The 57671-nt window shown below is 59.4% G+C and carries 45 protein-coding genes and 1 pseudogene (2 of these 46 running past the window's edge); 13 read left to right on the forward strand and 33 right to left on the reverse strand.

Going from position 1 to position 57671, the window contains the following annotated elements; genetic code table 11:
• From MasN3_RS20760 to MasN3_RS20845, 17 genes are all read right to left on the reverse strand, one after another.
• On the reverse strand, positions 1 to 320 hold the 5' end (the start) of the coding sequence (locus MasN3_RS20760) for a hypothetical protein (protein ID WP_281909883.1). It extends 436 nt beyond the left edge of the window; the window shows 320 of its 756 coding nt (coding positions 1-320); its start codon is at positions 318 to 320; the stop codon falls past the left edge of the window.
• Between the two features lie 138 nt (positions 321 to 458).
• Positions 459 to 1717, reverse strand: a protein-coding gene (locus MasN3_RS20765; RefSeq protein WP_370662292.1) for an IS3 family transposase whose coding sequence is annotated in 2 segments (ribosomal slippage) — positions 459 to 1378 and positions 1378 to 1717 — 1260 coding nt in all. Because the reading frame shifts where the segments join, the coding sequence is not laid out codon by codon here.
• A 207-nt stretch (positions 1718 to 1924) separates the two neighbouring features.
• Positions 1925 to 4135: a YjbH domain-containing protein gene (locus MasN3_RS20770; RefSeq protein ID WP_307730425.1), complete on the reverse strand. Its 2211-nt coding sequence runs from the start codon at positions 4133 to 4135 to the stop codon at positions 1925 to 1927.
• A gap of 998 nt (positions 4136 to 5133) precedes the next feature.
• On the reverse strand, positions 5134 to 6006 hold the full coding sequence (locus tag MasN3_RS20780; protein ID WP_281909886.1) for a glycosyltransferase: 873 nt from the start codon (positions 6004 to 6006) through the stop codon (positions 5134 to 5136).
• Positions 6007 to 6176: 170 nt separating this feature from the next.
• The gene (locus tag MasN3_RS20785) at positions 6177 to 6998 is read right to left on the reverse strand and encodes a 2OG-Fe(II) oxygenase (protein ID WP_281909887.1); all 822 of its coding nucleotides are present in this window, start codon (positions 6996 to 6998) and stop codon (positions 6177 to 6179) included.
• 1428 nt (positions 6999 to 8426) lie between these two features.
• Positions 8427 to 8927: a WbuC family cupin fold metalloprotein gene (locus MasN3_RS20790; protein WP_281909888.1), complete on the reverse strand. Its 501-nt coding sequence runs from the start codon at positions 8925 to 8927 to the stop codon at positions 8427 to 8429.
• A complete protein-coding gene (locus tag MasN3_RS20795; protein ID WP_281909890.1) occupies positions 8924 to 10201 on the reverse strand; it encodes a glycosyltransferase family 4 protein in 1278 nt (425 codons plus the stop codon). The genes MasN3_RS20790 and MasN3_RS20795 overlap by 4 nt, the downstream gene beginning before the upstream one ends.
• 15 nt (positions 10202 to 10216) lie before the next feature.
• On the reverse strand, positions 10217 to 11350 hold the full coding sequence (gene wecB, locus MasN3_RS20800) for a non-hydrolyzing UDP-N-acetylglucosamine 2-epimerase (protein WP_281909892.1): 1134 nt from the start codon (positions 11348 to 11350) through the stop codon (positions 10217 to 10219).
• Entirely contained in the window at positions 11340 to 12353 is a 1014-nt protein-coding gene (locus MasN3_RS20805) for a polysaccharide biosynthesis protein (RefSeq protein ID WP_281909894.1), read from the reverse strand. Before MasN3_RS20805 ends, wecB begins: the two co-directional genes overlap by 11 nt.
• Before the next feature lie 17 nt (positions 12354 to 12370).
• On the reverse strand, positions 12371 to 13240 hold the full coding sequence (locus MasN3_RS20810; protein WP_281909895.1) for a dTDP-4-dehydrorhamnose reductase family protein: 870 nt from the start codon (positions 13238 to 13240) through the stop codon (positions 12371 to 12373).
• 189 nt (positions 13241 to 13429) lie between these two features.
• Positions 13430 to 14614 (reverse strand): hypothetical protein, encoded by a 1185-nt coding sequence (locus tag MasN3_RS20815; RefSeq protein ID WP_281909897.1) that lies wholly within the window; start codon positions 14612 to 14614, stop codon positions 13430 to 13432.
• Positions 14615 to 14627: 13 nt separating this feature from the next.
• The gene (locus MasN3_RS20820) at positions 14628 to 15740 is read right to left on the reverse strand and encodes a polysaccharide pyruvyl transferase family protein (protein WP_281909898.1); all 1113 of its coding nucleotides are present in this window, start codon (positions 15738 to 15740) and stop codon (positions 14628 to 14630) included.
• A 21-nt stretch (positions 15741 to 15761) separates the two neighbouring features.
• Complete coding sequence (locus MasN3_RS20825; RefSeq protein ID WP_281909900.1) at positions 15762 to 16859, reverse strand: UDP-N-acetylmuramate dehydrogenase; 1098 nt, start codon at positions 16857 to 16859, stop codon at positions 15762 to 15764.
• A 19-nt stretch (positions 16860 to 16878) separates the two neighbouring features.
• Positions 16879 to 18222: an oligosaccharide flippase family protein gene (locus tag MasN3_RS20830; RefSeq protein ID WP_281909902.1), complete on the reverse strand. Its 1344-nt coding sequence runs from the start codon at positions 18220 to 18222 to the stop codon at positions 16879 to 16881.
• Positions 18223 to 18245: 23 nt separating this feature from the next.
• Positions 18246 to 20474 (reverse strand): polysaccharide biosynthesis tyrosine autokinase, encoded by a 2229-nt coding sequence (locus MasN3_RS20835; RefSeq protein ID WP_281909903.1) that lies wholly within the window; start codon positions 20472 to 20474, stop codon positions 18246 to 18248.
• Positions 20475 to 20526: 52 nt separating this feature from the next.
• Positions 20527 to 20961, reverse strand: a complete 435-nt coding sequence (locus MasN3_RS20840; protein WP_281909905.1) for a low molecular weight protein-tyrosine-phosphatase — start codon at positions 20959 to 20961, stop codon at positions 20527 to 20529.
• Positions 20958 to 22085, reverse strand: coding sequence for a polysaccharide biosynthesis/export family protein (locus tag MasN3_RS20845; RefSeq protein WP_281909906.1), 1128 nt, complete (start codon positions 22083 to 22085; stop codon positions 20958 to 20960). Before MasN3_RS20845 ends, MasN3_RS20840 begins: the two co-directional genes overlap by 4 nt.
• A gap of 532 nt (positions 22086 to 22617) precedes the next feature.
• Between MasN3_RS20845 and MasN3_RS20850 the strand changes: the two genes are divergently transcribed.
• Positions 22618 to 23859, forward strand: a complete 1242-nt coding sequence (locus MasN3_RS20850; RefSeq protein ID WP_281909907.1) for a hypothetical protein — start codon at positions 22618 to 22620, stop codon at positions 23857 to 23859.
• Between the two features lie 238 nt (positions 23860 to 24097).
• Here MasN3_RS20850 and MasN3_RS20855 read toward each other — a convergent pair.
• From MasN3_RS20855 to MasN3_RS20875, 5 genes and pseudogenes are all read right to left on the reverse strand, one after another.
• Positions 24098 to 24397, reverse strand: a pseudogene (locus MasN3_RS20855) (transposase); the annotation flags it as partial.
• A gap of 36 nt (positions 24398 to 24433) precedes the next feature.
• Positions 24434 to 25614 (reverse strand): IS3 family transposase gene (locus tag MasN3_RS20860; protein ID WP_281907664.1). Its coding sequence is split into 2 segments (ribosomal slippage): positions 24434 to 25347 and positions 25347 to 25614, totalling 1182 coding nucleotides; the frame shifts between segments, so codons are not numbered across the junction.
• 56 nt (positions 25615 to 25670) lie between these two features.
• Positions 25671 to 25952: a transposase gene (locus MasN3_RS20865; RefSeq protein WP_281909908.1), complete on the reverse strand. Its 282-nt coding sequence runs from the start codon at positions 25950 to 25952 to the stop codon at positions 25671 to 25673.
• The gene (locus tag MasN3_RS20870; protein ID WP_281909910.1) at positions 25928 to 26416 is read right to left on the reverse strand and encodes an IS110 family transposase; all 489 of its coding nucleotides are present in this window, start codon (positions 26414 to 26416) and stop codon (positions 25928 to 25930) included. The genes MasN3_RS20865 and MasN3_RS20870 overlap by 25 nt, the downstream gene beginning before the upstream one ends.
• 212 nt (positions 26417 to 26628) lie before the next feature.
• A complete protein-coding gene (locus tag MasN3_RS20875; RefSeq protein ID WP_281909911.1) occupies positions 26629 to 27615 on the reverse strand; it encodes a fumarylacetoacetate hydrolase family protein in 987 nt (328 codons plus the stop codon).
• Positions 27616 to 27735: 120 nt separating this feature from the next.
• Here MasN3_RS20875 and MasN3_RS20880 point away from each other — a divergent pair, with 120 nt between their 5' ends.
• On the forward strand, positions 27736 to 28269 hold the full coding sequence (locus tag MasN3_RS20880) for an REP-associated tyrosine transposase (protein WP_281909913.1): 534 nt from the start codon (positions 27736 to 27738) through the stop codon (positions 28267 to 28269).
• A 64-nt stretch (positions 28270 to 28333) separates the two neighbouring features.
• Here the strand turns inward: MasN3_RS20880 and MasN3_RS20885 are convergent, their stop codons facing one another.
• Positions 28334 to 29422, reverse strand: a complete 1089-nt coding sequence (locus MasN3_RS20885; RefSeq protein WP_281909915.1) for a phospholipase A — start codon at positions 29420 to 29422, stop codon at positions 28334 to 28336.
• 334 nt (positions 29423 to 29756) lie between these two features.
• Between MasN3_RS20885 and MasN3_RS20890 the strand changes: the two genes are divergently transcribed.
• Positions 29757 to 31028: an ROK family transcriptional regulator gene (locus MasN3_RS20890; RefSeq protein ID WP_281909917.1), complete on the forward strand. Its 1272-nt coding sequence runs from the start codon at positions 29757 to 29759 to the stop codon at positions 31026 to 31028.
• A gap of 96 nt (positions 31029 to 31124) precedes the next feature.
• Here MasN3_RS20890 and MasN3_RS20895 read toward each other — a convergent pair whose 3' ends face one another.
• Positions 31125 to 31838 (reverse strand): pseudouridine synthase, encoded by a 714-nt coding sequence (locus MasN3_RS20895; protein WP_281909918.1) that lies wholly within the window; start codon positions 31836 to 31838, stop codon positions 31125 to 31127.
• A gap of 240 nt (positions 31839 to 32078) precedes the next feature.
• Between MasN3_RS20895 and MasN3_RS20900 the strand changes: the two genes are divergently transcribed.
• On the forward strand, positions 32079 to 32414 hold the full coding sequence (locus tag MasN3_RS20900; RefSeq protein ID WP_281909920.1) for a hypothetical protein: 336 nt from the start codon (positions 32079 to 32081) through the stop codon (positions 32412 to 32414).
• A gap of 183 nt (positions 32415 to 32597) precedes the next feature.
• Here MasN3_RS20900 and MasN3_RS20905 read toward each other — a convergent pair whose 3' ends face one another.
• The 4 genes from MasN3_RS20905 to MasN3_RS20920 form a co-directional block, all read right to left on the reverse strand.
• Positions 32598 to 33611 (reverse strand): S49 family peptidase, encoded by a 1014-nt coding sequence (locus MasN3_RS20905; RefSeq protein ID WP_281909922.1) that lies wholly within the window; start codon positions 33609 to 33611, stop codon positions 32598 to 32600.
• Positions 33612 to 33637: 26 nt separating this feature from the next.
• Entirely contained in the window at positions 33638 to 34012 is a 375-nt protein-coding gene (locus tag MasN3_RS20910; RefSeq protein WP_281909924.1) for a Rieske (2Fe-2S) protein, read from the reverse strand.
• A gap of 2 nt (positions 34013 to 34014) precedes the next feature.
• Positions 34015 to 34674, reverse strand: a complete 660-nt coding sequence (locus tag MasN3_RS20915) for an HAD-IIIA family hydrolase (RefSeq protein WP_281909926.1) — start codon at positions 34672 to 34674, stop codon at positions 34015 to 34017.
• A 168-nt stretch (positions 34675 to 34842) separates the two neighbouring features.
• Entirely contained in the window at positions 34843 to 35832 is a 990-nt protein-coding gene (locus MasN3_RS20920) for an RluA family pseudouridine synthase (RefSeq protein WP_281909928.1), read from the reverse strand.
• Between the two features lie 688 nt (positions 35833 to 36520).
• On the opposite strand from MasN3_RS20920, the gene MasN3_RS20925 reads away from it, so the two are divergent.
• The 4 genes from MasN3_RS20925 to moeA all read left to right on the forward strand — a co-directional run bounded on the left by MasN3_RS20925 (position 36521) and on the right by moeA (position 44075).
• Positions 36521 to 39595, forward strand: coding sequence for an Rne/Rng family ribonuclease (locus MasN3_RS20925; protein ID WP_281909929.1), 3075 nt, complete (start codon positions 36521 to 36523; stop codon positions 39593 to 39595).
• Positions 39596 to 39770: 175 nt separating this feature from the next.
• Positions 39771 to 41090, forward strand: coding sequence for a chromate efflux transporter (gene chrA / locus MasN3_RS20930; protein ID WP_281909931.1), 1320 nt, complete (start codon positions 39771 to 39773; stop codon positions 41088 to 41090).
• Complete coding sequence (gene moaA, locus MasN3_RS20935; protein WP_281909934.1) at positions 41083 to 42192, forward strand: GTP 3',8-cyclase MoaA; 1110 nt, start codon at positions 41083 to 41085, stop codon at positions 42190 to 42192. The genes chrA and moaA overlap by 8 nt, the downstream gene beginning before the upstream one ends.
• Positions 42193 to 42203: 11 nt before the next feature.
• The gene (moeA, locus tag MasN3_RS20940) at positions 42204 to 44075 is read left to right on the forward strand and encodes a molybdopterin molybdotransferase MoeA (protein WP_281909936.1); all 1872 of its coding nucleotides are present in this window, start codon (positions 42204 to 42206) and stop codon (positions 44073 to 44075) included.
• A 54-nt stretch (positions 44076 to 44129) separates the two neighbouring features.
• Here the strand turns inward: moeA and MasN3_RS20945 are convergent, their stop codons facing one another.
• From MasN3_RS20945 to MasN3_RS20965, 5 genes are all read right to left on the reverse strand, one after another.
• Positions 44130 to 44690 carry an REP-associated tyrosine transposase gene (locus tag MasN3_RS20945; protein ID WP_307730426.1) on the reverse strand — a complete coding sequence of 187 codons (561 nt, stop codon included), beginning with the start codon at positions 44688 to 44690 and terminating at the stop codon, positions 44130 to 44132.
• 61 nt (positions 44691 to 44751) lie between these two features.
• Complete coding sequence (rmuC, locus tag MasN3_RS20950) at positions 44752 to 46065, reverse strand: DNA recombination protein RmuC (RefSeq protein ID WP_281909938.1); 1314 nt, start codon at positions 46063 to 46065, stop codon at positions 44752 to 44754.
• 9 nt (positions 46066 to 46074) lie between these two features.
• Positions 46075 to 46479: a group II truncated hemoglobin gene (locus MasN3_RS20955; RefSeq protein ID WP_281909940.1), complete on the reverse strand. Its 405-nt coding sequence runs from the start codon at positions 46477 to 46479 to the stop codon at positions 46075 to 46077.
• Positions 46480 to 46537: 58 nt separating this feature from the next.
• Positions 46538 to 49081, reverse strand: a complete 2544-nt coding sequence (locus tag MasN3_RS20960) for an ABC transporter permease (RefSeq protein ID WP_281909943.1) — start codon at positions 49079 to 49081, stop codon at positions 46538 to 46540.
• 9 nt (positions 49082 to 49090) lie between these two features.
• Entirely contained in the window at positions 49091 to 50113 is a 1023-nt protein-coding gene (locus MasN3_RS20965; RefSeq protein WP_281909945.1) for an adenosine deaminase, read from the reverse strand.
• A gap of 579 nt (positions 50114 to 50692) precedes the next feature.
• Here MasN3_RS20965 and MasN3_RS20970 point away from each other — a divergent pair.
• The 5 genes from MasN3_RS20970 to MasN3_RS20990 form a co-directional block, all read left to right on the forward strand.
• Entirely contained in the window at positions 50693 to 52615 is a 1923-nt protein-coding gene (locus tag MasN3_RS20970) for a PrkA family serine protein kinase (RefSeq protein WP_281909946.1), read from the forward strand.
• A 267-nt stretch (positions 52616 to 52882) separates the two neighbouring features.
• Positions 52883 to 54154 (forward strand): YeaH/YhbH family protein, encoded by a 1272-nt coding sequence (locus MasN3_RS20975; protein ID WP_281909947.1) that lies wholly within the window; start codon positions 52883 to 52885, stop codon positions 54152 to 54154.
• Positions 54155 to 54164: 10 nt separating this feature from the next.
• Positions 54165 to 55688 carry a SpoVR family protein gene (locus MasN3_RS20980; protein WP_281909948.1) on the forward strand — a complete coding sequence of 508 codons (1524 nt, stop codon included), beginning with the start codon at positions 54165 to 54167 and terminating at the stop codon, positions 55686 to 55688.
• 926 nt (positions 55689 to 56614) lie between these two features.
• Complete coding sequence (locus MasN3_RS20985) at positions 56615 to 57280, forward strand: energy transducer TonB (protein ID WP_281909950.1); 666 nt, start codon at positions 56615 to 56617, stop codon at positions 57278 to 57280.
• Positions 57281 to 57366: 86 nt separating this feature from the next.
• Positions 57367 to 57671: the beginning of a MotA/TolQ/ExbB proton channel family protein gene (locus MasN3_RS20990; protein WP_281909952.1), read on the forward strand. It continues 634 nt past the right edge of the window; only the first 305 of its 939 coding nucleotides appear in the window; the start codon lies at positions 57367 to 57369; the stop codon falls past the right edge of the window.

Consider the following 57671-nt stretch of genomic DNA (forward strand, 5'->3'; position numbering starts at 1 on the left):
ACGCCGTTCTGGGTAACCGACAGGATGCATGGGCCTTCGCCCGGGGCTGCGACGCGGACGGTAAACGCACCATCGGCGCCGGACGCCGCGGTGGCGGTGCCGGTCTTGCAGACGGCGGTCACGGTGGCATTCGCGATCGCAGCGCCGGTAGCGGCGGTGCCGGAGATCGAGATGGCGTAGCTCACCGGCGGCGGCGGCGGCGGCGTGGTCGGGGTCGGTGCGGGGCTGTCGTTGCCGCCGCCGCAGGCTGCCAGCGTTGCCGCCACACCTGCCATCAGCACCAGCTTGGCAGCCGCATTCAATTTAAAGCTCTTGTTCATTCGACATCCTTTTTCGATTGTTATTTCTGATTGCAGAGATCTCTCTTGCGCTGCTCCGGCACTAGCCGGGTCCCCAACAAATGCGTGATGCACAGCCATTTTGATCTTGCCCCGCTATTCCCGGACACAGCCTGATGCTTAGTTAGCGTCAGTTTCGAGAGCCTGACACGGTCGCTCTTTCCTAAACATGCGCGGCGATTTATAGCCCAGCGCCGAGTGCGGATGCACCTCGTTGAAATGCCTGAAGGCGTCGGGCAGTTGGGCCAGCACGGCGGTGCCGGTGCTGCGGTCCATGCTGCCCACGTAATCGCGTTTAAAGGTGTTCACGAAGCTCTCGGCCATGCCATTTGATTGCGGGCTGTTGACAGGCGTGTGCACCGGCTTGATGCCCAGTTCGTTGGCCAAGGCATGCGTTTCGATTGCCCGAAAAGCACCGCCGTTGTCGCTCAAGAATTCAAGCGTAATCGCCCGCTCGTCTGTGCTTCCAAAGCGTGCTTCCACCGCCTCGATCATCATATCGCGCACCGGTTCGCCAGGCAGGCCACGGCCGATCCAGGCACGCCAGGCAATGATCTCGCGGTCACAGCAGTCCTTCATGAAAACGCCCGTCACGACGTCGCCGTTGTCGCAGACGATCTCGAAGCCGTCCGAGCACCAGCGCCGGTTCGATTCCTCGACGGCTACCTTGCCATCATGCGCGCGGCCGCTGTCCCGGCGTTTGGGCGACTTCGGCAGCAGCAGACCCTCGGCCTTCATCACGCGATACATCCGCTTGTGATTGACCGGCCGCAGGCCCATCAGGCTGCGCGTGCGGTTCACCAGGGCGCCAGCACGTCGATAGCCGTAAGTCGGCAATGCCGTGATCTCGGCGCGTACGGCGTCGGCGATCATGGCGTCACCGACTGGGTCAAGCCTGGCCAATGCACGACCGTCGACCCAGTCTGCAGGACGCGCAAGGCGGTCAATCACGTTCGAGCGCGCTACACCAAGGACAGCGCAGACCGGCTTCACTGCCCGTCCTTGTCCAATAAGGGTGAGCGCGCAATCCACTTTTTTTCGCGGGCTACCTCGATCGCTTCGCGCAGGATTTCCGCTTCCATCGTCTTCTTGCCGAGCATGCGCTGCAGTTGTGCGATCTGGGCACGCGCGGCAGCCAGTTCGCTTGCCGGTACCACCGATTCGCCGGACTGGACGGCCACCAGCGCGCCTTCGCGCTCGAGCTTGCGCCAATTGAACAGCTGGCTGGCACTGATGCCATGTTTGCGCGCGACCAGCGACACGCTCATCCCCGGCTCGTACGTTTCCTTGACCAGCGCAGCTTTTTCCTGCACTGACCAGCGACGGCGCCGCTCCTCTGACACCGTCACTACTTCGATGGTTTGGTTGTTCCTAGTCATATTCACAGTCGTATTCCTATCCGTAAGGATACCGCATCGACTGTGTTTGGTGGATCAGGGGGCTATCTCATTTCTTGAACCTGTCACTATATACTAGTGATTTTCTAGTAGCAACTATTAGAAGTCGGCGCTGCTTGTTAAGTGGTTGAAAATCAACGGAATCTCACCCAATTGTCACACCCCGTACAACCTCATTGAATACGCAAATTAATTCATGAGTGTCGTGTACTGGCGGAACGCGTTTCGCATCCGCGGCATCTGACGCACGATGTATTCACGCCCGATCCTGCCCTGGTTCAGCAGGTTGACACGGGCGCTGTACGCCATTGGCACTTCTTCCAGCACGCCCATATTGATGCAGTTGCACTGGCCCGGACGCGCATGCTTGGTTTCCACCCGCGCCATATAGCTGCCCGAGCCTTCCAGATGCGTCCACCCCGGCCGCATGCCCTTGCGCGGCGTGAGCGGCAGCGCAATCCCGAAACCGATCCGGGTTTCTGCTTCGCTGCGCTTGACATAGGCTTGCGCCTGCACGTCGCCGAACCAGCGGCTCACCTGCAGGAAGGGCCCCTGGTCTTCGCCGCGGTAGCGCTGGTAGCCCCCTTCGATCGTCGCGTTCAGCGGCGCATAGTTCCACATATAGGAAACGGCGCCCGTCTCGATCGTGTCGGTGCGGTAGCGGAATTCTTCGCGCATACGGGTGTACTGCAGGCGCACCTGGTCGTCCGTGCCAGGCACGAACCAGGTGGTCTCGTTCTGTACGCCCTTCAGGTCGTACTGGTACTTGCCGGCAGACGTCACATTGAGAATGTCATCGGTGAGCCAAAAAGCCTGGCTCAGCACGGCGGTACGCAGGCCGTCGCGTTGCTGGGCCCAGCCGAGGAAGCCGTGCGCCACGTCATCCGACTCGGCCACCGTGCGCAGGTAGCTGGTGTACACTTCCGCGCCCTTCCAGACCGGCACCAGGGCCTGCACGTTGGCCGCCAGGCTATAGTCGAGCACGCCTTTTTCGGTCCCCACGAAATGCACCGTGCGCGGCTCGAGACGAATACGCGAGTAGCCGCGCGGGCCTTCGCTGGCATCGAGCCACTGGACACCGCGACCGCCATCGGGACGGAACTGGAAGGACAAGGCCGACTGCGCCTCGCGCCACTGCCCGTCCTCCAGGAAGCGCCGGTAGCTGGTCTTCTCGACCGTGGTCTTGTACAGCTGCAGTCCGGTCTTCTTGGTGACCACCGACACATAGCGGATGTCGGCCGGTGCCAGTGCCACCGCCGCACCCAGTGCAATCCCGATGGCGTCGACTTCGTTCTGGTTGTAGCGGTGGTTTTCATACTCCACCACCATCTCAGCGCCGCGCTTGCCGACGCGGACCCGTTCCAGGCCGGCGTCGATCAGTGCTTCGCGGATGCGTGCCATTGCGTCGCCGGCCAGCATGGGGGTGGTCGCCGCCGCATGGCGAGCCGGTTCCAGAATTGCGTAATTGGACGCGTAGGCGCTGGTAGCAGCCGTGGGCGCCGCAGCACTGCGAGGAAGCGGCTGGGCAGGGGTTGCCTGAGCGCTGACTTGCTGCTCTGCTGCCACTGGTCCTGCCGGGACAGGATAGGCTTGCGCAACCGCTGTCGCCGACGGCGTTGCGCGAGCCGGCACCTTCCATACGCGGCCGTTCTCGCCAATGGGAATGACCATGTTGATCCCGAACGCCGAGCGCTCGTACGGCTTGCCGGCCGGCGTGGTCGTGCTGAACGCACGCTGGGCGGTTAACACGAAACGTGCGTTTGCCAGTTGTGTGATCGTGGGGCTGGCATAGCGCAGGCCGAGGTTGTTCGACTCGCCGTTGCGTTCCAGGATGACGGAAGCTCCGGTGTTCCACAGCGGGACTTCGGCGCTGGCGAAGTAATTGCCGAGGTAATCTTCGCCTTTGGAGGCGCCGACGATCCAGCGGACCGGGCCGAAGCTGTCGCTGACGGAGACGTACTTGGACTTGAAGAAAGATGCGCCACCACTCAGATCATTGATGCCAACTGCTATGTCGGGCTGACCGGCAAAAAATCGCGGCAACATGAACTTAACGTTGGCCGCGAGATCTCGAATGCCAAGCTCGCCGTTGGGTTGAGGCATCTCGGCCAGCCGTGCGGATATTTCCAAATGCGGCATCAGGCCGAGCGCGAACTGGTAGTTTTCTGCTCCTCTGAACCGCGTAAAACTGGGACCAAGATGCTCGTTATAACCGAATACCATTTCGCCATCGGCTAACGTTCGGCCATCGGGAATATTAAGTGTGCCGGATGATCCTGATGTTGAAATAGCCGACACCCGATCCGGAGCGTTTGCCCAAAACGGCTTAATCCCATCTCGAGACGCGTTAGCAGTAAGAATTGGGGACAAAAATATCACACAATATAAATTATGTCGCACTGTTTTCAATTAGATCGATGCCGCCCTGCGAGAAGCGAGATTAAAAAATTTGATAAAATCCAAGCATGATCAGCATGCATGTTATGCCCCATACTCAGAATGCTTTCTAAAACTTCATACAATTTTTCTCTACAGCACCACTTGCGGCGAGCAATAAAATACTGGGAACACAAATGTCTGCCCATCACCCAGCGCAACTGTACTAACAGCGATTTTTAGATCAAATCATCGGTTGATCGATGTATAATCGATTGGCACACTACGCTCTTTCATCGTTTCTTGATTTACCGATAGCTCAGCGAATAAGTCATATAGCACTGTATGCAAACTGAGGTGACGTCGATTAAGATACGCCTCCCTTGAAACTGGGCATGTCGAACTAGAATGGCACCATTAGTCTCGGAGTTTGAGTTGTAGTCTTCATCATGACTGCAGTTGGCCGGCGTTACCCATGATTCTCCTTTCGTGCGACTGGACATTTTTTCCAGTCGCAGCATCCGTTAGACAAGTCGGCGTCTATATCGCTTCTAGTTCCGCTACTCGCCTCCACTGTACTTGTCCGCGATAAGCACACCGCCGCCAATGCGACTGCGATAAACACTGGCAGGCTTCTTGTAACAACCTTGCGCTACAAGGCGCTCAACGAGAATATTATCTAAAGACCATCCGCGCCCGTCTATATTGGTCGCCTGCCCTGGCGCTTGCGCCCGTTCATGAAGCCCCCGCTATCCGTGGTCGCTGTTAGACATCTTAGGTCGGCTACGCTCGCGCAGGGTGTCTTCAAGCAGAACTATGCATCCATGCTATTGCTGATCCGGCAGAACAGTACCTTAGTACATTCTTGCACAGAAAATAGAACGAGATTTAGTATTATCAACATTAATTGGCTTCCAAGTCCAACAATATTTGATATTGGCGAGTTGCTCTGTCGAACGCTCCTCTTTCGCCACCTGCTTGAACAGATTGTAGCTAACACCTAGCGCAACTTTACACGTTTCTCACGCCATGACTTTACGCAGAAAATTTTCCGCGGATGCTGGCAGTTGGGGGATGTCGGCCTTCCCCATGTGGCGCAACACTGCCCTTTCAATCGACACGGAAGAAAGAGGATCGAAGGTCTCGGCAGGCATGCACACGTCACGAACGAAATCCAGTTCGCCCGCTAAGATCGGCAGACCCAAAGTGCTTGCCTCAATCAGCGGCAGCCCAAACGATTCGCTCAGGGATGGAAAGATTAGTGCGCCCGCACGTTGGTACAGCAGCGGGACCTCGGCATGGGGTACAACTCCGACATCCTCGATTCTTAACCCATACTCGGCTACTTGGTCAGCTACCCATCGCTTCAATTCGATATCGCGTTGGGATAGTGTCAACGCTAGCCCAGGGGTCAGACCGCGCTTCTTTAGCAGAATCCAAGCCTGAACCAAGGTACGATGGTTTTTATGCGCTTCGCCATCCGCTACATATACGAAATCGAATGACTTTTCGCTCGCAGCAGCAGCCTGCTGGAAAGGTACCGCGAAGGGTAACACCTTAATGTCGACAGGACCATTCCCATACCATGTCGAGAGCGCACGCGCCATTGAAGGTGTTTGCACCCAGTACGTGTCCACGCGCTGCCTGAACGCCTTGCTGACGAACTGCTCTCCCCACAAGCGCAAGCGCGTTCGCAATGCGAAGCGTTTGAGATCTACTTGGCCTAAATAATTACGATTCTGCTGGAATAAGACGACTTTAGCAGTGCTGGGCATCAAGGGCGGCAATCCGTGAAAACAGAGCACTGTGTCGTCTTTCTTGGCGGTGGCCGCAAGCGACCACTCGGCGCGTAGGCGAGACGGGAAGGAAGCTTCGACCCAAACGACTTCGTTCAAATCTGGCAGGGTTAGCAGGTGTCGAGCACGCCGGTCCAACCAAGCGGTGAAGGGCTTCCCTATAGGCCAAGCGCAAAGTAAAGCGTTTAGTAAAACCAACCCTCCGCCCGTGTGAACGTTAGGCGCGTATATAAGCAGTCGTCCCTTACCGGCAAGGGTCATGGTCGTGTTCACTGTTTAGCGCCTTCGTACACGTCTTTTTTACCGAGGCCTCGGGGAGCGACTGCGCGCAGTCCTTGACGCAACGAATTGTCGATTCGAGCGAGTGCGCGCTTGATCGGCTGGTTTGGCCAGGCGCTGAAGGATGTAACGTTGAAATAATTTTCGCCCGTAGGGGAGCGCGGGGAGAAATAATAATTCGATACGCAGCAACGCGTCCTGTCAATCACAACTGGGCTGACTGAGTGCCAGGATGTCGGTGTCGTTTCCATGAGCGCCAGGCGATTGAAACGGCTAACGATAGTCGCATTCTGGCGAACCGCATTATCCCACAGTTCGAGGTTCCCTCCATTTTCAAATTCCCAATCTGGCGTGATGTAGTACAGCAGATTAAGCGTCCGATAGTATTGTCGGCTTGCCTCGTGCGAATTATCGATATGCGGACTAAGGTAATGGCCTCTCACCATAGCGCTCAACCCACCTGCATAAAGGCTGGAATCTGGAATCTGTTCTTGGATACCAGTAATGCGCCCCACCACCTCAATAACTCGCGGGTCTTGGATGGCGAACGTCACATCTTTAAGGATGGGATCGAATTGATCAAAATTCTTGGACGTTAACTTCTTTTCCCTGAAGCTGTCCATGAGCCTCATAGCCTCAGGCTTGGGAAACGCACGATAAATGCGCTTTGCAAGTATTGGCGGAAGTAAGTCGTCGACGAAGCAATAGCGTACACCGACTTCAGACGCCGACCGTTGGAACATCTTTGCCAGCGCGGCTTCGTCGCGTTGGATTCGCTCGACGATGAGCTCAACAATTTCTTCTTTTGACATTTCTCTCTCGTTTATTAAATATTAACTTTTCTTAAACAACGACGATGCGGCGGAATGCGTATATTATGCCATTTCGTTCTAAGCTGAGATAAACCCCACGTCGAAAGTGGCCCTTAACCAACACGCTGTAAGCTTCGTTATTTTCCGCAGCAGACGAGTCAGTTTAATCGTCGTGTCGCTGGCCTAGATTTGGAAGCGGCTCTCGTCGCCCTCGTTAAAGGCAGAATCTGTCTATGTTGCAAGCACAGTCATGCGCACACCTGAGGCTTTCCTATAAATCTTGATTGATCCATTACTGCGGAACACGAAGTGATAGCCGGTATATTCTTCATTCCTGTCGATGAACTCTTTATCGTCGGTATCGATGAAAACCGACGCCTTCGACTTAAATCAACGTTGAGTGTGGCGCCGAATCCGCTGTTCAATTCAACGCTGTAAGAGATGGGTTTCGCTTCTCTATTGATTGGGAATAAGTAGCCCTGCGGGCAGCTCTTGTAAACGGTGCTAATCAGATCGTAGCGCCTGTACCTATCTGCGCAAAACTTACCTCGGAACGGCACCGATGAGCTTGTCACTATTGAAAGGCATTCCTGCTATTAAGATTCCATTTTCGAAATCGTCTGTAGTGTACAGGGATAAATTCCCGCTCAGATAGGTCGCGACGTCCGAGAAAAAGCTCTTTACTCCAAGTAGCAGTTTGGCAACGCATATGTAGCGCTGGTTCATAGTTCGCACTAGTACATTGATGCGCGTGTTCGTCCATGCGCGCGTCTCTGTAGCCGACATGTTTGAGCGGAATACCAGCCCAGGTAGCACCGCTTGCAAGTGACTCCTGTGGCCACTGGACGTTACAAAGGCGAAGGCTTGATACCCCGCTTCCGCCGCTTGCTGCACCGAAACCATTTGCATACCTGGAATAAGACCTGATCCTTTCGAACATGTTCTGAGGTGAGGGTTGCTAATAAAGATTCCATCATGCGCCCATCCTTGTCTTCCGAGGCGAGCGACCTAACTCCTTTGCATCGATTGACCCAAGCATCGCGAACACAACCGTAGTAAGCGGTATCAGTCTGTCTTGGGTACAGCGCAGCTGCTCCACGGTGCGCAATATACAAGGGGTTTCCGTTCAGCGCATTTAATGTTGGCACCAATAAATTGCTTATCGGTGCCTCGTATACGCCGGGGCCGTCTTGCGAACTAGGAGCACTTGTCAAAGGCGTTACAACCTTCGGCAGCATCACACCCTGGGATGGCGTGACCACATCCGCACCGCTGTCTGCGTCACCACATCCTTACATCAAATTACCTGCCAGCAGACCTCCTACCAGTGTACCTCGCCTCAAATTTGGTTTCATTCACTGACAGGTCTTTGTTTTCGTATCGAAGGGTTGTGGTGATGCAACGGACGTCAATGCCCTTCGTGCATCGTTATATGCGGAGAAGCCGCACGCGATTGCGCAGCCAGTCCAGATAAGCGGCGCTGGGCTCGCTGCCTTCCGGCGGTGCCCAAGGGGCCCATTCCTTGGCCTTAGAAGAATCGAATGGTCCGGCTCTTATCTCAAACAGGATCGAACCAGGCTCATTGGCAATTACGGTATGCCATACCCCCGGCGGCACTTCCACACCAATACTTTGTATAGGTTTGCCCGCTGTTTGCGCCCCAAATTCGATCGCGCCGCTAATTTCCCCGGCCTCATTGAAGGTGATGAAAGTCAGTTCACCGCGAATCCCCAGCAGCGTTTCGATTTTTGAGTCCTGTGAGTGACGATGAGGGCGAATATAACTGTTCAATTCAATGGCATTGAACAAGCGCTGCACAGGATCATCATGGGTACTATGGATGTTAAAGTGCTGCCGCTTCCTCACAGAACTTTCAGCCTGTATTACAAGATTGTCCAGCATTAAGCTGGAAAGGTCCACAACACTCATGCTTCCTCTCGCTGCAGGTCAGTTTCGTCGACTTCATGCCCCAAGCTTGCGCGTGCTGGGATTGACGAACCAGCCAGAACACGCTTACGTCCAGAGGCGACGAGTATCTGAGCGACCACCGCTTGCGGTGAGAACATTTTCGCCGCTAGAGCGCGGCAGCGTTTCGAAACGCTCCGATCGAGCTTGTAGTCGTCAACGAGCTCGCACGCAAGTCGTTCTAGCGTATCCAGGTCGTGATTGCCGCAAGCCTTCCCTACTTTCTCGCGCTCGATTAGCGTTACCAGATCATTGCCAGCGTTGATGTTTGCCAGTACCGGCAGTCCCGCCTGCATATAAGAAAGGAATTTTCCGGGAATGTTGTGCGTCTTGTGACGTGGATCAAGCGCCACAATGCCGATTTGACACTGTGCATACAGCCCGACGATTTCAGATGGATCGATCTCGTCATGAAAAACAACGTTTTCCAGACCGCGCCGTATCACGCTTTCCTGGAGGCGCCTCACTTCGCTACCACGGCCGACAAACAGGAAGCCGATGTCTTCACGCGTGCGCAGACGTTCGGCTAGATCGACCAAGATATCCATGCCTTGCGCGACCCCCATATTGCCCGCATAGACAAGAATAGTCCTGCCCGCCAGTTTTCCGTCGGCGACACGAATAGTGCATCCGATATCCATTGTATCGGCCAGCCAATTCTGCAATACCTCCACGCGGCGCGTAGAACGCTTTGCCCAGCGGTTGAAATACGGAAGGTTTGCAGGTGTTTGCACGCCGATCGTGTCGGCTACTGAATACTGGTACCGTTCCACGATCTTGAAGAACCAGTATGGAAGTCCGCGGCCCATAAGTCCCATATCGACCGCCCATTCTGGGAATATATCGCGGACGATCAGATACGACGGACAAGCACTTTTGCGCTTGAGCCAATGGGCGACGGCGCCGAGGAAAATTGACGGCGAATACCAGACTACGCTGTCCCAGCGTACCTGCGCGAGCGGACTTCGGGACAGATTCCTAATCATTGCGACAGGCGTCAGCAGTTCGGCGACGGTACGCTGCAGATAACCAACATCTTTTGTCTGGGGCGCGTCAAGCCGGATCACTTCGATACCGTCCATATCTTCTCGCATCCATGGCTTGCCTTGGCCAGGCGCAGGGACCACCACGGTCGGGTGGTAGCCTTGCCGGAGATATTCTCGCGCAAGATCACGCATCTGAACCGCAGCGGAAGTCCGCATCGGAGGGAATGCATCGGCAATCAAAACAATACGCATCAATGTTGCTATTCTCTAAATTTTCCGCCAGACTTTGCGATTAACGAAATCGGTGTAACTTTGAATTATACGAAGCATCTTCTCGGAAACATTCCCTTGGGAATAATCGTTTACGAGACGCAACAGTCGTTTAGTCCCGCGTGGTTGGGTCGCAAGGATGTCGAGACCTTGCAGCACACGTTCAACGCTTAAGCCGACCATCATGACAGCAGCCTCCTCGAAGCCCTCGGGACGTTCATGCACTTCGCGTAGGTTGAGTGCCGGGAAATTTAGTATGGATGATTCTTCAGTGATCGTGCCGCTATCGGACAACACGGCACGGGCACGAGTCTGCAGGCTGATGTAATCGAAGAAGCCGAACGGCTTATGGAATTGCACCAGCGGATGCGCTTCCATGCCGAGCGCATCCAAGCGCTTGCGGGTACGCGGATGGGTCGACACGATAACCGGTTCCTGGTGGCGCTCAGCCACGGCGTTGAGCACGCCGAACAGGCGCTTTAGGCTCTCCGGACAGTCGACATTCTCTTCGCGGTGCGTACTTACTACTGTATACGCCCCATCAGCCAGTTGCAGGCGCTCGACTGCATCTGATGCCTGAATACCCGGCAGGTAATATTCGATGACTTCACGCATCGGGCTACCGGTCTTGATCACTTGGTCCGGGGGTAGACCCTCGCGCAGCAAGTAGTCGCGAGCGATGTCGCTATAGGTCAGATTGATATCCGAGGTATGGTCAACGATTCGACGGTTAATTTCTTCCGGCACCCGGAAATCGAAGCAACGATTGCCGGCCTCCATGTGGAAAATTGGAATCTTGCGACGTTTTGCCGAGATTGTAGCGAGGCAGCTGTTGGTATCACCGAGCACAAGCACCGCTTCGGGGTTGTGTGTGCCCATTGCTTGGTCGGAGGCCTGGATCACCTGCGCGATCGTTTGTGCGGCGGTCGCACCTGCTGCTTCTAAGAAGAGATCCGGCTTGCGAATGCCCAGGTCGCGGAAAAATACCTCGTTGAGCTCGTAGTCGTAGTTCTGCCCCGTATGCACGAGCACATGCTCACAGTGTTCATCGAGCTTAGCGATTACACGCGACAACCTGATAATTTCCGGTCGCGTACCAACGAGAGTCATAACCTTCAGTTTAACGGCCATTCACAGCCTCGCGAATCAGGGTCAGGCGCATTAGGGTTTCCTTGACGCCATGAACATTTAAACGGCGCGTGTTATGTGAGGTGTAGTCGTCGAGTTCCGAAATCTCGGTTTCGCCCTCGACGAAATACTTGTTGTAGTTGAGGTCGCGTGAATCGGCAACGATGCGGTAGTAATCGCCGAGGTCTTCCGAACGAGCCATCTCTTCACGCGAAACCAGCGATTCGTACAGCTTTTCACCATGCCGGGTGCCGATAATCTGGATTGGGTTTTCCTTGTGCAGCAATTCTTTCATTGCCTGCGCCAGATCGGCGACGGTCGATGCCGGCGCCTTCTGAACGAAAATGTCGCCTGGGCGGGCATGTTCGAAGGCATATAGGACCAAGTCGACTGATTCATCGAGGGACATCAGGAAGCGCGTCATGTTCGGATCCGTCACGGTGATCGGCTTGCCGGCCTGCAACTGTGATAGGAACAAAGGAATAACCGAGCCACGCGATGCCATGACGTTGCCATAGCGCGTTGCGCATAACACGGTTTTCTCGGGATTGCAGATGCGCGACTTGGCAACCATGATTTTCTCCATCATTGCCTTCGACATCCCCATTGCGTTAATGGGATAGACAGCCTTATCGGTGCTAAGCACCACGCAGCGATTAACACCCCGTTCGATCGCTGCACGCATCACGTTTTCGGCACCCAACACGTTGGTGCGAATCGCTTCCATCGGATAGAACTCACAGGACGGAACCTGTTTCAGCGCTGCCGCGTGGAACACATAGTCGACGCCGTTCATGGCGTCGTAGACACTATCGTAATTGCGAACATCGCCAATATAGAACTTGACTCGATCATTTTTGAGGGAGATACGCATATCCTCCTGCTTTTTCTCGTCGCGGCTAAAGATACGGATCTCAGCAAATTCCGAGTCAAGGAAACGCTCAAGCACAGCGTTACCAAAAGAACCAGTTCCGCCGGTGATCATCAATACTTTGTTTTTGAACATTCAGTAATCCCTAAGTCTTATTTGAAATTATGCATTAAGCGAACAAGTTCAGGCCAGCTTGGCGGTACAAAACCTGTCGCTTGACGAAAACGGGTGGAATCGAGCGAACGGTCGATCACTAAGCTGCTGTCACGAACGATGTTGATCTGTTTTCCGTATACTTCTGCGACGAGCGCCAGCAGATCGAATTTGTTGATCGGCTCGGCGGAAAGGTTGTACACACCCTGTAATTCACGGTGAGGGATCACGAAGTCGCGAATTACACGCGCCACTTCTATAGTCGGCAAACCTGAAAATATAGCACGATCGAAACCGCAAACCTTTCCTTTTTGTCTCAAGAACCATCCAATCAGGCTGGTGTGACGGTCGAGTTCATGGCCAATGATCGAGGTCCGCAGCGTGATCGCATGCGGGTAATCGACTTCACCGAGAAATTTGCTGCGGCCATATAAATCGTAAGCATCGCTCGCGTCGTCCTCGGTATACATTCCTTTCGCACCCGAAAACACACAGTCTGTACTCATATGGACGAAACGTGCATTGACCAATGTGCACAGGCGGGCCAGACGATGCGGTAGCAAGGCATTGATTGGAATCGCCTGCAGCGGATCGTCGGCCTGGGTCAATTGCTTTACTAGGCCAATACAGTTGATGACAATATCCGGACGCACGCGGTCCAGTACTGCGACCATGCTGTCGGTGTTCTCGACGTCCACACCATCGATAACATTGCTGCGCACCGGTTCAGGCAACATTGCGAGCGCATTCTGGGAACGGACCGTGCCGTATGCATTAAACCCTTCCGACGATGCAAACAGCCGCAACATGGCATTCCCGAGCATTCCCGAGGCCCCCAATATCAGGACTTGGACCGGCATATCGTTCATTTTTCTCCCTAATCTTTTGAAATCTTGCTTTATTACAGAATTATCACTGACACGGTATATTAAAGATGCGAAGCCGTGATTTCGCTAAATGCACTGACAGTCATCCTAAGCAATGTCCCCGGAAAGAATTCAAAAAATTTTCAAGTCGCAGTTATTTGGGCGTTCAAAACTACGCACTCACGGATATAATTATGCAAAAATAAACTTTTCTTTGCACTGAGTATTTCCAAACAAAAAAGCTCCCACAAAAAACAAGAATACTCCTGGCGAAAAATAGCCATAACCACGGAAAAACATCTCAGGAATAAAACCGACAACCAATGATGCTCCAATAAGGCGATGAAGCGAGGAAGGGTCGTATCTTTTTGAATGATCGATTACAAAACGAGCAGCATTATAGGCGAACACTAGATAGGAAAATACAATTACCATACCTACAATTCCAAACTCTGATATCAATTTGCTTGCGACAAAAGATCCATCGTTTTTATTAAGATATTTACCTGAGAGAGAATAGATTGTCTCAGACAGTTCACTCGGCGCTAAAATTCCCATCGATTGAAAACCGGTCCCAAACCCGTATCCATACGCGACCGATCTACGGGCATCATCCCAACCTTGAATATAAGTTAGAGAAGTAAGATTGGTAGAATTAACAAAATCAAGACGCTCTGTAAAATACGTCAATCCACTATAATTTTTCAACAGTAAAACACCCAGGAGGGGGACAAGAAACAAGCCTAAAGTTAAATATCGTGCTCTTGGAAAGAACATAACACTCATGAGGATTGTAAAAGCAAGCATAACAACGCTCTGTAACAATAGCGCTAATGCCCCTGTTATAATCATAAGCAATAAGCGAATTCTTGACGTAGAAGTAACTCCTACTACGATACAAATTGGCCCTGCAGCAAGAGCATAATGACTTGGCTCAGCAAATGGAAAGACCGCTTTAGCAAATTTCGCATAACCCAAGATTGCACTCAGCGGCATTATCACGCCTAAAAACCCTATAACACATTGAATTTTGCAAAGACTCCGAAACACCTTTAACACTTTGCAAAAATCACTGGTAGATAATATTTTAAAATAAGTCCATGCGGCCAAATAGAGAAAATATAAAGCAACGACTTCCACTATTTTTTCGTAATGACCATCCTGTTGTGGAATAATAGTAATTATTAAATACGCAGCAACTGCATGAGCACTTGTCCATGTAGCTCGAGTCCAAGTCATTGCAAGGAGGATTCGGATACCAACACCAATATGAACCAAGCAGAAAGCTAACACACCAGTGGCCATGGAGGGCTGAGCAAATACAACATAACCTATAGCAGGTGCAAAAAGCGTAAGCCCAAGCAAAAAGGTGATCATAATATCCTGCGAGTTACGAGATCAGTGCGCGCTCGAGATAATCTAAAGAATGCGCTCGCAACTGCGATAATTTTTCCAAGGGCTCATCGAACTCGATATGCTCGCCGATAACTTTTGCAATTCCGTCTTTTGACGATATGAGTCTATTGCGCAAACCAACCGCGTCGAGCAGGCTTTCGATACGATTCGCGCCGGAAGTCGGCACGACCGACACAAATTGCTTCCTGAAATTCAAGGCAAAAGCGGTCCCGTGAAACGAACTGGTCACAATATAACTCGCACCGTTAATTAAAGAGACAAATTCGTTAGGTCCAGCATCTTTTAGATGGTAATCTGTTTTATAACCTAAAATTGGATCTTGATCGATAGCAATTAATTCATAGCCCAACTGTTTTGCGACTTGCTGAGCAGTCTCGCGGAACAAACTATCGCGATGCAATGCATACGCAAGAACGTAGTTTGATTTTTTCTCAGACGAAGCATTATGCAAGTCCAGCGCATGGACCCACTCCTCTGCTGTTAATAGTAGTGTTGGATCTAATACGTGCTCAACTTCTCGCTCGAGAAGGCCACTTAGAACAGCACAAGTTCCCGATTCGCGAACTGCCAAGGCATCATATGAGCATAGTAGCTGAGTAATTTCGCTCGATTTTTCGCTGCTCAGTTTATAGCTACCCATGCTAGATGCGTACGATACCTTTCGCTTTGTCTTGATGAAGTCCAGAAAATACGCTCTGTCAAATTCCCCGTTATCGTTTATCGTGAGCGGATTCCATACTTGATCGCTACCGGAAACAAACGCGTCATATTGGGTTTCTAAAGATTTTAAGTCCGCAATTGTGTTTATTCTTTCGGTGAGATGTATATAACGCTTTAAGAAATTCTTGAATTTTCGGATAGTGCGAAGACGGGGACTAAAGCGTAAGAGGTCTTTTGCAACCCGCAGGATATCGCGAGGTGCACTGCCGAAGCGGATCGGCATCATTGTTTTTGCAACCTTTGCGTTTCGATAATCGATAATCGCTACATGATGCCCCATGTGGTTTAATACAGATTGAGTTGCAAATGTTTGTAGTGCAGCGCCAAAATTAGCAGCCCAGTGAATTGTTATCAGCGCGATTTTCAATGTTTTCTTCCGTCTTTATTATTAACTTGAAGTAACTTTTTTTAGTTTCTCGACAAGTGCAACGATTTCGTCGTACTCATCTTTATACTCTGGTGCGATTGAATATATTGGCTCAAGTATAACCTCGTTTTCGATTGGAATCGACGCCAAATTCTGACGAAGCACTGTTAAATACCGAATTAATTTAACATTTGCGAGCTGCCCATCGTTTATTAATATATTTAAGCTTTTTTTCGACGGTTTATAATCTCTAAATTTAAGATACTTGACAGCCAAACGATTAAATATAGAATTGTTTGGACGTTTGCGCGCAACAAATTTACTTGCTGGGTTTTTAAAAAAAAATTTCAATAAAATGCAAACTATAGTATAACTTAGACTTCTTTTAAATATTTCCCGATAGAAGTCTCGATTTACAGAATAGATACTTCCAAGATTAGGATATACAAACTCTTGATAGGAGTGTCTAGCAATATGATACATCTCCACGTTCTTCGCAATTACAGCTGGGTCCCCTGATTTAAGCTTAAATTTTGCCCGCAAAATTATAAACATGCCATTCTGAAAGACTGATCGCCTATATGCGAAATCACATTGCTCTTTAGTGAACGTTTGTATTTGCCCTTCGCTATCTAAGCAGTCGACGGAGATTAGGACATCAGCAATATCGTAGCCGTAAGCCCCCGCATTCATAAAGATCGCACCTCCGACGCTACCAGGGATGCCTTCGAGTCCTTCGTAGCCCACCGACTGCCTCTGAACCGCGAGACGTACTAGTTCTTGCAGCGAATACCCTGCTTCTACTTGTATCACATCAGCTGCCTCCACAACTTTATTAAGGTTTTCAGTTGAGATGACGACTGAATATGTAACTTTGTCAAGAAAGAAAATATTTGATGTGAAACCAATTAATTTATAGTCCAATCCCAACCGACGAATCTCGACTACTGCTAGCTTCAGGCCCTCTATATTTTTTGGGCATATATATAATTTTATTTCACCTCCCGACTTAAAACATGTATGGTGCCTTATTACAAAATCTTCTTTGTACCATATTTGATTTACGTCAAGAAACGATTTCGCTGTTAATACAGCATTTGCAACTTCCATTGAGTTCATACTTTATATCCAAATGTAGTCATTTTTTTGTGGATGACTGAAAATGGAAGAGCCATCCGTTATTCGTAGCACCTGTAAAAACGTATTTACGAACTGCAGTAAAATACAATATCAGTAATATCAGGTCACTAATAATCGAAGAGATGATTGCGCCTACAACACCGTACACCGGCACTATGATTACATAGAAAAATGCGTTGCATAAAATAGCGACCGACATTATCGCTGTTTTACGCGAAATATTATTTTGAGTTACCAAAACGGAGCCGGCGCTCATTGCCAGGAAACGTAAAGGGGCGCAGATACTCATCCAAGGCAATAGTGTTGCTGTTTTAGCGTATGTAACCCCAAGCAGTTTAACTATTAACCACGGTCCAACAAGTGCAACTGCCAGCAGAGTGATTGTTCCAAGGACAAGCATGCAAATGTTTCCAAAACGGTAGACACGCAAAAATTTTATCGGATCATGCGTGGACCAATAATGCAATTTTGACAGCAGAAACTTTTGATAAATTACTGTCGGTAGCAGATAAGCGGCCATCATTATGGTTATGGCCGCATTATAGTGACCCGCAATTTCATCATTAGCTAGATGCGTTAGAATGATTACCCCAAGCTGAAAGTAGGCCATACTGCAGAAGTTCGCAACACTGAATGGCCAAGCTTCTTTTAAAACCTGAGAAACTGATATCTTGCTATAGTTATCTGGAGGCACGGAATGCACATCCGTCAAATTTTTGACCAATTTCACGCCACCCCGCAGGCTGTATATTCCAACACAAGCTACAAGTACCCCAACGCTGCCATAAACGATAGAATGAATGAAACGGTCATTTAAAGTAGCTGACGACCATATCGCTAACCCAATAAGAACGAGCCGCATCAAATGTTGAAATAGTTGGAATGTTGCAACCTTTCTATGCTGAGTTTCTACCTGAAACTTAGCGCATACCAATTCAGTAACCACAACCGACAAAATGATCGGTGCAAGATATATAGCTAACGTAACTTCTAAATAGTTGTAATTTCCATAAATATTCCAGGCTAGGTATATGCTATAAGCGATTACAGTAGTTGTAGCAGTAAGCGCATATATTGGTTTTGTCCATAGGGTAGCGTTAGCGTGCGCCGCTCCGAATACTTTAATTAAAACGCTTGGAATTCCAAAACTTGCAAATGTACCAAGGAGAGTAACTAGGGCCAGTGACGCAGAGAATTGACCGTATGCACTTGGCCCTAAAGTCCGTGCCAACATGATTTGTGTTGCGAATGCACAGCCTGCACCAGCGAGTGAGCTAATCCATAAACCTGATATTGTTACCACTGCCTTATGAAGGCTTTGTCTTTTTGCAAAATTGGTCATGTCAACATCGTTTTAATGACCATTCAATATTTGTATTGAGCGTAGCGATATTTGCCATATTTCGATCCAAATCCGTAGCGACCTAACCTATGCTTTAAACCGTTAAAGACGATACCCGCGACATTGTTACCCGCTTGGCGCAGCCGTTTTACCGCCTCACCCACTTCGCCTATCGTGCTGACATTGCCACGTACTACGTTAAAGATGACGCCTACATGGGATGCCACTATCAGCGCATCGGTTACTGCCAGCACAGGTGCCGTATCGATCACAACAAAGTCATAGCGCTCGGCAACATCCACCAGCAGCTGTGCGAAATTTGAATGCTCCAGTAGTTCGGCGGGTCGTGGCGGCAATACGCCGGTTGAGAGGAAGTCAAGATTTTCCACAACATTGTTGTGGACGGTAGTGTCAAAAGTTCGATGGCCCAGCATAATCTCAGAAAGCCCCGACACTCTTTTAAGTCCGAAGTAGCGCTGGAGATAACCTTTTCGAAGATCGCCGTCAATTAACAGTACTTTCTTCCCGGTAGACGCGAGAACAGCTGCGAAATTGACCGATACGAAAGACTTGCCCACGCCTGGCGTCGGGCCAGTGATCATGATGATCTTATTTTTTGCGCCCATGAGCGAGAACTGCGATGCAGTTCTGAAACTGCGCAGAGCTTCTACGGCTAACTCAGTTGGATCCTCTTGGGCAAGTACGCACGGCCTCACCGCACCACGGTTCATGTCAGCATGAAGGGCTTCCTGTTTAGCACTGTGCGGGATCGCTGCGCTAATTGGCAGACCAAGCATGCGTTCCACTTCGCCCGGATCTTCGACACCACCAAACAGGGATTTTTTGATAAATGCGCAAACGATACCAAAGAGCACACCAATAAGCAGCGCCATCACAACGACCAACGAACGCTTAGGCCGGACGGGTTCTAGCGGCACAACGGCATCATCGATCAGCCGTACGTTACCGACCTTGCTTGCCTTTACTAGTCGCAGTTGTTGGGCACTGTTCAAAAGAGAGGTATATAGGTCCGTATTAACCTTAATGTCGCGGGTCAGGCGCAAGACGTCTTGCTCAATCTGCGGCATTTTGCGGATGCGCTCGTTAACTAAACCGATCTCGCTGTTCAGTGTTTGCATCTGCTGGGTGACAGCCACGACGAGCGGATTATTTGGTTGATAGCGAGTTAACAGCTCGTCACGCTTTTGCTTTAATTCAATGAGGCGGGTCTGCGAAAGCACGGATTGTTGCAGTACTGATTTGGCTTCTTCGCCCAGGTCTACGGTACCGCGGCTGTTACGAAGCGCGTTATATTTTTCTTCAGCCAGCTCAAGGTTGCGCTTCATCTCGGGAAGCTGTTTCTCGAGGAAAGCTAGTGATTTTTCCGCCTCTTCGGATTTGCGCTCCACGTTCTGGCGCAGGTATTGGCGGCCGATTTCGTTCAGGGTGTCGGCAGTTTTCAAACGGTCGGCGCCTTCCAGCGATACGCCGAGAATGCCCGACTGCTTGCCTTTTTCCGAAATGACGAGCGATTCCTGCAAGCGCTCTACGGTCTCAAGAAGCGGTTGACGTACGATCGTGAATGCAGCGCCAGCTTTCGCATCGAGCTGCGCCACATACACTGCGACGCTGCCATAGACAGTTTTGATGGACAGCGTTTCGCCGACGCGCCCCTTAACGTCAATGCCAGCCGCATCTTGCGACAGCGTATACGCGTTGTTTCCGCCTGCAATCAGCACGAACTTTTTGCCTTCGAGCGCGGCTGGTACCGTAAAGGTCGAAATCTGTGCTTGTTCCGCTCCCCAGGTATAGCCACCCATGCCGAAAATACCCGGCTCGGACAGCCCGGTCTGGTTACGGGCAATCCATCCGCCAAACAGGGGGAAACGCTTGGGCATAATGCTCAAATCGAGCTGGGCATTGGATGCAGCGCGGCCCACGACGTAACGCGAACGGATGATCTCGATTTCCGCCGTCGCGGCCGATTTCATCTCGAAGGCCCCTGCCAGGTCACCCAGCATCATGCCACCCGATGCGCCACCATCCTCCACTTGCACAAGGAGATTGGATTGGTAGATCGGCGTCGCCATCAAGGCATATGCACCGCCCAGCAGCGTCACTACCAAGGCAACGCCGGCGATGAGCCAGCGGCTCTCGATCAGGAGGTCAAGGTACTCGGCCAGGTCGATGGAGTCGTCGTCCTCCATGCCTGGGCTGTTATTCTGCACGTTAGGGGTAACGGGTTGGTTCATTTGGATCTGGAGTCTTTATGTTGATTCGGCGGGAACAGCGGCGTGAGTGGGTTCAGCGCATCTGGGCGATCTGGCTCGCCCATACCTGTACGCCCTCTTCGATCAGGCGCTGTGCATGGCGGAAGCTGTCGATCCCTTCCCGATACGGGTCGGGAATGTCCGTCTTCGCTGCTTCGCCCAGCCGGAACACCTTGCCTCGCGCGCTGGCGTATTGGTTCTCGATGTAGCGCTTCTGCTCCGTGTCCATCACAAGGATGACGTCCGCTTCGGAAACCAGCGCCTGCGAGATCTGTTGTGCTACGTGCCCGCTGATATCCACCTCCTGCTCGGCCATGAGCGATACCGAGTGCGGGTCCGCGCCCTTGCCTACCAGGGCGCCAAGACCGGCGGATTTGACGCTACAGTCGGGCAAGGCACGCTGCAGCAGCGCTTCAGCCATCGGACTGCGGCAGATGTTGCCGATGCAGATCACTAAAATATTGTTCATCGGTTGATCTGCCCCACCGAAGTCGCTGCCGTCGCCGCCGTCGGCAGGATCAGGTTCACGATACGGTTGTAACGCGCCAGGCCGGCCGCATCCACATACACCACGTCCTTCGGATTCAGCTCGAAGCCCTCCGCCATGGCCAGCGCCACCGGCGAACCGGCGTCCAGGTTGTACACGACCGGCTCGGCCTGGTTCGCGCCGCGGATCACATACACCTGGCGCGCCGAGCTGCTCAGCTGGTTCAAGCCGCCCGCTTCGCCCAGCGCGGCCGCCAGCGTCAGCTTGCCGTTATGCATAGGCAACGCCGCGGGACGGTTCACCTCGCCCAGCACGTAGACCTTGCTTTCGTCGCGGCTCGGCACGCGCACCACGTCGCCGGAGGCCAGCATCAGGCGCGACAGGTCGGCGCCCTGGCGCACCAGTTCCGGCACGTTGATGGGATACGAGACGCCCTTGCGCGACACGATCACCTGGCTCTGGTCGGCGGTCGGCAGGAAGCCGCCGGCGCGGCTGACGCCTTCGAGCAGGGTCATCGGCACGTCGTCGATCGCCTGGCTGCCGGGCGTCTTGACGTCGCCGTCGATGTACACCTTCTTGCTGCGGTAGGCCAGCACGCGCAGGGTCAGGTCGGGGTTCTTGATCGACTCGACCAGGCGCTTGGACAGCAGGCTGCGCGCTTCCAGTTCGGTCATGCCGGCCACCTTGATCGGGCCGACGTAGGGGAACTGGATCATGCCGGTGCTGTCCACCACAAAGGCCGCCGGCGACTGCGCGCCCGAGCTCGACAGCGCCTGGGCACCGGTTGCCGCAATGTTCAGTTCCGGGTGGTTCCACACCAGAATCGAGAGGAGGTCACCCGGTCCGATGACGTAGGGACGCGCCTCGCCGAACAGGGCCTGCACGCGCTGGTCGGCGTTCTGTTCCTTGGCCAGGCGCTCCTGCTGGATCAGGTCGGGGGTAATCAGCTTGATGACGGGTTCCGGCATCGGCGCCGAGTACGTGCTGGGCACACGGTCCACGTCGATGCGCATGCCCGGTTCCATATTGGCGCAGCCGGTGGCAAGGATGGGGAGCGCGGCAATGAAGCTGACGAGCTTCATCGCCCTTGGGAAGGTGTCAGACATAGGGTTTCCGGTAACTCTACAGAACTGCAATGTGAAATGGATGCTGGTGTATTTTTGCTTGTGCAACTTTACCAGCTACCTTTTGCTATGCAAGAGACCGGAAAAGGACCGCTACAACACCGACGATCTTGTATTGTACACAGCGAATTTCTTTAAACCAAGAAGTATGGCAGCTTCTTGTCAGTGTGGACAGAGGCAAATACAACGGTAAGTACATTTATGTCAAGGCCACTTCTCTGCCTTTCGAGGCAAGAGCGATTTACGCAAGAAAGTCACACTTTTGCGCATCGTGCACCGCACCAATGGACAACAGGCTTACTTCAAATTTAGTAATAAAAAATCTATCATGCATTTAAATTAATTATCGCTAAATGTAACGAAATTGTTGCCAATAATGGCGATGTGCAATGTCGTTTTTTCGCTATAGAAAATCTGGACGATTTTCCAGGCTCTGCGGCATTGTCTATTCTCAAGGTCAAGCTATTGCGTCCGAGCAAACTGTGTCTGTGTGCAACAGCGACAGGTCCATCACATGCCATTCTTTCGCAGTATGCTTCTTGTGCCGCTCCTGTTCGCCTTTCCGGCCCTGGCCCAGACCAAGGCAGAGAACGACGCCGCCAAGGCCGCGCTCGAACTTGAGATCGCCCGGGCCACCAGCAAGGCACTGATCGCACAACGCGAAGCCGAAGCCCGCCGCGAGCTGGCCGAAGCCGAGCTGGCCGAGCTGCAGGCACGCCTGCCGCCCGCAGCCAGCAAGCCGCTGGAGGGCAAAGTGGACGTGTCCAGGTTCGGGGCGGCCGGGCTGGTCAAGGCCTTCGACCTGGCGCGGGAACTTGCGCCCGGCGTCTGCAATGCGTTGCCGCCTGGAAGAAAGGCGGTCATCCATGATCCGGTATCGACGCAGGGTGTGGTGACGGCCCGCATCGTCAGCGACGGCATCGCCCACATGAACCGCCAGCTCGAGCAGCAGGCGCTGGCCTTGCAGGGCGTGATCGAGCGCTACCGGCCTGCCAGCGCCGGCAGCACAACGCTGTCGCCACTGGGAATGGCGGTGGTCCCGGCCATGGTCCGTTCGTTTGCCGACCTGGCATCGCTATTCAAGACGGATGTGACCGTACAGGGCATCGCCTGCGGAAATGGCACCCGCGAACTGTTTGCGACTGCCCTGGCGCAAACCTGTCCTGGCAAGCTCAGCGGCCTGGGCAGCGGCTATCTTGGCGAGCTTGCGCCCGCACAGCATGCAAACCTGCTTGCGCAGGTGCGTGCGATCGTCCTGTTGCGCGGGCAAAACGCCGGCCGCATCGCCGTCATCGAACGGCTGGCCGATGCGGCCAAGGGCGAGACGAAAAAAGAACTGGACCGGATGGCCGACGACGCCATGGAACTGCTGGAGGCGGTGGATGCCTTCGTGGAGTCGCTCAAGGTGGGCGAGACCGGCGACAAAAGCCCCCTCTACAATGCCGCCCGCTACCTGGGCTACGCGGAACGGCTGCGTGACGCGCTGGTGCTCGACTTCGACCTGCGGCTGGAAGGCATGAGCATCGTGAAGGACAGCTTGTTTACCGGCCAACGCCTGCGCCTGTCGGGCGTGGCCTTCCTCTGGTACCGGCTGCACGAGCCGGACGGGCGGCTGCTGGCGGCAGAGGTGCTGCGGCAGATCAGCCGGCGGTGGAGGTGGATTTGCGTGGCGAGGGTGCGCCGGATTCATTCTGGTCAAGCAAATAACCGGATTTCGTATCTATGGACTCCACCCGATTTGCAAGAGGAAGATTGAATTTCTGCCTTAGGAAGAGTTTGCTTGTATCTATTCGGCCTGTGTGTTGAGCGTTTCCAGTGCTCTGGCCCTGATGTGATACGCGCGCCAGGATCCTCATAGGGTGACGGCCTCGATGGGCCACTACGAACAGCGGATTCACCCGACGCCGGTCCGACCTGTTGGCATCATTCTTTCTTCATCGTCGCAAACTTGGCGGTGTTGTTCCTTCTTGTTGCTGAGTTAGTAGATCATCTTTTCAAGCCGGCCTGGTCGTGTCTTTCGACCAGGCCGGAACATAAGGACGTCCGTGCGTCATCAATGCCCAGATCACCCTGGCCATCTTGTTGGCCAGTGCAGTTGCGGCAACGTTGAAACTGCGTCGCTCTGCCAGCCTTGTCGCCCATTGCAGAAGCTTGTCGGGCTTGCCGTTTGCTGTTCGCAATGCGCTACGGGCACCGTGTATGAGCAGAGTGCGCAGGTAGCTATCGCCCTTGCGAGTAATGCCATACAAGCGCTGCTTGCCTCCACTGCTATGCTCGCGTGGCACGAGGCCTAGATTTGAGGTGTACTGTCAATAACGGACACGCTCGTCTTAAGCCGCCTGCGGCTGTTCGCTGAAGGATTCGGCGAACAACGCTGGCGGAACAAAGCCGATGCGGGAATGGCGCCGCTGTCGGTTGTAGAAAATTTCGATGTATTCCTGAATCGAGGCCTTTGCCTCAGCACGGGTGGCATAGCGGCGATGATGAACAAGCTCATTCTTCAGCGTGCCCCAGAAGCTCTCCATCGGCGCGTTGTCATAGCAGTTCCCGCGGCGCGACATCGACGCGCGCATGCCGAACTGCGCCACCAGCTCCTGATAGGCATGGGCGCAGTATTGGCTTCCACGGTCCGAATGATGGATCAGCCCTGGCGCCGGCCGCTTGTGGCTCACGGCGCGCCACAAGGCCTGCGTCGTCAGCTCCTGCGTCATGCGCTCGCCCATCGCGTAGCCGACGATCTCGCAGGTAAAAACGTCCTTTACGCCGGCAAGATACAGCCAGCCTTCGGCAGTGGAGATATAGGTGATGTCGGTCACCCACACTTCGTCAGGCCTGTTCGGCGCGAACCGCTGTTCCAGCAAGTTCTCAGCGATGGGAAGGTTGTGATTCGAGTTTGTCGTTGCGATGAATTTGCGCCGTTGTTTGCAGCGCAGATTGAGCTCCTGGCGAAGTCGGCGCACACGGTCGCGACCAACTTCATGGCCCTGTGCAGCAAGCTCGTGCTTTATCCGAGGCACCCCGTAGGTCTCTCGGGTTTGCCGATGCACTGCCGTAATCAGGATTTTCAACCGAGCGTCTTCCTGCTCGCGTGTCGATGGCTTGGCCTGCAGCGAGTTGTAGTAGCCGCTGCGCGAGACGTCCAATACCTGGCACATCAGCTTCACAGGATAGCCAGGGAAATCGAGTCGCATCGTCTTTATCCACGCGTACTTGGCAGCGACTCCTGCGCAAAGTACGCCGCCGCTTTTTTTACGATGTCCCGCTCCATCTCTGCCTGGGCTAGCTGCTTGCGCAGCTTCGCGTTCTCCGCTTCCAGCTCGGCCACAGAGCGGCTTCCAGGGGCTGCTGTTGCGGCCGGCCCGCGTTTGGCGGCTGCTACCCAATTGGCCAGCGTCCCTTTTGGGATACTTACTCGTGCTGCTGCCTGCTCAATGGACAAACCCTGCGCCAGCACCAGCTTCACGGCTTCTTCCTTGAGTTCCGGGGTGTACGTCTTCTTCAATGTCTTCATAAAGGCTCCGTTGGTGAACTTTACCAAACAAGAGTGTCCGAAAAAATCAGCGTACCTCAATTTGCTGCAAAGTCCCGCGCACTCTTGTAGTGGCGCGGATCAGCGATGGTTGCCTGCACTGCCGTTGCCGTCAACGGCCCTACACCCGGCACTTCCATCAGTTGCTTTGCCAACTCCGATTTCGCGGCCTGATTCAGGCGGCGGTCATATGCCTGGATCCTTTCTTCCTTATCGTCCAGCTGGGCCTTGAGCTCCCAAAACGTCTCCAGGGCCATGCCAGACAAGCCGTTGTCCGAATCGTTCAACCATGCTTTTAGTCCATCACGGAACTTCTCCACGCTCTTGGGAAACACTGGCCATACTCGCCCGCGAACGCCCGGAGCCGGTTGATCATCGCTACACGCTCGGTCATCAAGGCGCTGCGGGCACGGTGCAGCATCTGCAAATCTTGCTGCGCTGCCGTATTGATCGGCACATACTTGGTCGCACCGCGCGAACGCGCCTCGGCAATTGCGGCAGCATCGTTCATGTCGTTTTTGTTGCCGGTGACATAAGCCTTGACGTGTTGTGCCGCGACCAGCTTGACGTCATGTCCCATCTCGACGAATTTGCGTGCCCAATAGTGTGAGCCAGCGCAGGCTTCGATACCAATCATCGCCGGCGCCATTTGCGTAAACATTGGAAGTACCTGGTCTCGTGCAAGCTTACGCTTGAACACCCGTTTGCCGCTTTCGTCGAGCCCGACAGCGAAGAACACGTCCTTCGCAATATCCAAACCAATCACTTTCGCGTTAGCATTCATGGTGACTCCCCCTCTTGTTTTAGCGTGCCAGCCCAATCTGGCACGCTTGGCACAATGATGCCGATATCGGGAGGGTGGAGTCCATCACATTAGGGTGGGCGGGTCCCCCGCCCACGCGGCGATAGCTGGCGGAAAAAACCGTACACGATGATCTTGAAACCGGTTGAACGCGTGGGCAGGAAACCTGCCCACCCTACGAAAACCCAATCACATCAGCGCTCGAGCCGCTTCACCGCCTGCTCGATCGCCCCGAAGATCGACTTCCCCTTCTCGTCCAGCATCTCGATCCGGATGGTGTCGCCGAAACGCATGAAGGGGGTGACCGGCTCGCCGAACTCGATGGTCTCGAGGCAGCGCTGCTCGGCGATGCAGGAGTACCCTTTTGAAGCATCCTTGTTCGACACCGTGCCCGAGCCGATGATGCTGCCGGCGCGCACGTTGCGGGTCTTGGCCAGGTGCGCGATCAGCTGCGGGAAGTTGAATACCATGTCGACGCCGGCATCCGGCTGCCCGACCAGCCTGCCGTTCCAGGTCGATCTGAGCGGCAGGTGGAGCTTGCCGCCGCGCCAGGCATCGCCCAGTTCGTCCGGCGTCACCGCCACCGGCGCGAAGCTCGTTGCCGGCTTCGACTGCAGGAAGCCGAAGCCCTTGGCCAGTTCGTCGGGAATCAGCTTGCGCAGCGAGACGTCGTTGGCCAGCATGAGCAGGCGGATCTGGCCGTGCGCCGCGTCGGGCGTGGCGCCCATCGGCACGTCGCCGGTGACCACCGCCACCTCGGCCTCGAAGTCGATGCCCCACTCCTCGTGCGCCAGCACGATGTCGTCCATCGGCCCGATGAAGTCATCGCTGCCGCCTTGGTACATCAGCGGATCTTCCCAGAACGAAGCCGGCATCTCGGCCTTGCGCGCCTTGCGCACCAGTTCGACGTGGTTGACGTAGGCCGAGCCGTCGGCCCACTGGTAGGCGCGCGGCAGCGGCGCCATGCATGTGGCCGGGTCGAAGTCGAAGGCGCGGCGGGCCTGTCCTTCGTTCAACAGCAGGTACAGGTCTGCCAGCTGGGGCGCGATGAAGGCCCAGTCGTCGAGCGCGGCCTGCAGGGTGGGCGCAATGCCGTCCGCGACGTGGGCGGTCTTGAGGTCGCGCGAAACGACGGCCAGCATCCCGTCGCGGGTGCCGTCCTTGAGCGTGGCGAGTTTCATTGTGAGCGGACTCCTGTTAAAACCCGTTATTGTAGGGTGGGCGGGTCCCCCGCCCACGCGTTCAACTCCCCTTTGATCTGACACACTGCCCGAAACCAGCGCTTGACTTACCATGCGCCGATGCCCCACTACCGCCGTGCCGTTGCAGGACCCACTTACTTCTTCACCGTCGTAACGCACCGGCGCCGTCCGATCCTGTGTGACGAACCCGTGCGAATTGCCTTGCGTTCGGCCATCGGCAAGGTGCGTAACCGGCTGCCGTTCGAGATCGATGCAATGGTCTTGATGCCCGATCACCTCCACTGCATCTGGACGCTTCCAGCCGGCGATACCAGCTTTTCAATGCGTTGGTCGCAGATCAAGCACCACGTGTCGTACACGTGCGGGAACTTGTATCCCGCGACGGTTTCGGCATCCCGCCAGCGGCAACGTAGCGCGGCAATCTGGCAGCGCCGCTTCTGGGAACACCAGATCCGGGACGAAACCGATTTGGAACGGCACCTTGACTACATCCATTACAACCCGGTGAAGCATGGCTTCGTTCAGGTCGCACCTATGTGGCCTTATTCGACATTCAATCGTTTTGTACGTAATGGGATTTATGCGGCGGATTGGGGTGGAAACCCGGCGTGTGACGGGATGGAGTTTGAATAGTAGCCGCACACGCAACGCATGCCGGAGTTGAACGCGTGGGCGGGAATCCGCCCACCCTACCGAATCAATACCGGACGACCACTCCGGCGCCGATGGTGCGCTGGAAGTAGTTGTAGTCGATCAGGCTCTGGCCGTAGCCCGAGAACCAGTGCACGTAGCCCTTGAGCGGACCGGCCAGCGGGAAGGCCCAGCCGAGCTGGGTCGCGCCCTTGCTGGTCGAGAGGTTACGGCGCAGCAGGGCCGTGAACTCGTGGCCGTCCATCCGGTAGGTGCCGGACAGTTCGGCGCGGCCCATGTAGTCGACGATGTCGGGATTGTCGTCCTCCTCGAAGCGCTCGCCCAGGCGCTTCCACACGCGCGCCGTCATCGAGAAGCGTCCGCGCTCGATGCCGACCTGGGCGTAGAGCCGGTTCCAGCTGCGCGACAGGGTCGAGGTCTGGCCATTCGACTGGTGCACCAGGCCCAGGTTCAGGTACTTCAGGTTGGCGCCGAACACGCTGTAGTTCAGCGGCGTCACCACCATTACCTCGGGCTGGTAGTTGGTCTCGCGGAAGGGGCTGGACGCCTCGCTGTTGTCGGCCTGCCAGAAGCTGTTCTGGGTGTAGGCGAACCAGACGTCGACCGGCAGCTCGAAGGCCGTCTCGACCGCCTTCATCTTGAAGCCGAGCTGGTACTGCAGTTCGGCGTGCGACAGCTTGCCGGTGAAGTCGACCGCCCGGAAGGGTTGATAGGGCGCCTCGTTGGGGCGGTAGGTACGGGTCGCGATCAGGTAGTTGGCCCGGTGCGGGCGGAACACGAAGATGCCGCGGCGGTGCTTCTCGTTGAGCTCCCAGTGGCTGTCCATGGTGTACTCGGCCGCGGCTTCGACGGCCGGGTCGCTTGATGCGGCCGGGTTCACATGCGGCTGGACCAGAAAGGCGGTGGTCGGCTGGACGCTTGCGGCGGCGACCTCCTGCCCTGGTGCAGGCGCGGCGGGCGTGGCGCCATGGGCCGCGGCCAGGCCGTCGAAACAGGCTAGGCGCCGGGTGGTGTCGACCAGCTTGGTGCAGTCGGCCAGTTGCTGGGTTACCGTTGGAGTTGCCTGTTGGGCGAAGGATGGGGTGGCGAGCAGGACGGGCAGCAGGGCTGCGAGGTTCTTCTTCTTCAAATGCATGGCTTTCTTCGAGAACGGCTGTGCGGCCGCGTTTGGCATAGCGGATTGTCAACAGCAGTGTCGCGGAAAACCCTGGATGATGGCGCACCGTTTGCCAGCTTGCGGCTGGGTTCTGTTTTATAGGGTGGGCGGCTCGTAATCCGGGCCACTGGCCCGGATTATCCCACGCGGTGATCGCTGCGATTCGAACGGCCGCGCAGGCTACAGGACCGTAATTTGACCGCGAGGTGCTTATACTTGCAAAGCTGTATCCAAACATGCATACCCCGAAGAATTTTCATTGAATGTCGCCGGGTGTTGCATAATCTTCACACTCAACCAACTTGATCGCGCCATGCCCGTCACCGGTGACCACCAATTACTCAAGCAACTCAACCGGATGGCCCTGGTGCGGCAGGTCAGCACGCAGCCCGGTCTGTCGCGTGCCGCGCTGGCCGAGGTGCTGGGACTGACCAAGTCGACGGTCAGCATGCTGGTGCGCGACCTGGTGGAAGAAGGCTGGCTGACCGAGCGCGAGCTGATCGCCACTGGCGAAGTGGGCCGGCGCGCGACGCCGCTGCACCTCGACCCGGACCGCCTGGCCCTGCTCGGCGCGGAGATCGGCGTCGACGAAGCGCGTGTGCTCGCCACCAACCTGCTCGGCGAGGTGCTCGACACGCGCGTGGTCAGCTATGACGACAGCGCCGATCCGGCATCCTGCATCAAGCTCGTGGCTGCCGGGCTGGTGCGCCTGGCGCGACGGCTGGGACGGCCCACCGCGACCTGCGGCGCGCGCCAGGTGCTGGGCATCGGCGTCGGCCTGCATGGCGGGGTGGACGAAACCCTCGGCATGCTGCGTTACGCGCCCCACCTAGGCTGGCGCAACGTCGACGTCGACCGTCAAATGCGCGCGCATTTCGCCGGCACGCCGCTGGACGGGCTGCCGCTGTACATGCAGAACGAGGCGAACGCCGCGGCGCTGGCCGAGTTCGAATTCACCGGGCAGTCGGGCACCGACCCGCTGGTCTACCTGTCGATCGGCTATGGCGTGGGCGCCGGCGTGATCGTCGGCGACAACCTGCTCACCGGCCTGAACGGCTTCGCGGGCGAGGTCGGACACGCGATCCTGCAGGCCGATGGCCCGCGCTGCTCGTGCGGGCGCAGCGGCTGCGCGGATGCGCTGATCGGGCTGGGCGCATTGCTGGGCGCCGAGAAGCCGAGCCGCGCGGCGCTCGAGCGGCTGTTCGAGAAGGTGGCGCAGGGGCAGCAGCAGACCTGCGCGGCGGTGAGCGCGGCCGGGGAACAGTTCGGGGTACTGCTGAACAATCTGTGGGCCGCATTCGACCCGATGGCGATCGTCATCGGCGGGCCCGCGCTCAGCCTGGGCGACACCCTGATCGCACCGGCGCGCCGGGTGCTGGGCGGCTACGCGGATGCCGCGATGCTGACTGCGCCGGAGATCCGCACCTCGCGCTTCGGCGCCGATGCGGTGGCGGTGGGCGCCGCGGCGCTGGCGCGCCACCGGCTCACCCGGCCGCTCGACCTGCAGAGCATGGCGCGGCGGGTGGACAAGGCGGGGCGCCAGGCGCGGCCGTCGCCGCACGGGGAACTGGGCCTGACACTGTAGGGTGCACGGCTGTGCCGTGCGCGCGTTCAGCTCCGTGATGCGCTGCGACGGCTCGTCCGGTAGTTGAACGCGCGGACGGCAAAGCCGTCCACCCTACTAGGGCACTAACAGTGCCAGCTGCTCCGCCTCCAGATAGCACCACTCCCCTTCCTTCAGCCCGAGCGATTCCAGCGTCAGCCCGCCGATCTGCGAGCGGTGCAGCGCGCTGCAATGGTTGCCGGCGGCCGCCAGCATGCGCTTGACCTGGTGGTACTTGCCCTGCTCCAGCACGATCTCGAGCAGGTGCTCGCCGCGCTGCACGCAGGACACCGCCTTGAGCGGCGCCGGCTCGTCGTGCAGCTGCACGCCGGCCAGCATCTGCGCGACCAGGGCATCGGTGACCGGCTCGGCGGTGGTGGCCTGATACACCTTGGGCACGTGGCGCTTGGGCGAGGACTGGGCGTGGATGAAGGGGCCGTCGTCCGACATCAGGAGCAGCCCGGTGGTGTCATGGTCGAGGCGGCCGACCGGCTGCACCTCGCGCCACCCGAACTGCTCGGGCAGCAAGGTCAATACGCCGGGATGGTGGCTCGGCTTGCGCGAGCACTCGTAATCGGCCGGCTTGTACAGCGCGATATAGAGGTGTTCGCGGTAGCGCCATTCCTCGTCGAACACCGTCAGCACCAGGTCCGCCGTGTCGAACGTGGCCTTGTAATTGTCTTCGACCGCGCCGTTGACCAGCACGTCGCCGTCCTCGATCAGCGCGCGGCAGTATTTGCGGGTGCCGAATCCCTGCGATTGCAGGATCCGGTCCAGGGATAGTTTGCTCATGGGGCGCCACTTTAACAGAAGGGGCTGCACCGATAAAGCGCCCGCCGGCCGTGCTCGCGGGAATCATTGCCCATTTGGGGTAAGCAATATTCTGACGGCCCTTCGGATGCTTCCGCACATTTGATGCGCGTCAAGCCTAGGAAAATTCTGATTGATAGACTTCAACGCGTTAGGAATCCGCCTAATGATACGAGGATATCTTTACCGGACAAATCCTCGCCCAGATGATAGGACAAGACCGTGCATACCAACGCGCAACCGACCGATGGAGTTCTCCCGCTGTCAGCCGATCCTGCCGAGCGGCGCCAGATGGCCAGATTCCATGCTGTCCTGTTCCCCACCCGCCTGGCGCTGTCGCGCTGGCAGCATGGTGGCCACATTCCCCACCTGCATCATGGCGCTCCGGCGCTGCGTGCCGCCTGGTATGCCACTGCCCGTCGCGATTTCCAGACCTGGCTCGACCGCGGCGGCTTCAGCCAGTACGACGACGCGTCGCGCGCGCTGCCCGCCCTCCCGATCGCCGAGCCCAAGCCGGTGCGCGATAGCGACACCCAGCAGATCGGTACCTGCACCTGAGCCGGAAGTGAAAACGACGGCCGAAGCCGTCGTTTTCACTTCCTGGGAAGGATCACTACTGTGAGGAATGGAATTCTCTCGAAGCTGCACCGCTGGTGCAGTGGGGGAGCGTCTGTCGGGCAGACTGCCCTCGAGTCGCACCACCTTAATATAGAACATGTTCCGCAGGATGCAAGCATTTTGTTATCGAAGCTGCGGCACAGCTCCCCGGTAGGCGGCCCGCACGGCGCCATTGCCGACCGCCGCACCGAATTTCTTCAGCACACGTTCCGGCAAGCCTTCGTGAGCGGTGTAGTCGACGATGTCCTCGGCCTTGACGATGTCGCGCGCCACGGTGTCGACCGTGCCGTAACCATCGGCCAGGCCCATCGCCACCGCCTTTTCGCCGGTCCAGTACAGGCCGGAGAAGGTTTCCGGGGTTTCCTTCAGGCGCTTGCCGCGCCCGGCGCGCACCACCGAGATGAACTGCTGGTGGATTTCGTTGAGCATCGCCTGGGCGTGCGCCTTGTGCTTGTCGGACTGCGGGCTGAACGGGTCGAGGAAGCCCTTGTTTTCGCCGGCGGTGAGCAGGCGCCGCTCGACACCCAGCTTTTCCATGGTGCCGACAAAGCCGAAGCTGTCCATCAGCACGCCCACCGAGCCGACGATCGAGGCCTTGTTCACGTAGATGCGGTCGGCCACCGAGGCGATGTAGTAGCCGCCCGAGGCGCAGATCTCGTCCACCACCACGTACAGGGGCTTGTTCGGATAGCCGCGCTTGAGGCGCTGGATCTCGTCGACGATGATGCCGGCCTGCACCGGGCTGCCGCCCGGGCTGTCGATGCGCAGCACCACCGCGGCCGAGCCGGCGTCGGAGAAGGCCTTGTTCAGCGAGGGGATCACGGTATCGGCCGCGCCGCTGCCTTCGCTTTCGATCTCGCCATTGATCTCGATTAAAGCCGTGTGGCGGCCGAGGTTTTCGTCGCTGCCGAAGCCGATGCTGGAATCGTAATAGGTCGCCAGCGCCAGGATCGCCACCAGCAGGAAGCTCAGCTTGAAGAAGATGCCCCAGCGGCGCGCGGCGCGGCGCTCCTGCACGGTGGCCAGCACCAGCTTCTCGAGTGTCGCGCGTTCCCAGTTGCCGATGGTGGGGTCGGCGGCAAGCCGCTTGTCGGCCTGGCTGGAAGGATCGTGGTCGTGACTCGCTTGCTCGCTCATTCGCTCAAAATTCCGGTTCGATATTGTTACACTGCGGGCGCCTGTACCATCTCATCGGGCTGCCACCAGATGCCGCCATCCCGTTCGCTCACGGCGATCGGCCGCAGCCGGCCGCCGCGGCAGGGCCCGCCGGCGCACTTGCCGGTATCCGGCTGGTACACCGCCCCGTGGGTCGCGCACATCAGGTACAGGCCGCTCGACTCGAAAAAGTCGCCCTGCGACCAGTCGAGTTCGATGGGTACGTGTGCACAACGATTCAGGTAAGCAAAAGGTTTACCCGCATAACGTACCACAAAGCCGGTGGCTGGATGCCCAAAGGCAATGACCGGGAAACGCACGCCTTTGCCGCCGTCGCGCAGCGCCGATGCTTCGCACACGAACAGGCTGTTATCTTCCGCCATCTTTATGCGTTTTCCAGCAGCCAGGTGTGCAGCTCCGGGATCGAGCGGGCCGAGAAAATCGGCTTGCAAGCCTGCAGCTGGTGCACCGGATGGGCGCCGAACTCGACCGCGATACCGGCGGCGCCGGCGTTGTTCGCCATCATCAGGTCGTGGGTGGTGTCGCCGATCATGACGGTGCGGCGTAGAATCTGGCCCAGTTCGCGCGTCAGTTCCTGCAGCATGGCCGGGTGCGGCTTGGAGAAGGTTTCGTCGGCACAGCGGGTGGCGTCGAACATGGCCAGCAGGCCGGCCGCGTTCATGGCGCGGTTCAGGCCCACGCGGCTTTTGCCGGTGGCCACCGCCAGGAAATAGCCCTGTTGCGCAAGATCGGTCAACATCTCGCGCACGCCCTTGAACAGCACCAGTTCGTGGTCCTTGGTCAGGAAGTGGTAGCGGTAGCGCTCCACCATGCGCGGGTACAGCACCGGGTCGATGTCGGGCAGCACTGCCTGCATGGCTTCGGACAGGCCGAGGCCGATCACGTGCGAGGCCGAAGCGTCGCTCGGCACCGGCAGCCCGAGGTCGCGCGCCGCCGACTGGATGCAGCGGACGATCGCCGCCGTGCTGTCCATCAGCGTGCCATCCCAGTCGAAAACGATCAGGTCAAATTGCTTTCTTGGCATTGTTATCGGCGAATTCGTCGCCGGTCCCCTATTAATGTGTCCGTAGGGTGGGCGGCTTTGCCGCCCACGCGGTGAAAGTTAACGTGTAATGTCTACGTGCGACGATCTCGCAGCTGGCTGACCGCGTGGGCGGGAGACCCGCCCACCCTACAAGATCGCGACCGAATTTCATGCTACTGGTTGCCCCAAGCTTACCAAGAATCGGTCGCACTCGGCCGGCAGCGGCGCGCGCAAGGTCAGCGGCTGGCCGGTGTCGGGATGGGTGAAGGTGATCTGGTAGGCGTGCAGGAACATGCGCTTGAGCGCTCCGCGCGTGTCGTTTGCTTTCTGAAGCTGCTTGTTGAGTGCAAAATCGCCGTATTTCTCGTCGCCGAGGATCGGAAAGCCGCTCGAGGCCAGGTGCACGCGGATCTGGTGCGTGCGGCCGGTTTTCAGTTCGGCCTCGAGCAGGGCGAAGTCCTTCCACTTGCGCTTCAGGTTGAATACCGTGTGCGCTTCCTGGCCGCCGGCCTGCACCACCACGCGGCGCTCGCCGTCCGGCGTCGTGAATTTATGTAAAGGGAGCTTTACATGCTGACGCTTGTTGGTCCAGTCGCCCACCACCGCGGCAAGGTAGCGCTTGTCGGTCACGCCGTCGCGCATCTGGTCGTGCAGGTTGGTGAGTGCCGAACGTTTCTTGGCGATAAGCAACAAGCCCGAGGTTTCGCGGTCGAGCCGGTGCACCAGTTCGAGGAACTTGGCCTGCGGCCGCGCCGCACGCAGCTGCTCGATGACGCCATAGGACACCCCCGAGCCGCCGTGCACGGCTACGCCGGCCGGCTTGTCGATGACGAGCAGGTGCGTATCTTCGAACACGATCGGGAATTCGACGCCGGGCGCGGCTTGCTGGCTGGCCTTCTCGGCGATGCGGATCGGCGGAATGCGCACCAGGTCGCCTTCGGCCAGGCGGTACAGCTGGTCGATGCGGCCCTTGTTGACCCGCACCTCTCCCGAACGGAGGATGCGGTAGATGTGGCTTTTCGGGACGCCTTTGCAGACGCGCAACAGGTAGTTATCGATGCGCTGGCCGGCCTCTTCCTCGGTGATTGTCACAAACTGCGCCTGGATTGTTGGCTGTGATGAAGGGGGAACAACATCGTTCTGTACCACTGTTCGCATTGTCTTCCCAGAAATTCTCTCTAAGTCCTTCATTTTGAATATATAATCGACAGGCGGCGGTCAAACCTCTGCTGGTGTAAGAATTAAAACGATATTTTACACAGGGGCGCGCTCCACCGGCCCCGCTAATCAGCAAATTCGGTGGAAAAAAACGTGTACGCACATTCTCAGGCGCCGATCAGGGTTGCACCTGCAGTTGCAATCGGGTTGCGCGGCTGAATGCAGGATGGACTGTTTGGATTTGTATGGATAAGTACCGGCAAGCCGCGCCGTTCGCGGCTCGCCGGTTGATGGTGTCGATAACGCTTGTCGTTTTCGCCCGACCCGATGTAAGCCTCACCTGAAGGCTTGAGAGTTTAGGCTGATCGTCGCTGATTGATCGCCTCGGTATCGAAGTCTTGGTTGTTCGCTGGCTACGGTTTGGCTCGTTGTTGCACACCGCCGCCCCGCCGAACCCGCTGTGCCCACCCCAACGTGGTGGCAGGCGGGCCGGTTGCTGGTTGCGGCGTGCGTAGACAATGACGTTCGACACCACTGCGCCCCGTGCGGCAGCGATGCTTTGCGTCGCCCTGCCCCGTTCCGGGTATTCCCCCCTCCAACATTCCTTCTCCGCGTACATTCCCTGTACTTTCGCCGCGCCTTAAACAGCGCGGCATGACACGGCCTTCGGGTCGCGGAGTTAATAAAAATGAAACGCATGTTGTTTAATGCTACGCAGCAAGAGGAGCTGCGCGTAGCGATTGTCGACGGCCAGAAGCTGATCGACATCGATATCGAGACCGCCGGTCGCGAGCAACGCAAGTCCAATATCTACAAGGGTGTCATCACCCGCATCGAACCCTCCCTCGAAGCCTGCTTCGTGTCCTATGGCGAAGACCGCCACGGTTTCCTCCCCTTCAAAGAAGTTGCCCGTTCTTATTTCCGCGATGGCGTCGACGTGCGTAACTGCACGATCAAGGAAGCCCTCAAGGAAGGCCAGGAAATCATGGTCCAGGTCGAGAAAGAGGAACGCGGCAACAAGGGCGCCGCACTGACCTCCTTCATCTCGCTGGCCGGCCGCTACCTGGTCCTGATGCCGAACAACCCGCGCGGCGGCGGCGTGTCGCGCCGCGTCGAGGGCGAAGAGCGCCAGGAACTGCGCGAAACCATGGACAAGCTCGACCTGCCGCAGGGCATGTCGGTCATCGCCCGCACCGCCGGCATCGGCCGCACGGTCGAAGAACTGCAGTGGGACCTGAACTACCTGATGCAGCTGTGGCGCGCGATCGAAGGCGCCGGCAAGTCGGCCGCCGGTCCGTTCCTGATCTACCAGGAAAGCTCGCTGGTGATCCGCGCGATCCGCGACTACTTCCAGCCGGACATCGGCGAAGTCCTGATCGACACCGACGAGATTTTCGACCAGGCCCAGCAGTTCATGTCGCACGTGATGCCGGACATGGCGCATCGTGTAAAACGCTACAGCGACGACGTGCCGCTGTTCTCGCGCTTCCAGATCGAACACCAGATCGAGACCGCCTACGCGCGCACCGTGCCGCTGCCATCGGGCGGTGCGATCGTCATCGACCATACCGAAGCCCTGGTGTCCATCGACGTCAACTCGGCACGCGCCACGCGCGGCTCCGACATCGAGACCACCGCCTTCAACACCAACTGCGAAGCGGCCGACGAAGTGGCCCGCCAGCTGCGTTTGCGCGACCTGGGCGGCCTGATCGTGATCGACTTCATCGACATGGAAGTGGCCAAGAACCAGCGCGAGGTGGAAACCCGCCTGAAGGAAGCCCTGCACCATGACCGTGCACGCGTCCAGATGGGCAAGATCTCGCGCTTCGGCCTGATGGAACTGTCGCGCCAGCGCCTGCGTCCGTCGCTGTCGGAAGGCTCGCACGTGACCTGTCCGCGCTGCTCGGGCACCGGCCACATCCGCGATACCGAATCCTCGGCCCTGCAAGTCCTGCGCATCATCCAGGAAGAGGCCATGAAGGAAAACTCGGCCGCGATCCACGTGCAGGTGCCGGTGGACGTCGCCGCCTTCCTGCTCAACGAAAAGCGCGGCGAAGTGCTCAAGATCGAGAACCGCCACCGCATCACCGTGATCCTGATCCCGAACAAGCATCTGGACACCCCGCACTACAAGCTCGAGCGCATCAAGCACGACGACCCGCGCCTGGAAGACGCCGCCGCCAGCTACACCATGGCGGAATCGGCCGAGACCGACATGGGCTTCGCCAAGCGCCAGAAAGAAGAAGCCAAGCCGCGCCAGGAAGCCGTGGTCAAGACCATCACCCCGGCCCAGCCGGCCCCGATGGTGGACCGCAGCGAAACCGCCAAGCCGGCCAAGGCCGCAGCGCCGGCAGCGGCAGCGCCGGCGCCGGCCGCCCCGGCACCGAGCGAGCTGGGCTTCTTCGCCCGCATCAAGCAATTCTTCATGGGCGCTCCGGTCCCACCGGCGCCGGCACCGGCGCCTAGCGTGGCCGAGAAGCCGGCCGCACCCGCGGCGGCGGCCGAGCGCGGCGAACGCGCCGGCCGCAACGGCCAGCGCACCCGCAACGGCCGTGGCGCCAAGGGCGGCCGCGACCGCGACCGCGACGAGCGCGACCTGACCGCCAAGCCTGAAGAAGGCGTCAAGCCGGTCGAAGCCGAAGCCAAGCCGGCGCGCCAGCCGCGCGAGAAGCGTGAGCCGCGCGAAGCCCGCGCACCGCGCGAGCCGCGTGAGCAGCTCGACACCGCGGCAGCCCCGCGCGCCGAGCGCGAGCCGGGCGAACGCAAGGAGCGCGCACCGCGCCAGCCGCGTGGCGAGCGTACCGAACGCAGCGTCCAGCAGCCGGTCGAAGCCAAGGCCGAAGAGCTGAAGCTCCAAGCCGTCCCGGCGCCCATCGAGGAAAGCGAACTGTCGACCACCACCCCGCACGGCGACGTGCTGGACCACGCGGTGAAAGTGGCAGCAACCGGCCCGAATGGCGAGGAACTGGATGCCGAAGGCGGCGACGAGCCGCGCCGCCGTCGCCGCCGCGGTGGCCGCAACCGCAACCGCCGCGACCGTGACCAGGCCGAGGGCATCGAGTCGGCGGAAGGCCTCGACGGCGCACCGGCCTTCACCCCGGTCGCCGATGAGGAAGCCGCCAAGGTCGCCGCCGCAGCCAAGGCTGCGCCGAAGGCCAAGGCTGGCGCCCAGGCTGAACCAGGCCCGTGGCCGTTCCCGACCGCCGCTTCGGTAGCGGCCAAGGCGCAGGCTGAAGCCGCTGCCAAGGCTGCCGCCGCCGCACCGGCACCGGTGGCCGAACAAGCTCCGGCCGCTGCCGCGCCGGCCCCGGCCGTGGCAGTCGCACCGGGCCCGTGGCCGTTCCCGACCGCAGCCTCGATCGCTGCGGCCAGGGCACCGAAGGCGCCGTTTGTCCAGGCTCCGGTGGCCGAAGCGCCGGTGACCGCAGCTGCGCCGGCGCCGGTAGCCGAAGCACCGGCCGCTCCGGCCGCTGCTGCTCCTGCTGCTCCTGCTCCTGCGCCTGCGCCTGCGCCTGCGCCTGCGCCTGCTCCGGCGCCGGTCGCTCCTGCAGTGCCTGCCGCTGCCGCACCGGCACCGTCGGTGGACATGAATGAAGTCCTGTCCATGGCCGGCCTGCAATTGGCGTCGACCGACCCTGAAAAGCTGCGCGCCGCCCAGGAAGCCGCCGCCGCGGCCAACACGCCGCCGCGCATGGGCCGTGCCCGCAAGCCGGTGCAGGCGCCGGTGGACGAGCCGCTGGTCCAGGTCGATACGCGTCAGTAAGCGCTAGCCTGTCGTCACCAAAAGGGAAGCCGAGTCAGGCTTCCCTTTTTTACGTTGATGGCTGCTCGAAACGTAGGGTGGGCGGCTCATCCCGGAATGCCGAATTCGTAGCGGCACCGGCGCCGCCCACCCTATAACAACATCGGTGTCATATTGCCGGGTTACGATAACAGGCATGCAAGCCCCCGCCCTCATCTCCTTTCGCGACGCCCTGCTCTACTGGCTCAAGCTCGGCTTCATCAGCTTCGGCGGCCCGGCCGGCCAGATCGCCCTGATGCATGGCGAACTGGTGGAGCGCCGCCGCTGGATTTCCGAGCAGCGCTTCCTGCACGCCCTGAACTACTGCATGCTGCTGCCCGGCCCCGAGGCGACCCAGCTGGCCGTCTACATCGGCTGGCTCCTGCACCGCACCTGGGGCGGCATCCTGGCCGGGCTGCTGTTCATCCTGCCCTCGCTGGTCCTGTTGATCGGCCTGTCCTGGATATACCTCGCCTGGGGGCACCTGCCGGTCATCGCCGGCATCATGGCCGGCATCAAGCCGGCCGTGGTCGCGATCGTCATCGCGGCCGCCTGGCGCATCGGCACCCGCACCCTGCGCAACGGCTTTCTCGCCGCCATCGCCGCACTGGCCTTCGTTGCCATCGCCCTGCTCGACATTCCCTTCCCGCTGATCGTGCTGGCCGCGGCAACGGCCGGCTTCTTCGGCGGCCGCGTCTGGCCGCAGCGCTTCCAGCCCGGCGGCGCACACCCGGCCGACCGCAAGCACGACGGCCCCGCCCTGATCGACGACGACACCCCCAGCCCGGCGCACGCCCGGTTCTCGCTGCGCGGCCTGCTCAAGGTCTTGATTGCCGGCGTCGGCCTGGCGCTCGCCGCCTGGCTCGTGCTGGCGGCAACCTACGGCGTGGAGGGGACGCTGGCGCGCATGGGCTGGTTCTTCACCAAGGCCGCCCTGATGACCTTCGGCGGTGCCTATGCGGTGCTGCCCTACGTGGTGCAGGGCGCGGTCGAGAAGTACGGCTGGCTCAGCGCCACCCAGATGATCGACGGCCTGGCGCTGGGCGAAACCACGCCCGGGCCCCTGATCATGATCGTGGCCTTCGTCGGTTTCGTCGGCGGCTGGACCCATGCGCTGTTCGGCCCGGATGCGCTGGCCCTGGGCGGCATCGCCGGCGCCCTGGTGGCAAGCCTGTTCACCTTCCTGCCCTCGTTTGTCTTCATCCTGGCCGGCGCGCCGCTGGTCGAATCGGGTCGGGGCAACGTGCGTCTGACGGCCCCGCTGACCGCGATCTCCGCCGCCGTGGTCGGGGTGGTGGCGAGCCTGGCCGTGTTCTTCGGCCGGCACGTGTTCTTCGCCGGCGGCCAGGTCCGTGTGGAGGCGATCGCCATCGGCATCGCGGCCAGCATCGCCCTGCTGAGGTTTGGAATCGGGCCGATCAGGCTGATCGCCACCTGTGCGCTGGCAGGCATCGTGCTATCGTATTGGCATGCCTGAAAAAATCATCCCGCTGACCGATCTGCGCTCGCCCGCCATGCCGGTGCCGCGCGAGCTTGAGGCGCCCACCGGCCTGTTGTCGGATGCCCTGGGCCGCCCGCTGCACGACCTGCGCATCTCGGTGACCGACCGCTGCAATTTCCGCTGCGTCTACTGCATGCCGAAAGAGGTTTTCGACAAGGATTACGCCTACCTGCCGCACGGCGAGCTGCTCTCCTTCGAGGAAATCACGCGCGTGGCGCGCCTGTTCATCGCCCACGGCGTCGAGAAGATCCGCCTGACCGGCGGCGAGCCGCTGCTGCGCAAGAACCTCGAACGCCTGGTTGGCATGCTGCGCGCCCTGGGCACGCCGAGCGGGCGCCCGCTCGACCTCACGCTTACCACCAACGGCTCGCTGCTGGCGCGCAAGGCCCAGGCCTTGAAGGACGCCGGCCTGGACCGGGTGACGGTCTCGCTCGACGCGCTCGACGACACGGTGTTCCGGCGCATGAACGACGTCGACTTCGCAGTCAGCGACGTGCTGCACGGCCTGGATGCGGCCCACGCCGCCGGGCTCGGGCCGATCAAGGTCAACATGGTGGTCAAGCGCGGCACCAACGAGGACCAGATCCTGCCGATGGCGCGCCACTTCAAGGGTTCGCCCTTCATCCTGCGCTTCATCGAATACATGGACGTGGGCGCTTCGAACGGCTGGAACATGGACGAAGTCATCCCGTCGGCCGAGGTGGTGCGCCGGATCGGGCTTGAATTGCCGCTGGCCCCGGTTGCCGCCAACTACAGCGGCGAGACCGCCGCCCGCTGGCGCTACCTCGATGGCGGCGGCGAAGTCGGCCTCATTTCCAGCGTCACGCAGGCCTTCTGCCACGACTGCACCCGCCTGCGCCTGTCCACCGAGGGCAAGCTCTACACCTGCCTGTTCGCCACCCGCGGCCACGACCTGCGCGTCCTGCTGCGCGGCGGGCGCCTTGACGCCGAGATCTCGGGCGCGATCGCCCAGCTGTGGCGCGGGCGCGCCGACCGCTATTCGGAAACGCGCACCGTGGACACCGCCGGGCTGGCGCGCGGCGGCAGGAAGGTCGAGATGTCGTACATCGGCGGTTAATTCGGACTCACATGGACAAGAAACTCATCACGGGACTCATCCTGGCGGGCGGCCGTGGCTCGCGCATGGGCAATGTGGACAAGGGCCTGCAGCCCTTCCGCGGCAAACCGATGGCCCAGCACGCGATCGAGCGCCTGCTGCCGCAGGTCGGCTCGGTCATGGTCAATGCCAACCGCAACCTCGAACGCTGGCTGGAGCTGGCCGCGCCGGTGTGGGCGGACGAAACGCCCGGCTTCGCGGGACCGCTGGCGGGTCTGGAAGCCGGCCTGCGCCACTGCGTCACGCCCTGGCTGCTGGCGGTGCCCTGCGATTCGCCCTTCCTGCCGCCGGATCTGGCCGAACGTCTTGGCGCGGCCGTCGAACAGGCGGATGCCGACCTGGCCTTTGCCGTCACCCGTGAGCCGGGCATGCGCCCGCAGCCGCATCCGGTATTCTGCCTGGTGAAGACGAGCCGGCTGCCGGTGCTGTCCCGGTATCTGGCCGAGGGCGGACGCCGCATGGACGGCTGGTATGCGGACCTGAAGGCGGTCGAGGTGCTGTTCGAGGACGCCGATGCCTTCCGCAACATCAACACCCTGGACGAGCTGCAGGTACTGGACGCCAGCCTGCCGCCTACCCTGGCAAACGTGGTCAGCTGCCTGTCGGGCTACGATCCCGACGCCCTGCCCGTGCGCGACGCCCAGCGCATCATCCGCGAGTTCGTGCAGCCGGTGCGCGCGGTGGAACAAGTCGCGCTGCGCGCCGCGCTCGGCCGCGTGCTGGCGCGCGATGTGATCTCGCCGATCGACGTGCCGGCGCACGACAACTCGGCCATGGACGGTTTCGCGCTGCGCGGGAGCGACCTGCGCGGCGACGCGCCGGTGACGCTGCGGGTGATCGGCACGACCTACGCCGGCAATGCTTCCGGCCTGGTTCCGGCCGCGGGCGAGTGCGTCCGCATCATGACGGGCGGCGTCATGCCGGAGGGCTGCGACAGCGTCGTGCCGCAGGAATTCGTCACGCAGGAGGGCGACACCATCACCTTGCCTGCCGGCGTGATCCGCGCGGGCGACAACCGCCGCTTCGCCGGCGAAGACCTCAAGGCCGGCAGCCCGGCCCTGAAGGCGGGGCGCGTGGTGCGTCCCCCCGACCTCGGCATGCTGGCCTCGCTCGGCATCCCCGAGGTCGCGGTGCAGCGCCGCCTGCGCGTGGCCTTCTTCTCGACCGGCGACGAACTGCGCTCGGTCGGCGAGCCGCTGGGCGAAGGCTGCGTCTACGACAGCAACCGCTACACCATCTACGGCATGCTGCAGCGCCTGGGCGTTGATGTCATCGACATGGGCGTCGTGCGCGACGACCCGCAAGCGCTGGAAGAGGCGCTGCGCAGCGCCTGCGAGAACGCGGACGCCATCATCACCTCGGGCGGTGTCTCGGTGGGCGCCGCCGACTACACCAAGCAGATCATGGCGAAGCTGGGCGACGTCACCTTCTGGAAGATCGGCATGCGTCCCGGACGCCCGCTGGCCTTCGGGCGGATCCAGTCGAACGGCCGCAGCGCCTTCCTGTTCGGGCTGCCGGGCAATCCGGTGGCGGTGATGGTCTCCTTCTACTTCTTCGCGCGCGAGGCCCTGCTGCGTTTGAATGGCGCCGACGCCCCGCTGCCGCTGCTGCGGGCCAGGTCCAGCGGCGCGATCCGCAAGAAGCTAGGGCGCACCGAATACCAGCGCGGCATCCTGGCGCCCGGCGCCGACGGCCATCCGGAAGTGCGCATCACCGGCTCGCAGGGTTCGGGCATCCTGCGCTCGATGTCCGAGGCGAACTGCATGGTGGTGCTGCACGACGAGCAGGGCAATGTCGCGGCGGGCGACATGGTCGATGTCCTCGTCTTCGAGGGTTTGATGTAGGGTGGGCGGCTATGCCGCCCACGCGGTCACGTAACAGGTGCGCGATCGCGTAGTCTATTCAAACCTCATCTCTTCACATGCAGGATTGCCGCCCCAATCCGGAGCATATATTCCTTCCCGAACGTACCGTGCGAATGTCGAGTACGGCCACGCAGATGCCGTACCGACCAAACCATGCTTGACCGGATTGAAATGGATGTAATCGACGTGCCGCTCCATGTCGATTTCGTCTCGAATCTGATGCTCCCAGAATCGGCGCTGCCAGATCGGTGCTTCGCGTTGGCGCTGTCGCGAAATCGATAGCGAAGCCTGGTACAAGTCACGGCATCTGTAAGACACGGTGTGCTTGATTTGCGACCAGCGGGTTGAGAAATTTTTGTCCCCCTCCGGTAGCGTCCAGATGCAGTGCAGATGGTCCGGCATCAGGACCATCGCATCGGTGTGGAACGGCAGACGAAGCCGAACCCTCTCGATTGCGCAGCGTAAGGCTTCGCGTACGGGCTTATCGCAAAGAATGGGGCGCCGATGGTGGGTAACGACCGTGAAAAATAGGACGTACCCGTCATGGCGCGGCGGTAGCAGGACATCGGTGCATGGTACTGCAGCACCAAGTATGAGATGTGTGGCTGGTCAAACGTCAGCTGGCCGCGTGGGCGGGAAACCCGCCCACCCTACATCAGTCGTCCGTGTCTAGTCGATCAGGGCCCAGCATCAATTGCGCCGCCTCGCTCGGCAGCGCTTCCACCGACTTCAGCTTGCGCGCCATCTGGCGGCTGCGCACCTCGGCGCTTTCGATGTTCTTGGCGGCCTTTTCCAGGGTCGCCTTGGTGGTGGCCAGCACGTCGCCGAACTTGGTGAATTCCGTCTTCACCGCGCCCAACACCTGCCACACCTCCGACGAGCGCTTCTCCAGCGCCAGCGTGCGGAAGCCCATCTGCAGGCTGTTGAGCAGCGCGCTCAGGGTCGAGGGACCGGCGATCGTCACGCGCAGCGCGCGCTGCAGGTCGTCGGCCAGGCCGGGGCGGCGCATCACTTCGGCGTACAGGCCTTCGGTCGGCAGGAACAGGATCGCGAAATCGGTGGTCTGCGGCGGCGACACGTACTTCTCGCAGATCGTCTTCGCCTCGACCCGCACGGCGCGCTCGAGTTCGGCGCCGGCGCGCGCCACGCCCTCGGCATCGGCCAGCTCGGCCGCTTCCAGCAGGCGTTCGTACTGCTCCTTCGGGAACTTGGCGTCGATCGGCAGCCATAGCGGCGGGCCGCCGTCGACCACGCCCGGCAGCTTGATCGCGAACTCGACCCGTGCGCCGCTGCCGGCGATGGTCTCGACGTTCTTGGCGTACTGGTCGACAGTCAGGACCTGCTCGAGCAGCATCTCGAGCTGCACTTCGCCCCAGGTGCCGCGGGTCTTGACGTTGGTGAGCACGCGCTTGAGGTCGCCCACGCCGATGGCCAGCTGCTGCATCTCGCCCAGGCCCTGGTGCACCTTCTCCAGGCGCTCGCTGACCTGCCTGAAGCTCTCCGTCAGGCGCGTTTCCAGCGTCGCGTGCAGCTTCTCGTCGACCGTCTGGCGCATCTCTTGGAGGCGCTTGGCATTGTCGTTCTGCAGGTCGCGGATCTTGGTTTCCAGCGTGCCGCGCACTTCCAGCATGCGCTGGGCGTTCGATTCGGTGAGATTGGACAAGGTCAGCTGCAGGGTGTCGGCGAAGCGCTTGAGGGCGCGCGCCTGTTCCTCGCGGCCGCTGCTCGACTGCAGCTGCATCTGCTGGCGCATGCTGTCGAACTGCTGCACGGCGGCGGCATGGTACTGGGCCATGTGTCCCGCCACTTCCTGGCGCGTGGCCTGGGCCGTCGATTGCATCTCGCCGCGCAGCTCGCGTTCCAGGCGTTCGATGTGGCGGCCGTCGCCGGCGCTGCGCGAGCGCGCGAACAGCAGCACCTGCAGGCCGATGACGACGGCGAGCAGAACCAGGATCAGGAGGTCGGTCATGCCCATGCGTCAGTCGGCCTTGTTCCGCATCCAGTCGGCGGTATTGAAGAAGGACTGCATCAGGCGCATGCGCAGCGCTTCGTCGTAACCCAGGTCTTCCATCGCCCAGGCCATCGCGCGCAGCCACTGGTCGCGCTCCTTGGTGCCGATGGCAAACGGCAGGTGGCGCGCGCGCAGGCGCGGGTGGCCGTAGCGCTCCACGAACAGGTCGGGACCGCCCATCCAGCCGGACAGGAACATGAACAGCTTGTCGCGCGAGCTGTCGTTAGGTTGCGGGTGCATGGCGTGGATGCCGGCGAATTCCGGCTCCAGCTGCATCAGGTCGTAGAAGCGGTCGACCAGTTCACGGAGGCGCTCGGCGCCGCCCATCACCTCATAGAGGGTTTGTGCGTCAGGGGTGTTCGATTCGGACATGCCGCCATGATAGCGCGCCGGGGTCGCCACTGGCCACCCCGGCAATGCGTTGTTGCAATCAGGCTTCGCGCAGGGTCTGCAGGGGAGGCTGGCGCAGCACGCTGCGCAGCCCCAGCCAGCCGCCGACCAGCGCGCACACCGCGCCCACGACCATGCCGGCCAGCCACACCTGCGGCTCGAACTTCCACGGGAACTTGAACACGTATTCGGCCAGCACCCAGCCCATGGCCGCGGCCCCGGTCGCGGCCAGCACGCCGGACAAGCCGCCCACCAGCACGAACTCGATCCGCTGCGCCGTCGCCAGTTGTCCGCGGGTGGCGCCGAGCGCGCGCAACAGGCCCGCTTCGCGGGTGCGTTCCGACTGCGATCCCATCAACGCCGCGTACAGCACCAGCACCCCGGAAGCGAGCGTGAACATGAACAGGAACTCCACCGCCACCACCACCTGGTCGAGCACGTCCTGCAGCTGGCGGATGATGCCGGAGACATCGATCACGGTCAGGTTCGGATAGGCGCGCGTCAGGCTGTTGGTGAGCTTGCCGGCCGAACCGGTCCCGCCTTCGGGCAGGTGGAAAGCCGTCATGAAGCTTTTCGGCGCGTTGGCCATCGCCTGCGGGTTGATGATGACGAAAAAGTTGGCGCGCATCGAACCCCATTCGAGCTTGCGCAGGCTGGTCACCTTCGCCTCCACCGGCATGCCGGCCATGTCGAAGCGCATGACGTCGCCGAGCTTCAGGCCCAGCCGGGTAGCCAGGCTCTGCTCCACCGAGGCTTCGGCCACGCCGGGCGCATCGGTGTACCACTTGCCGGCCACGATCTCATTGGTCTCCGGCAACTCGGCCACCGTCGACAGGTTGAACTCGCGCTCGGCCAGGCGGCGCGCGTCGCCGTCCTGGAAGCTGTTGCGGGTGAGCTGCTGGCCGTTGATATGGGTGAGGCGGCCGCGGATCATCGGGTACAGGAACACGTTCTTGACGGAGGCCGCCCGCAGCTGCTGCTCGACGCCCTGCGCCTGCTCCGGCTGGATGTTGATGATGAAGCGGTTCGGCGCATCCGGTGGCGTGGCGGTGCGCCAGGCGGACATCAGGTCGCCGCGCACCACGGTGAGCAGCAGCAGCGCCATCAGGCCGAGCGACAGCGACACCACCTGCACCACGGTGGCGCCGGGACGGCGCTGCAGCGAGGTGATGGCGAAGCGCCAGCTCTGCTTTCTGGAGGCGCCGCGCAGCTGGCGCAGCAGGCGCAGGCCGAGCCAGGCGACCAGCGCGAACAGGCTCAGGCCGCCGAGGAAGCCGCCGGCCGTCATCAAGGCCAGCTTGGTATCGCCGGCCTGCCACAGCAGGAGCGCCAGGAACACGCCGATGCCCAGGCCGTAGGTGGCCAGCGCCAGCGGCTGGGGGCTTGCCGCTTCGCGCCGGATGACGCGGTTGTGCGGCACGTTGCGCAGCTGAAGCACCGGCGGCAGCGCGAAGCCGACCAGCAGCAGCAGGCCGGTGGCAATGCCCTGCAGCGCAGGCAGCGGCGACACCGGCGGCAAATCCGGCGGCAGCAGGTTGCCGATCATCTGGATCAGGACGAAGTGCGCGCCGAAGCCGACCGCCACGCCCAGGATGCTGCCGGCCAGGCCGACGATGGCGAACTCGATCAGGTAGAGCGCGCCGACCTGGTTCTGGGTCATGCCGAGGCAGCGCAGCATCGCGCAGGCGTCCAGGTGGCGCTGCATGAAGCGGCGCGCCGCCATCGCGACCGCCACTGCGGCCAGCATCGCCGACAGCAGGCCGACCAGCGACAGGAAGCTGTCGGCGCGGTCGAGCGTGGCGCGCATCTCGGGGCGGCCGTTCTCGAGCGTCTCGATGCGCACGCCGCGCACGTTGCGCTTGGCGATGTCGGCGCGCAGCCATTGTTCGAAGGCGGCCACGCCGGACATGTCGTTCCTGGAGGTGGAGGCCACCTGCAGCCGGTAGGTGACGCGCGAGAACGCGTCCACCAGCCCGGTGGCCGGCAGGTCCTGCAGCGAGAGCATCACGCGCGGCGCGAAGTTGGAGAAGCCCGCGCCCTTGTCCGGCTCGGAGGCGATCAGCTGGGCGATGCGGAACTGCTTGTCGCCCAACTGGATGGTGCCGCCCACCTCGGTGCGCAGCGCCGGCAGCAGGTTGGCGTCGACCCAGACCGTGCCGGGCGCCGGGATGTCCCGGGTTTTCTGCCCGACCGCGCGGCTGGCGTCGTCCGGATTGGTCGTGATGCTGAGCTGGCCGCGCAGCGGGTAGCGGCTCGACACCGCCTTGACCGCGGCCAGCTGGGCCATCGAGGCCTCGCCCTCGCCCGCCTGCGCCATGCTCTGGAAGGCGGCCGTCTCGGCGACCAGCAGGCCGCGCCGCGCCGCTTCGTCGCGCCAACGCTGCTGGATCGGATCGTCGGCATTGACCAGGAGGTCGGCGCCCAGCAGCTGGTGCGCGTCGCGGTTCAGGCCGGCGCGCATGCGGTCGACGAAAAAGCCGACCGAGGACAGCGCCGACACGGCCACGATCAGGGCCACCAGCAGGAAACGCAGCTCGCCCGCGCGCCAGTCGCGCGCGGTCATGCGGAGGGATTGGATGAACATCGTGGCCTCTTATGCCGCGTCGGCGCCGGCCTGTGCAAAGAAGGCGTCCACCTCGGCGAGGAAGGCGCGCTTGCGCTCCGGATCGAGGAAGGAGGCGGCGAAGCTGTTGCGGGCGAGCTGGCGCGCATGGCCGGCGTCGAGCGGCAAGGCGTCGAAGGCGGCGATGAAGTTGTCGTTCATGTAGCCGCCGAAATAGGCCGGATCGTCCGAGTTGACGGTGGCGGCCAGGCCAGCGTCGAGCAGTTGGCGCAGGTTGTGGCTGCCCATCACGTCGAATACGCGCAGCTTGATGTTCGACAGCGGGCAGACGGTCAGGGCCATGCCCTCGCGCGCCAGGCGCTCGGTCAGTTCGCGGCTTTCGAGGGTGCGTACGCCGTGGTCGATGCGCTCGACCTTGAGCACGTCGAGCGCGCTCTCGATGTAGCTTGGCGGCCCCTCCTCGCCCGCATGCGCCACCAGGCGCAGGCCGAGCTGGCGCGCGCGTTCGAACACGCGCGCGAACTTCTCGGGCGGGTGGCCGACTTCGGACGAATCCAGGCCGACGCCGATGAATTTGTCGCGGTAAGGCAGCGCCTCGTCCAGCGTGGCCAGCGCTTCTTCCTCGGACAGGTGGCGCAGGAAGCACATGATCAGGCTGGCGCTGATGGGGCCTTCCTGGCAGGCGCGCCAGATCCCGTTGATAGCGGTCTCGAAAGGCACGCCGCGCGCGGTATGGGTCTGCGGATCGAAGAAGATCTCGGCGTGTCGAACATTGTCGGCATGCGCGCGGGCCAGGTAGGCGGCGGTCATGTCGTAGAAATCCTGCTCGGTCAGCAGCACGCTGGCGCCGGCGTAATAAATGTCGAGGAAGGATTGCAGGTCGCTGAAAGCGTAGGCCTGGCGCAACGCCTCGACCGAGGAGTACGGCAGCGATACACCATTTCTTTGTGCCAGCGCAAAGATCAGCTCGGGTTCCAGCGAACCTTCGATGTGGATGTGTAATTCTGCCTTCGGCATGTTCTGCAGGATATTGCGTAGTTGGGAATGCAGCATGATGTTCTCCGGCGCTGGTCTGTGTTCGATGGGACGTGGCCGACAAGTGTAACGCATGCCCGTCCGCCCTCTGTGCCATAGCTGAAAACAGGTGCTCCGTATTGACGGTTTGCGTGCGCCACAGCTTGAGCATATCGTGCACTATCGGCTGACAAAGTTGATATTTAAGCAGGCTGAAGCGGGCCGAATCGACCGCTTCGCAAACGCCTCGAAACGGCCTCCCTGAGCGCACTCCCGAGTTCGCCAGGCGCCTGAAAAATGCTGGCTTTTCCCAACCGATTCAAGCACTTGCAGTTGCATTACCAGCGCGCACGACACGCTTTGACTTCGGGAACTAATAGGCACATAATAAATTTCACAAACGCAAAAAAGACGCTCTCCAAGCAACGGGAGACCGGCGCCGCCACATTCGGATGCGCCTGGTACGACAACAAGAAAATCGCAGCATCCACGGCCCCGGCGATCCCGGCGCCAGGTGCGCGACCCACGAGGAGCACGCCAATAAAGACCGGGGCCTGAGGCAGCCCTTGCACAGTCGGCTGCCAGTGATCGTTGTTCGTAACCTTGAGGACATTCGAAATGAGCATCTTTGACAACTACACCGCCCGCTACGAGCGTACCCGCGAAGAGGAATACTCCATGTCGGAGTTCCTCCAACTGTGCAAGAAAGACCCCCTGACCTATGCCAGCGCGCCTGAACGCATGCTCGCGGCCATCGGCGAACCGACCCTGGTCGACACCCGTCTCGACCCGCGCCTGTCGCGCATTTTCGCCAACAAGGTCATCAAGATCTACCCGGCTTTCCGCGAGTTCTACGGCATGGAGGAAGTGATCGAGCAGGTGGTTTCCTACTTCCGTCACGCGGCCCAGGGGCTGGAAGAACGCAAGCAGATCCTCTACCTGCTCGGCCCGGTCGGCGGCGGCAAGTCCTCGATTGCGGAAAAGCTCAAGCACCTAATGGAACAGGTGCCGTTCTACGCCATCAAGGGTTCGCCCGTGAACGAGTCGCCGCTCGGCCTGTTCAACGAGGAAGAGGACGGGACCATCCTCGAAGAGGACTATGGCATTTCGCGCCGCTACCTGCGCACCATCCCGAGCCCATGGGCGGTTAAGCGCCTGCACGAGTTCGGCGGCGACATCAACAAGTTCCGTGTGGTCAAGCGCTACCCGTCGATCCTGAAGCAGGTGGCGATCGCCAAGACCGAGCCGGGCGACGAGAACAACCAGGACATTTCCTCGCTGGTCGGCAAGGTCGACATCCGCAAGCTCGAGGATTATGCCCAGGACGATCCGGACGCCTACAGCTACTCGGGCGGCCTGTGCCTGGCCAACCAGGGCCTGATGGAATTCGTCGAGATGTTCAAGGCGCCGATCAAGGTGCTGCACCCGCTGCTGACGGCCACCCAGGAAGGCAACTACAAGGGCACCGAAGGCTTCGGCGCGATTCCCTTCGAGGGCATCGTGCTGGCGCACTCGAACGAGTCCGAGTGGAAGACCTTCCGCAACAACCGCAACAACGAGGCCTTCCTCGACCGTATCTACATCGTCAAGGTGCCCTACTGCCTGCGCGTGTCGGATGAGATCAAGATCTACGACAAGCTGCTGCACAACTCCTCGCTCGACAAGGCGCCCTGCGCGCCGGGCACGCTGCGCATGATGGCGCAGTTCGCGATCCTGTCGCGCCTGAAAGACCCGGAAAACTCGAGCATCTACTCCAAGATGCTGGTGTACGACGGCGAGAACCTGAAGGACACCGATCCCAAGGCCAAGTCGATGCACGAGTACGTCGACTATGCCGGCGTGGACGAAGGCATGAACGGCCTGTCGACCCGCTTCGCCTTCAAGATCCTGTCCAAGGTCTTCAACTTCGACAATACCGAAGTGGCGGCCAATCCGGTGCACCTGCTCTACGTGCTCGAACAGCAGATCGAGCGCGAGCAGTTCCCGCCGGAGACCGAGCAGCGCTACATGTCCTACATCAAGGAACACCTGGCGCAGCGCTATGTCGACTTCATCGGCAAGGAGATCCAGACCGCCTACCTGGAGAGCTATTCCGAGTACGGCCAGAACATCTTCGACCGTTACGTGACCTTCGCCGACTTCTGGATCCAGGACCAGGAATTCCGCGACCCGGACACCGGCGAGAGCTTCGACCGCGAATCGCTCAACGCCGAGCTCGAGAAGATCGAGAAGCCGGCCGGCATTTCGAATCCGAAGGATTTCCGCAACGAGATCGTCAACTTCAGCCTGCGTGCGCGGGCCACCAATGCCGGCAAGAATCCGGCCTGGACCAGCTACGAGAAATTCCGTAGCGTGATCGAGAAGAAGATGTTCTCGAACACCGAGGAACTCCTGCCTGTCATTTCCTTCAATGCGAAAGCGAGCGCCGAGGATGCCAACAAGCATGCCGACTTCGTGGCCCGCATGGTCGAGAAAGGCTATACGCCGAAGCAGGTACGCCTGCTGTGCGAATGGTACCTGCGTGTGAGGAAATCCTCCTGACAGGCAGCGCACGCCGCGAAAAAATGGCGTGCGCCGCACACGCGATTGCGCTGCGTATTAAGATAGCCCTATCGAGATGTCGCCAGTCGCTAGTCCGCTAGTTCGCCCGCAACGTATCGGCGGCTCGAAGAACCGTCGCGAGCGGCAGCAGTTGCGGTCGAGAAGCGCAACCGTACAGCCGTACGGTGAGCATCGCAGGGCTCGGCGCCCCCACCGCAATTGCAACGCGCAGCAGGTTCTTCGAGCCGCCACCACCGGAGGTTAGTTTTGACTTATCTCATCGACCGTCGCTTGCAGGGCAAGAACAAGTCCGCGGTCAACCGCGAACGCTTCCTGCGCCGCTACAAGGCGCAAATCAAGGATGCGGTCGGCCGCGCCATCAAAGGCCGTTCGATTACCGATATCGAAAACGGCGAGAAAGTTACGATCCCCGTCAAGGACGTGAACGAACCCCATTTCGGCCATGCCCATGGAGGCGTCTGGGAAACCGTCAACCCCGGCAATACCGAATACCAGAAAGGCGACCAGTTCAACCGTCCGCGCAGCGGCGGGGGTGGCGCCGGGCGCGGCCGCGCCGGCAACAGCGACCAGACCACCGAGGATGACTTCATCTTCGAGCTGTCGCGCGAAGAATTCATGAACTATTTCTTCGAGGATCTTGAGCTGCCGAATATGATCAAGACGCAGCTGACCCAGACCATCGAGTACAAGAACCAGCGCGCCGGCTACAACGTGTCCGGCACGCCCTCGAACATCCACGTGCTGCGCTCGCTGCGCGGTGCGCTCGGACGCCGCATCGCCGTCGGCGGCCCGGCCAAGCGCCAGCTGAAGGAAGCCGAGGAAGCGCTGCAGGCCCTGTTCGACGAAGGCGCGACGTCAAGCGATGAAGGGGTGATCGAACTGAAGGACAAGATCCACCACCTGCACATCCGCCTCAACGCAATTCCCTTCATCGATCCCTTCGACTTGCGCTATTCGAACCGGATCAAGGTGCCCAAGCCGAGCACCTCGGCCGTGATGTTCTGCATCATGGACGTGTCCGGCTCGATGGACGAAACCCGCAAGGACACCGCCAAGCGCTTCTTCATCCTGCTCTACCTCTTCCTCAAGCGCGTCTACGAGAAGATCGAGGTGGTCTTCATCCGTCACCATACGGCCGCAGCCGAGGTCGACGAGAACGAGTTCTTCCATTCACGCGAGTCGGGCGGCACCGTGGTGTCCTCGGCCCTGCACCTGCTGCAGAAAGTGCTCACCGAGCGCTACGGCAGTGCGGACTGGAACGCCTACGTGGCCCAGGCCTCGGACGGCGACAACTGGGACAACGATTCGGTGCTGTGCAAGCAGATCCTCAACAACGCCATCATGCCGCGGGTGCAGTACTACACCTACGTCGAGATCACCGACGGCCCGCCGCAGAACCTGTGGGAGCAGTATTGCGAGGTGGCCGACCACCACAAGAATTTCGCGATGCAGAAGATCGTCACTCCGGCCGACATCTACCCGGTCTTCCGCGAGCTGTTCAAGAAGCAGCCAAAGTAAGAGGCCTGCCATGCCAAGAGACCCCAACAATCCGCGCGCCCTGCCCGACCAGTCGGAATGGACCTTCGACCTGATCGAGCAGGCGCACGAGGAAATCAAGCGGGTGGCCAAGCGCTACGGCCTGGACACCTACCCGAACCAGCTCGAGATCATCACCGCCGAGCAGATGATGGACGCCTACACGTCCGTCGGCATGCCGGTGTCGTACAACCATTGGTCGTTCGGCAAGCACTTCCTGACGACCGAAAAAAGCTACAAGCGCGGCCAGATGGGCCTGGCCTACGAAATCGTCATCAATTCGAATCCCTGCATCGCCTACCTGATGGAGGAGAACAGCCTGACGATGCAGGCCCTGGTGATCGCCCATGCTGCCTATGGGCATAATTCATTTTTCAAGGGCAACTATCTGTTCCGCACCTGGACCGATGCCGACGCCATCGTCGACTACATGGTCTTCGCCAAGAACTACATTGCCGAATGCGAACAGCGTTATGGCATCGACGCGGTCGAGGAACTGCTCGACTCCTGTCATGCCTTGCAGAACTATGGCGTCGACCGCTACAAGCGGCCTGCCAAGCTGTCGGTGGCCCAGGAGACCGCGCGCCAGAAGGAACGCGAGGAATACGCCCAGTCCCAGGTGAACGCCATCTGGCGCACCCTGCCGCAGCGCGAGGAGCAGGTGACCAGTAGCGCGCCGACCCGCTTCCCGCCGGAGCCGGAAGAAAACTTGCTCTACTTCATCGAGAAATACGCGCCACTGCTGGAACCCTGGCAGCGCGAGCTGGTCCGCATCACCCGCAAGATCTCGCAGTACTTTTATCCGCAACGCCAGACCCAGGTGATGAACGAGGGCTGGGCCACCTTTTGGCACTACACCATCCTGCAAGACCTGTACAAGGAAGGCATCGTGGGCGACGGCTTCATGCTCGAGTTCCTGCAAAGCCATACCAACGTGGTGTATCAGCCGCCGGCGACCAGCCCCTACTACAGCGGGATCAATCCGTATGCGCTCGGCTTTGCGATGATGACCGACATTCGCCGCATTTGCGAAGATCCTACCGACGAAGACCGCGCCTGGTTCCCGGACATCGCCGGCAGCGACTGGATCAAGACCATGGACTTTGCAATGCGCAACTTCAAGGACGAGAGCTTCATCGCCCAGTACCTCTCGCCCAAGCTGATCCGCGAATTCCACTTCTTCGCCGTGCTCGACGACGACCGCAGCGACAAGCTGACGATCTCCGCGATCCACGACGAGCAGGGCTACCGCTACGTCCGCCACAAGCTGGCCGAGCAGTACAACATCGGCAGCCGCGAGCCCAACATCCAGGTCTGGCAGGTGAATACCCGCGACGACCGCGCCCTGACCCTGCGCCACACGCAGTTCAACCGCCGGCCGCTGAACCAGCAGGCCCAGGAAGTGCTCAAGCATGTCGCGCGCCTGTGGGGCTTCGATGTCAGGCTCGAGACGGTGGACCCGAGCGGCCACGTGGTCAGCTTTCTCGAGTGCCGGCGCGAGAAGCGCGGCCGCTGACGGCAGCTTCCCTGCCCTGCCAGCCGGCCGGCTGCGGGAGCAGCGGCCGGCGCCAGCTGAATCATCCCCGCGCAAATTTTTATGCGCTCGGCCGCGCCATCGAGCCAATTTTCCTGTAATAATGCGTGCGCGATGCATTTCGGCTGGACCAATTTGCGCTAGACTTGCGTTCCATGCAATTGTGGCGCTCGAAGTGCCACGTGAAGTCAGCAGCCAGGCTCCCGATCAAGGGTATTAGCGGTTAATGCACAGAGATCAAGCCTACCCGTGCAACCCAGCATCATCTTCCATGGCCACGCGCCCGTTTTACCACCCCCTCCCTACCGAAACGACCACTGCAACGTAATTTTTTTGCGCTTGAGTGCGCAAACACACTGTTCAAAACAGCGAATTCCATGTAGTTTTGCTATGCATGAGAAGCAGATATCCGCGCAGCGGTTATCAAACGCACAACTGAAGCATATCAAGACGCGTCTCGCCCATGACTTTTAGCTATGCGTTTCATGGGGAAGAAGCGGGTTCTGGAGCTGCTCAACAGTACGCGCCGCTTCGACAAAACTAGCTATAGTTTTCGTAAATACCCGGATGGCGTCATACGAAATTTGCCAAGGAGCTACTTTGGCATAAAAAATTTGGCAAAACCATGTCAGGTGCCTCACGATCCACAGATGGAGGAACGCTGCTACACAAAATTACAATTCACCCCTGCTTTCTGGGCCACGAACGACAGGCCGCGGGACTTGTATAGATGAGCTTCTTTGCCTGTTTTTACAGGCAGTTAGCATCCCTTCGGGGGTGTAAAAATGTCTCCTCAAAAAAGAATTCGTAGGTATAATTCTTTGATGTCCCGGATGCGGCCCTAGCTTTTTGTCGTGTTTAGTGGGTTTAGTGGCAACAAAAAAGAGTTGGTATTGGAGAAAGATGGCATGAATTTTACGCATGATAAGAACCCGGGAAAGAATTACACCGGTCTCGCCATTGTTATCCTGTTGCACGTGGTGGTGGCTTGGGCATTTATCAATGGCCTGGGCACCCGGATCGTCACCAAGGTAACCGAGGCTGTTGAAACAAAACTGATTGAAGAGGTGAAGCCGCCGCCACCGCCGGAAACGCCGCCACCGCCGCCGCCGCCGGAAATGAAGGCTCCGCCACCGCCGTTCATCCCGCCGGTCGAAGTCCAGGTGCAGCAGCCGCCGCCACCGCAGAACGCGATCACGACGGCAACCAATACGCCGCCGCCGACCACGACCCTGGCACCTCCGGCTCCGCCGGCGCCGCCAGCTCCACCTGCGCCGGCGCGTCCTGCAGGTCCGAGCCGTACCGAAGCAGTGGCCGACTTTAACACTTGCGCACGTCCGGAATATCCGCGTTCGTCGCAGCGTAACGAAGAAACCGGTACCACGACCCTGCAGTTCCTGATCGGGGTCGATGGACGAGTGATGGAATCCAAACTGCAGAAGTCGTCCGGCTTCCGCGACCTGGATCGGGCCGCACAATCGGCCCTGAGCAAATGCCGATTCAAGCCGGCCACTGTAGATGGTCAGCCGCAACAGGCGTGGACAGCGGTGCAGTACGTCTGGACGCTGGAATAAAACCGAGACGGAACATCGTCTCAACTCTATGATTTTCGTTGTCAATAGTTCAGCGAACTGTCTATTTTTATATTTTTGGAGGAAGCATGTTTAAGAATACCCGTTTGTCCGCTATGCTGGCGGCTGTCCTGTTCTCGGTAACGGCGGCATCGGCCCTGGTTTCCGCACCGGCCTTTGCTGACGCTCCTGCCGCAGGCGCCACCGCTCCGGCGGCTGACGCGGCTGCCCCGGCTGCCGACGCAGCAGCACCTGCTGCCGACGCTGCAGCAGCCGACGCGGCTCCGGCCGACGCAGCTGCACCGGCCGCTGCCGAAGGCGCTACCGAAGAAGTCCACAACCCGTACGGCATCGAAGCCATGTGGGCAGAAGGCGACTTCGTCAACAAGGGCAC

The sequence above is a fragment of the Massilia varians genome (assembly GCF_027923905.1).
Lineage (GTDB): Bacteria > Pseudomonadota > Gammaproteobacteria > Burkholderiales > Burkholderiaceae_D > Telluria > Telluria varians_B.

What these genes read in the sequence shown, in the direction of transcription:
- MasN3_RS20885 (WP_281909915.1), bottom strand. Translation starts at nt 29,422, where the DNA reads ATGCATTTGAAGAAGAAGAACCTCGCAGCCCTGCTGCCCGTCCTGCTC.
- MasN3_RS20805 (WP_281909894.1), bottom strand. Translation starts at nt 12,353, where the DNA reads ATGTTCAAAAACAAAGTATTGATGATCACCGGCGGAACTGGTTCTTTT.
- MasN3_RS20875 (WP_281909911.1), bottom strand. Translation starts at nt 27,615, where the DNA reads ATGAAACTCGCCACGCTCAAGGACGGCACCCGCGACGGGATGCTGGCC.
- moaA (WP_281909934.1), top strand. Translation starts at nt 41,083, where the DNA reads ATGCCTGAAAAAATCATCCCGCTGACCGATCTGCGCTCGCCCGCCATG.
- MasN3_RS20785 (WP_281909887.1), bottom strand. Translation starts at nt 6,998, where the DNA reads ATGTCAAAAGAAGAAATTGTTGAGCTCATCGTCGAGCGAATCCAACGC.
- MasN3_RS20795 (WP_281909890.1), bottom strand. Translation starts at nt 10,201, where the DNA reads ATGCGTATTGTTTTGATTGCCGATGCATTCCCTCCGATGCGGACTTCC.
- MasN3_RS20815 (WP_281909897.1), bottom strand. Translation starts at nt 14,614, where the DNA reads ATGATCACCTTTTTGCTTGGGCTTACGCTTTTTGCACCTGCTATAGGT.
- MasN3_RS20920 (WP_281909928.1), bottom strand. Translation starts at nt 35,832, where the DNA reads ATGCGAACAGTGGTACAGAACGATGTTGTTCCCCCTTCATCACAGCCA.
- MasN3_RS20850 (WP_281909907.1), top strand. Translation starts at nt 22,618, where the DNA reads ATGCCATTCTTTCGCAGTATGCTTCTTGTGCCGCTCCTGTTCGCCTTT.
- MasN3_RS20880 (WP_281909913.1), top strand. Translation starts at nt 27,736, where the DNA reads ATGCCCCACTACCGCCGTGCCGTTGCAGGACCCACTTACTTCTTCACC.
- MasN3_RS20955 (WP_281909940.1), bottom strand. Translation starts at nt 46,479, where the DNA reads ATGTCCGAATCGAACACCCCTGACGCACAAACCCTCTATGAGGTGATG.
- MasN3_RS20810 (WP_281909895.1), bottom strand. Translation starts at nt 13,240, where the DNA reads ATGAACGATATGCCGGTCCAAGTCCTGATATTGGGGGCCTCGGGAATG.
- MasN3_RS20825 (WP_281909900.1), bottom strand. Translation starts at nt 16,859, where the DNA reads ATGAACTCAATGGAAGTTGCAAATGCTGTATTAACAGCGAAATCGTTT.
- MasN3_RS20895 (WP_281909918.1), bottom strand. Translation starts at nt 31,838, where the DNA reads ATGAGCAAACTATCCCTGGACCGGATCCTGCAATCGCAGGGATTCGGC.
- MasN3_RS20910 (WP_281909924.1), bottom strand. Translation starts at nt 34,012, where the DNA reads ATGGCGGAAGATAACAGCCTGTTCGTGTGCGAAGCATCGGCGCTGCGC.
- MasN3_RS20790 (WP_281909888.1), bottom strand. Translation starts at nt 8,927, where the DNA reads ATGAGTGTTGTGGACCTTTCCAGCTTAATGCTGGACAATCTTGTAATA.
- MasN3_RS20925 (WP_281909929.1), top strand. Translation starts at nt 36,521, where the DNA reads ATGAAACGCATGTTGTTTAATGCTACGCAGCAAGAGGAGCTGCGCGTA.
- MasN3_RS20890 (WP_281909917.1), top strand. Translation starts at nt 29,757, where the DNA reads ATGCCCGTCACCGGTGACCACCAATTACTCAAGCAACTCAACCGGATG.
- MasN3_RS20960 (WP_281909943.1), bottom strand. Translation starts at nt 49,081, where the DNA reads ATGTTCATCCAATCCCTCCGCATGACCGCGCGCGACTGGCGCGCGGGC.
- MasN3_RS20830 (WP_281909902.1), bottom strand. Translation starts at nt 18,222, where the DNA reads ATGACCAATTTTGCAAAAAGACAAAGCCTTCATAAGGCAGTGGTAACA.
- MasN3_RS20905 (WP_281909922.1), bottom strand. Translation starts at nt 33,611, where the DNA reads ATGAGCGAGCAAGCGAGTCACGACCACGATCCTTCCAGCCAGGCCGAC.
- MasN3_RS20970 (WP_281909946.1), top strand. Translation starts at nt 50,693, where the DNA reads ATGAGCATCTTTGACAACTACACCGCCCGCTACGAGCGTACCCGCGAA.
- MasN3_RS20965 (WP_281909945.1), bottom strand. Translation starts at nt 50,113, where the DNA reads ATGCTGCATTCCCAACTACGCAATATCCTGCAGAACATGCCGAAGGCA.
- MasN3_RS20845 (WP_281909906.1), bottom strand. Translation starts at nt 22,085, where the DNA reads ATGTCTGACACCTTCCCAAGGGCGATGAAGCTCGTCAGCTTCATTGCC.
- MasN3_RS20980 (WP_281909948.1), top strand. Translation starts at nt 54,165, where the DNA reads ATGCCAAGAGACCCCAACAATCCGCGCGCCCTGCCCGACCAGTCGGAA.
- MasN3_RS20985 (WP_281909950.1), top strand. Translation starts at nt 56,615, where the DNA reads ATGAATTTTACGCATGATAAGAACCCGGGAAAGAATTACACCGGTCTC.
- wecB (WP_281909892.1), bottom strand. Translation starts at nt 11,350, where the DNA reads ATGGCCGTTAAACTGAAGGTTATGACTCTCGTTGGTACGCGACCGGAA.
- chrA (WP_281909931.1), top strand. Translation starts at nt 39,771, where the DNA reads ATGCAAGCCCCCGCCCTCATCTCCTTTCGCGACGCCCTGCTCTACTGG.
- MasN3_RS20840 (WP_281909905.1), bottom strand. Translation starts at nt 20,961, where the DNA reads ATGAACAATATTTTAGTGATCTGCATCGGCAACATCTGCCGCAGTCCG.
- rmuC (WP_281909938.1), bottom strand. Translation starts at nt 46,065, where the DNA reads ATGACCGACCTCCTGATCCTGGTTCTGCTCGCCGTCGTCATCGGCCTG.
- MasN3_RS20870 (WP_281909910.1), bottom strand. Translation starts at nt 26,416, where the DNA reads ATGAATGCTAACGCGAAAGTGATTGGTTTGGATATTGCGAAGGACGTG.
- MasN3_RS20915 (WP_281909926.1), bottom strand. Translation starts at nt 34,674, where the DNA reads ATGCCAAGAAAGCAATTTGACCTGATCGTTTTCGACTGGGATGGCACG.
- MasN3_RS20835 (WP_281909903.1), bottom strand. Translation starts at nt 20,474, where the DNA reads ATGAACCAACCCGTTACCCCTAACGTGCAGAATAACAGCCCAGGCATG.
- moeA (WP_281909936.1), top strand. Translation starts at nt 42,204, where the DNA reads ATGGACAAGAAACTCATCACGGGACTCATCCTGGCGGGCGGCCGTGGC.